Raw genomic sequence first — 57,671 nt, 5'->3', positions numbered from 1 at the left:
TTTATAATCTGAAGGCAATGTTTCGGGTGCAGTTTGAGTGACAATGACTTGAGGAAGCTGATTATTTGACTCAATTTCGATCAGCAAGTCATCACTAACTAATTGGCCATCGGTGGTTTGATAACTAACACGCAGTAATAGCTCGCTGTTTGCTTTAATATCAGGGGCAGTAATGGTTTGTAGTGCACCAGTGAGGGGAAAGCCGGCAATAATTGGTCCACTTACTCGCTGCCAGGTAAAGGTACCATCAGCAGGCGACCCTTTGGCCTCAATAGTAAATTCACTTTTTTCAATAATGCGCTGATCATCGCCAGCAAATACGGATGCTGCGACTACGGGATTATCGTTGCCGCCTCCGCCACCACCGCATGCTGTCAATACAGCAAACAACGGTAAAACCATTAAAGGGGATTTCATGCACTGATTCCTCATTTAAAACTGAAATTACGTAGCTTTTATATTAATAGCCACGCCAATCAATAAATTAAGCAACAACAATGCCAGATACAAAAAGAGGATGTTATAAATAGCTATCTTGGTGAATACGGACAAATAACTTTGTGCCTATTTTACTATAATCGACCTTATACTCACGACCATCTAACGCCTGAATGAACAGTAAGCGTTTCTCTTCTCCAAATACGTCAGCACTACCTATGTAAACCATTTCTAAATAGCGCTCTTTAGCTTCACGACGATTTTTTGGCAACTCTTCCTTAAATGGCTCTAAACCATGTTGAGTTACCTTGATTTTTGGGTGTATTTCAGAATTCACGATCACTAAATCGAGTTTTTTATCTTTATGGATTATGGTATTTCTGCCACTTTTAATAAAAGATCTATCTTGACTCATCGCTTCATCCTACTAACTAACGCCTATTTTCAGGCGTCTGTCTCTCTAATTGAGATTCTATAAATACGACTGGGTTATTCCGCCATGCATTTAAGCTATGGCTAAAATCCCAAATACTTCTATCTAATACACTTGCGGGTAACAGTAAATCATATCCTGTTAATTGCCGTAGATGTCGCATCCTATTAGCAAACATGGCTATCAAGCCATTAAAACTGCGACCATTCACAGAAGTGTAATGATTATCTTCAACTAACCATTCTGATGGGCAATTGCCATTTTTGCAATGTTTTTGAATTACTTGCATAAATAAATGCCGTTGTTCGATCAATAATTTACCAGCAATTCTTGGTGCTAATTGTAATAAAAATTCATCAGTGTCATTAAGTTTAATACCTACAGCATTTAACTCAAGCGGTTCAAGTTCTTGTTCTACTTTAGGAATACCACTGCGATTTAGATTTTCTTGCTTCAGACTCCAATAGCCATATTTATGTTGATAAGTAAGTTCTTGTTCTGTAATAACTAAACTGTAATATGGCTCTTGAGTTTTTAAAAAACCAACAAAAATAGCAGCCAAACATAAACTCACTAAAAAAGTTTCGAAAATGCTAATTTCGTCGGGCCGCAGTAAATTAAACAGCATTATAAATATCAGCCCCACCGCACCGACAGTGAGAATTTCGATACCATTGCGCGCACCTTGCGCACGCAATTTTAAAACAGTATTTTTGCGTTTAACCATAACGATAAAAAATAATATAAAAAACGTACATAATTATAGTCCAAATAATCAATTTTCGTATTTTCATACAACGCGGACATTTGCTCGTTAACTTCATAACTCTCTCATATACAAACACAAAACAGGAACAAACAAAAAAATAACTTAACTTTTACGCCTAACCGACAGATTTATGAGATACGCGGCCGCCAATTCACGCTGTAATTTTGTACACTAGAGGCAATTAAATTTCCGGTATTTTTAACAATGTATGCAAAGCAATCTGGCAAAGCGCTATTTCCATTTATTATTACTCTACTTCTGGGGCTATGTGTTTATCTTTATTTACCAAGTAGCCAAGGTGAGCAATCCGACTTCACAGCAAGTGCTACCCAAGTAACCGCTCACACTGTAGCAAGTGAAGAAAATGCAGTCCTCATTGAGGCTATCGGCAGTGCCCGCGCTAATCAAGCAATTTATATAAAAAGCGCACAAAATGATTACGTAACTGACATTTATTTTAAAGACGGTGATTTAGTCAGTAAAGGTCAAAAGCTCGTACAATTGCAATCGCAGCAAGAAGAACTCACCGTTAAAGAACTGGCAATTAACTTACGTGAAGAAAAACGTCAACTTGAACGCTTAACTGAGCTTTCTCGCTCTCAAGCAACCGCAAAGTCATTGCTCGAAGAGCAACTTTCTCGCGTTGATGCAACCGAAGCGCAGTTTGAAAATGCTAAAACTAAATTGGCTGAAATGACTATTTTCGCGCCTTTTTCAGGCATTTTAGGTAAGCGTCAAATCTCCGTAGGTGCTTATGTAAATAACAGCACAATTATTACAAGTTTAGATGACATAAGCATAATTAAAGTCGATTTCAAAGTCCCAGAAAAATACCTTGCGCAATTAAACGTTGGCATGAAAGTAATGACCCAAAATGATGCTTACCCTGAAAAAACCTTTACCGGTAAAGTAACACACGTTAGTGCACGAATTGATTCAATAACCCGCAGTGTTGAAGTCACAGCCAGCTTCGCGAATAAAAGTGGTTTATTACGCCCGGGCATGTTGCTCAATACAGCATTACAACTGAGCTCAAATCAAGCGATGATGGTGCCAGAAAAAGCGGTGATCCCACAACAAGATAAACATTATGTTTTTCAAATTGAAGACGGAATAGCAACCAAAGTAGAGGTTCACGTTGCAGGTCGTCACAATGGCTGGGTTGCCATTGATGAAGGTATTAGTAATGGGCAGCAAATTGTTACTGAAGGAATTATTAAAATTCGCTCAGGCAGCAAAGTTACTGTGAAGGGGTAAACTGTGAAAATTACTGATACCAGTGTCAAACGCCCCGTTTTTGCAATTGTAATTAACCTACTGTTACTAACCTTTGGTTTAGTGGCTTTTTCGATGTTACCGCTGCGCGAATATCCTGATATTGAATCACCAATAGTCAGTGTAAGCACTGAATATACGGGTGCCTCAGCCGAGATCATAGAAACAAAAATAACCCAAGTACTGGAAAACCGTATTTCCGGTATCGAAGGTATTAAAAGCATTAATTCATCAAGTAGAAATGGTCGCTCAAATATTACCATTGAATTTAATATCAGCCGTGATATTGATGCCGCATCAAACGATGTCCGCGAACGTGTAGCGCGCGCACTAGATAGCCTCCCTGAGCAAGTACGCCCGCCAGAAGTATCTAAATCTAACAGTGATGAAAGCCCTATTGCTTGGTTTTTACTCAATAGCGACACGATGGATTCATTGCAACTGTCTGATTATGCACAGCGCTTTATTGTCGACCGTTTAGCTGTGGTAGATGGTGTTTCCAATGTGCGTGTTGGTGGTGAACGTAAATATGCCATGAAAATTTGGCTCAATCGCCAAGCAATGGCTGCTCGTGGCATAACCAGTAGTGACATAGAAAACACCCTACGAACTGAAAATGTTGAGCTACCAGCTGGTGAAATTGAATCTATCGACCGTGATTTTACCGTACGAACAGCGCGTAGTTATAAAGAGCAGCGAGACTTTAAAAACTTGGTAATTAAACGTGGTGACGATGGTTACTTAGTTCGTCTTGGTGAAGTTGCTGATGTAAACTTAGAAGCCGCTGACGATGAAAGCTTATTCCGTGGTAATGGCCGCAACATGGTTGGCCTTGGTATTGTTAAACAAGCTAAGGCCAATACACTTACCGTGGTCGATAATGCTCGTGCTGAACTTGAAAAAATCAAACGTAATCTGCCAGAAGGCACAACTATTCAAGACAGCTATGACTCGTCAATATTTATTAAAGAATCGATTAACGAGGTTTACAGTACCTTGGCTATTTCAATGGCTTTGGTGGTATTAATTATCTTCTTATTTTTAGGGAACATTCGCGCTACCTTGATCCCAGCGGTAACAGTCCCTGTTGCGTTGGTTGGTAGCTTTATGTTCTTACTGGCGATGGGTTATTCAATTAACTTATTGACACTACTGGCGCTGGTGCTAGCAATTGGCTTGGTTGTTGATGACGCGATTGTAATGCTAGAAAACATTCACCGGCGTATCGAACTGGGCGAACCGGCTCTACTAGCTGCCTATCGTGGCGCCCGTGAGGTTGGTTTTGCAATTATAGCCACCACCTTAGTGCTGATCTCGGTGTTTGTGCCTTTGGTATTTATGGATGGCCGTATCGGCGCATTATTTACCGAGTTTGCGATGGCCGTCAGCGCTGCGGTATTCTTCTCAAGCATTACCGCATTAACACTCTCGCCAGCGTTGTGTTCATTAGTACTCAAACCATCCTCAAAAGAGAGTAAATTCAGCCAATGGATGGACCGTATCTTTAGTAAGATTGAGCAAAGTTATAAAAACTCTTTACGCTCAAATATGACGCGTTCAGGTGGTTTAACAATCACCCTACTGCTGGCTGGTTTTGTTAGTTATTTACTGTTCCAACAAATTCCTTCAGAACTTACGCCAAAAGAAGACCGTGGTACTTTCTTTATCATGATGAGTGGCCCTGAAGGGGCAAGTTATGAAAATAACGCCGCCAACATGGCAAAAATTGAAGAACGTTTAATGCCTTATTCCGAAGCGGGCGAACTAAGCCGAGTGCTGGTGCGCGTACCTGGCTGGGGTGGCAGCGGTGGTGTAGCAATTGTTGGTATGGCTGACTGGGATGAACGTAAACGTTCAACTTGGGAAGTAATGGATGAGATCAGTGCAAAAATGACTGAAGTCACCGATGTGCGCGCTTTTGCTATTATGCGCCGTGGTATTGGTGGCGGTGGCTCATCACGGCCCATTGAGTTTGTCCTGCAAGGTAATGATTATGCACAATTAGCTGATTGGCGAGACCGGATCATTGAACGTGCAGAGAAAAACCCAGGACTGGTGCGTATTGACCATGACTACAAAGAAACCTTCCCGCAGTTTTTGATCAGTATCGATAAAAACAAAGCGGCGGATTTAGGGATTTCAGTTTCGGATGTTGGCCGCACCCTTGAAACCATGTTAGGCCAACGCCGTGTTACCACCTTTATTGACCGTGGTGAAGAATACGATGTGATCTTAAAAGGCACCAAAGCTGACTTTGCTGATCCTACTGATATATCAAATATTTACTTAAAATCACGCAGTGATGAACTGGTTCCTCTAGATAGCTTAATTAGCTTGAAAGAAGAAGCCACTGCATCAAGGCTAAATCGTTACAACCGAATGCGTGCTATTACTTTGAGCGCTAACCTCGCCGATGGTTATACCCTTGAAGAAGCGCTTAACTTTTTAAATAAAGTGGCAATGGAAGAAAACGAAATTGATGGCGCCATTGATTATAAAGGTGAATCGCAATTATATTATGAAGGTGCCTCAGCGATGACGTATGTTTTCATTCTAGCGCTTACTGTTACCTTCTTAGTTTTAGCCGCTCAGTTTGAAAGCTTTATGCACCCCTTTGTGATCATGCTCACTGTGCCACTGGGTTTGATGGGCGCAATGTTTGGTTTATGGGTTGCAGGACTAACCATAAACATTTACAGCCAAATAGGCATTGTAATGCTGATTGGTCTTAGTGCTAAGAACGGTATATTGATTGTCGAATTTACCAATCAATTGCGCGATAAAGGCGTAGAGTTTAGTGAAGCTATTTTACAAGCCGCAACCCAAAGATTGCGACCAATTATTATGACCTCTTTGACTACGGTAATGAGTGCGGTGCCATTAGTGCTAGCCTCAGGCCCTGGTGCAGAGAGCCGTATGGTAATTGGTGTAGTGGTGTTTACTGGCGTTATTGTAGCAACCATACTTACGCTATTTGTTGTTCCTGCGGCGTACTATGCGCTGGCTCGCAATACTCAGTCTCCTGAGTTTTTACAACAAAAGCTCAACCAACAAGAAGCTGAAAGGCCGCTAAAAGAGCTTTAATCTCATCGTAGCGTTGCAAACCCATAGCAACGCTACTTTTCACTTCCACACACTTCCCTGCTGTAATTAAATGAAATAATAAACCACCTTGCTCGTTCTTCTGATACGCTAGATCATCCGTGTAATTTAATAGCTTTAAGGAACAACTAATGAGTATAACAAATGAAACAGCAACATTTGGTGGTGGCTGCTTTTGGTGTATTGATGCCGCGTTTAGGCGCGTGAAAGGCGTTTTACAAGTAAGCTCTGGCTATACTGGCGGCGAAACAACTGAGCCTACGTATAAACAAATTTGCACTGGCCTCACCGGCCACGCAGAGGTTGTACAGATTAAGTTTGACAGTAACCTGATAAGCTATGAAACCTTACTGGCGATGTTTTTTACCCTGCATGATGCCACTCAGCTAAACCGCCAAGGTAATGATATAGGTACCCAATATCGAAGTGTGATTTATTATCATGATAGCGAGCAGCAAGCGCAAACTAATCAATATATTGCAAAATTACAAAGCCAAATACGCGAAGATATCGTCACTGAAGTTAGCCCTGCAACCACTTACTACCCTGCAGAGCAGTATCACCAAGACTACTACAACGAAAACCCTGAGCAACGCTATTGCAGTTTATTGATAGCACCAAAGCTGAAAAAGTTTGAAAAAGACTATAAACAGTTTTTAGTAAACTAAGCAAAGTGCTAAATAAGCATTTTCATCTAAATATAAAAAAGCCCGACAAACAAAGGTGTCGGGCTTTTTTATTTAAGCTAGAACGAGATCAGAACTGGTAGCTGGCGCCAACAAAGAAGCGACGGTCAACTGTATTGTAGTAAAACACTTCGCCAGTTGCATAATCCATACTTGAGTCAACCGCGTTGTATTGCTTATCAAATAAGTTTTCAACACGAGCAGAAAATGAAAGCGCACTGTTAAATTGATAATTTGCAGTTAAGTTCCATAACGTATAAGAACTAAGCTCTGTTACTTTACCTTGACGATCACTACGGTACTGCATATCAAAACCGGCATCAAAATCGCCCCACTGCTTCGCAACAGACCAGTTCACAGTACGTGGTGAAACATAAGTTTGTGCTACACCCGTTTCGGTATTTTCAGCATTTAAATAAGTAAAATTAAACTGATTATCAAAACCAAGTACTTTATTGGCAAAGCTAAACTCAACACCCTCATGGCGTGCTTCATTTATATTTTCTGGCTGCCATTTACCAGCTGCATTAGGTGCCCATGCAATTAGGTTTTCAATATTATTTCTGAATATTGATATATCAAGCTTTGCCTGAGAAAAGTCTAAACTCAAACCTAACTCTTGGTTAGTTGATGTCTCTGGTGCTAAATTTGGATTACCTGGAGATAAAGGGTCAGGAAAATAAAGATCATTAAATGTTGGCGCTTTAAAGCCCGTGCTTTGGCTCAATCTAAGTGTTGCACGCTTATTTAAGTGATAACCAACAGCTGCGGCGTAAGTTGTTTCATTACCAAACTGCTCATCATCATCTAAACGCAATGCTAAATTTGCAATGACTTTATTGTCATCAAAATAGCCCCCAAGAAATGCAGCTTTAGCTACTTTGCTATCCGCTAGATAAGCCTTACCATTGGTATATATTTCATCTTTATACCAATTAAGCCCGCCATTAACGGTTAAAACTTGGCTTGCATTATAACTGCCGTGGTAATCAAATTGTTTACGTTTTGTTTTATAACTATTAGTAACAATCGCACCAGTGTAATCATAGCCTTTGTTGTCAGAATCATCGGTTGCAATAGCAACATTAATTGAGTGCTTATGATCGGTAAAGGATTTATCCCAACCCAGCCCTAGCTGATAATTTTCAAATTCATTATTTTCTACGATACTATCAATAGGCGAGAAAGCATTGTCGTATTGTGCATTACCTTCACTGTATTGACCCAGCGCTTTAAGCTCACCTAACAGCTCATCTGCATAGTAAATATTAAATCCTAAATTTTTGTTCTCATAACCATCTTCATCCGGCGCTACGCCTTGCAATACGTCAAAGCCATCCGTTTTTTCAAACCCAGCATTAAACGACGCTTTAACAGCATCAACTACCGTTGTACCTGCAACTTGATAATTTTGATAAGCATCAGTACCAAATGTTGCATCTAGGCTGACGGATTCCTTTGTACGAGTAATAATATTGATCACACCAGCGAGCGCGTCAGACCCATAAACTGCAGCACGAGAGCCTTTAACAATTTCAATGCGCTCTATTGAATTAAGAGGAATATTACTAATTGATTTATAACCAAGGGTTGCAGAGCCCGTACGTACGCCATCAATCAAAATAAGTGTATGTCGCGAGCTTGAACCGCGAAGTGACACGCCAGAACTTTGTCCAAAGCCACCATTGGAATTTATTTGAAAACCAACTTGGGTTGCTAGTAAACTCGGTAAATCACGGACATTACTTGTTTCAATATCACTGCGCTCAATAACAGTTACACTGGCAAGTACATCAGTAATTGATTGCTCAAATTTATTAGCGGTAACCGTCAGGCGTTCAATTGATTGCTCTGCAGACACAGAAAAAGACAACGCAGCGGCAATTGCTACGCCTAGAGTAGATTTGTTTAACATGATATCCCCTGACCCGCGCCCACCGCACAAGTGATAGTAAATTGGCTTCAAGGCCGGTCTCCGGACTTAACATAACTCGCTAATAAATTTAGCTAAAAGTATGTATCACCGTTGCGGGGGCAGTGTTGGACTTCGTTTATATCCTATAAACGCCACCAACTTCCCGATTATCTTGCCGTACTTAATCAACAACCTTGGAAAGTAACCACAAGCACCTTGAAAATAGGCCGCTATTGTGATTATTTTAAGCACAAAAGTCAATGGACGGCTATACATCTAAATACTCTAGGTTCTAGGAATAATCATAAGTTCTAAACTAAAAAAGCCAAACTACATTGCTGCAATTTGGCTTTTTCTAGCACCTAGAAACCTAGCTCCTAGCTTTCTAATCTCTAAAGTTTTTAAACTGAAATGGTTGCCCTAAATCAGCACTGCGTACTACTTGCATGGCTTCTTGTAGGTCATCACGTTTTTTGCCCGTTACACGTACTTCTTCGCCTTGGATCGCGGCTTGTACTTTCACTTTAGAGTCTTTAATGGCTTTAACTACTTTTTTAGCCATATCTTTTTCGATACCTTGCTTTAGCGCAACATTACGGTAAACATTTTTTCCCGCACGTGAAATATCTTGCAGCTCTAAACTTGATACGTCCATACCGCGTTTTGATATTTTGCTCGCTAAAATATCAAACAACTGCATAACCTGTGAATCAGCTTCTGCTTTTAGTTTAATGGTTTTATCATTAAGCTCTATTGACGCATCAACGCCTCTAAAATCAAAGCGAGTTTCTAGCTCACGGTTGGCATTATCAACAGCATTTTTTGCTTCGTTCATTTCGACTTCCGAAACAATGTCAAATGAAGGCATAAGTCTCTCCTAGCAAGATATTTTTAATTCAAATTTATATTGTCGATAATTATACTATATAAATTTTATAAATCTTTACACTTTTCTATGCTTTGTTCAGCTGCGATACGAAATTTGTTTGATATACTACGGCTCTATTTTTAAACGATTTAGGATTTTTCGTGACTCGGCGTGTTTATCAAACCCTATTTTTAATCAGTATTCTGGTATTTACCTTTTTGTTTGCCCGCGATTTTAGGGGCGTTGGGGTATCGTCACTGCCTCACCTAGATAAGTTAGTACATTTTACTATTTTCTTTGTTCTGGCAGCCGTCATGGTCAGAGCATTCAAGCTACCTGTATTCGTTCACCTCGTGTTATTAGCATTTTATGGCATTGCTATTGAGCTAATGCAAAGCACAATCCCTTATCGTAGCGCCTCTGTTGCTGATGTTGTTGCTGACTTTTCTGGGGCTGCTAGTTTCTTTTTGTTGTTCGGTATTTATTCTCGTTTTAAAAAGAATCAAAATGGCTAATATATTCGTCGTTGGCGATGGTGCCATTGGGCTGCTCTATAGCCATTATTTGAGTCAACAGCACAGGGTCACCCTACTTACCAAGCATGCTATTGACGAACCTCGTTTTTATCAACAAGCAAACGCGCCAAAACAAACAATTAATTGCCAACTGACAAACCTGACTCAATTATCCGAGCACGGCCAAGTCGATGTTATTATTTTTACTGTTAAAGCATATCAAGTTGCCACCGCATTTAGGCAACTAAAGCCTTTTTTAAGCGCTCAATGCCAATTGATTTTATCTCACAATGGCATGGGTAATGTAGATGAAATAAATAGCGAACTTACAAAACAACAAGGACTATATTTTTTAACAACACGTTTAGCGGGCTACAAAGATACACCTTTTAGTGTGTTGCATACTGGTATCGGGAGCAGCATTTTAGGTGATTGTAACCAGCAAGCAAAAACACAACTCGCTGAAGTTAAAAATCTACTAAACGCTATTCCTGAATTAACAACCACAAATAATATACAACAATTACGCTTTGAAAAATTACTCGTTAATATAGCCATTAATCCACTCAGTGCGCTGCACAATGTGAAAAATGGCGCACTGACTGCACCGCAGTTTAGTGGCATAATTTTAAATATCTTAAACGAAGCGTGTACCGTAGCAAATAAACTAGGTATTAATATGCGACTTGCTGAAGCATTAGCGAACGCCTATCAAGTGATGAGTGATACCAAAAACAATTACTCATCAATGCATCAAGATATCGCCCATAATCGCATCACAGAAATTGACGCGATGTGCGGTTATATTTGCCAAAAAGGTAATCAACTCGGTATTAATACCCCTCACAATCAATCTTTACTCGATGCTATCAGACATAAAAAAAGCGCGATTTAACTCGCGCTTGTTATTAATAACTATCAACCTTACGGGCGATAAACTTTAACATTGGCAAAGCCATTTTCATGTAAAATAAGCGCCTGTAGCTGACTCATTACACCTTTAGTGCAATATAAGTAGTAGTCTTTGTCTTGCGGTAGGTCTGCAAATTTGGTCGCTAAGCGGAAAAATGGCAAATGCACAACTTCTATCCCATCAATTTCAAGCGGTGCTGCATCTTCTTCTTCCGGCGAGCGAATATCAACAACAACTGCATCAGCTGGTAAATCAGAAACTGACTCGGCCTCTTTTAGCTCTTGTTTAGCTTCAACGTCAATGTCACGAATATCCATAATACGTGCGTTTTCAATAACAGTATTGAGCACATCAAAATCAAACTTTTGCTCTTCAGCTTCTACTACGGCAATTTTAGCTTTAACTGTAGGCTTTTTAGAAATCACACCACAGTATTCCGGCATAGTTTCGGCCATTTCTGCGGTGCCAATTTTACGAGCGATGTTTATAATTTCTTGTTTGTCGTGTTGGATCAGCGGGCGTAATATAAGCGTTTCGGTAACACGGTCAATCACACTTAAGTTGGCTAATGTTTGACTTGAAACTTGGCCTAGACTCTCACCGGTAACGAGCGCTTGAATCCCCATTTTTTCAGCTATTTGGCTGCCTGCACGCATCATCATACGTTTGAGGACTACACCCATTTGACTGTTTTCAACATTTTCTAAAATTTCGGCAACAACGGGGTCAAAGTCAACACTGATAAATTTAACTTTATGGGTTGAGCTAAACTGCTTCCAAATATAATAGCTGGCTTGTTTAACGCCGATTTCGTGGGCCGCACCACCTAGATTAAAGAACAAAAAGTGGGTACGAGCGCCTTTACGGATCATTTGATAACTAGCAACGCCCGAGTCAAATCCACCTGACATTAACGACAAGACATCTTCTTGCGTTGGTAATGGGAAACCGGCCATACCATGATGGGTGTGCGTTACGACGTAAGCTTTATCATCTTTAATTTCAAGACGAATAGTTACTTCAGGATTTTTCAGTCTTACGCTGGCACCATCGACGTGCTGATTTAAACCACCACCCACATAACGCTCTACATCGGTAGAGGTGAAATCATGCTTACCTTGGCGCTTACAACGTACACAGAATGTTTTGCCCACGACGGTGTGGCCAACCATATCTAACGCTTTTTCGTAAATATCGTGCAGGTTTTCGTAGTTAGTTTCGGTCACTTCAATAAACTGCACAATACCAGGGATCCGTTGTAAGCCATCGATAAAATCAAGGCGCATTTGTGCGTCATCTGATTTAGTTACGACGGATATATTGTCCCAGTTATTTTGTACTTGTACTTTTTCGTCAAGCTTGCGTAACACAATTTTAATGTTGTTTTCTAACAACTTAGTAAAGCGTTTACGCACAGAGCGGCTTTTAATGGCTATTTCAGGATGGAGTTTGACGATAAATTTAAGCATAGTTTACTCGTTAGACAATATTTAGGATTCACGCACCCACGTGTTGGGCGCGCGATTATAACAAAAAATCTAACGTCTAGGAAATAAACAACCGCTGCGTTTAATTAAACAGGCTCTGCTTGTGCCGCTAATTTACTGTATTTTTCGCGTAACAAGTTAATTTTTGGGATACTTTGCTCGGTACCAAATGCTTTAAAAAGCGCTAACACTTTTAAAATACCATTATAAATATCTTGCTGCATTAACTCACCGCTTAACCGTCTGGCTTTAATGTAAGGAGTCCAAAAACTGACGGTGATTTTTAGCATATGAGCAAGTTCAACGGTATCTTCATCATCAATTGCGATCATCCCACCTTCACGCAGGCCAATCACAATTTCGCGCACTTGACTTAACAAAGCCTCTTGAAACTCAATATAATCTTTTTTCAGTACTTCGTCGCGAGATAAAATGTCACCCAAATTGTCATAGAAAAAATGAAAACGCCACATCAACTCAAACAAAGCATCAAGATACCCAGTTAAGTGTGTTAGTGCTTCATCCTGCTTTTCCATTGGCACAAATTGAGTGTGTAAATGCTTACTATATAATGCAAAAATATGGCGAATAATGTCTTCTTTATTTTTAAAGTGATAATAAAGATTACCGGGACTGATGCCCATATGTGAAGCGATATGGTTGGTTGTGACCGCACGCTCGCCATGTTGGTTAAATAGCATTATGCTGGTTGTAATTATTTTATCCTTGGTACTCATATCCTGCTACTCTGATTATTTTTATTAGAGTAAATGCCCATAATTCACTCAGTATTATTAGCCGCGCAGTATATACAAATATAATCCAATAAAATACCACCTTGAAAATTTCTAATCCATAATTCGTAGTTATTGTTTCTTATTGAAATAAACTCATTTACAAATGAAAATATGCAGCCGCAATTTGCAGGCTGATCTGGACAACAAAGACTGTTAATATAACCCTCAAAATAACACTAAGATGATATTTATGAAAGTCACCGCAATTTATCCTGGCACCTTTGATCCATTAACCAATGGACACACAGATCTGATCCAGCGGGCAGCTAAAATGTTTGATACTGTAATTGTTGCAGTTGCTCACAATCCTAGTAAAAAACCCTGCTTTAGCCTGGATGAGCGGGTAGCAATTGCCAATAGTTTACTCACTCATTTAGATAACGTCAGTGTTATTGGCTTTTCTGGATTACTAGCTGATTTAGCACGCGATCATAGTGCGAATGTACTGATCCGCGGTATTCGTGCGGTGTCTGACTTTGATTATGAGTTTCAGCTTGCCAATATGAATCGTCGTTTAAATCCTGATTTAGAGAGTGTTTTTTTAACCCCAGCTGAAAAGAACTCATTTATCTCTTCAACCCTAGTTAAAGAAGTCGCGCGTCATAAAGGCGATGTCAGTGAGTTTGTACACCCTATTGTAGTAAAAGCATTACAGGAAAAGTTACACGGATGAAGTTAAATATCTATTTAAGCACCCTTGTTGTGATTGCCACACCCGCGTTTGCATCACCTTGGATTGAAAGTGACGACCCTTTATTACGAGCCTCAATTGAGATGCTCTTTAACCAAGGCGTGATTAAACAACCGATCAATAGTTATCCCTTGATGTGGCAAGGTATTGCCAGAGATTTAAATACAATTGAAAGCAGCAGTTTATCAACACAAAGTCGATTTGCTTATCAACACGTAAAACATGCCTTAGAGAACGCTAAACAAGGCAGTAGCTCTGGTGTGAGGCTTAACTACAATAGTGAGCCGGCTTTGCAACAAAGCTTTGGCAAACGCGATCAACAAAAAAGTGGCATTAATAGCTATGGCTCTATCACTGGCGACCGTGTTAGCGCCAAAGTTAGTGTTAATTACGCTGATCAGCCACTTGATGATGAACACATAAACTATCATGGCAGCTACTTAGCAGTATTAATGGGCAATTGGTCTGTTAGCGCCGAACAAGTAAGCCATTGGTGGGGGCCAGGTAACGACAATGCATTGCTACTGTCGAATAATGCCGCACCAATGAAAGGGCTAAGAATTAACCGTGCTAACACCCAATATGTAGGCCCAAGCTGGCTATCATTCATTGGTAACTGGCAGTTGACTGGTATTTACGCAAAACAAAAACCACATTTAAGTAATGATGAAAAAGGTGACTACTGGGCTATGCGCTTTGCCAGCACACCACTACCAGGGCTTGAGGTTGCATTTAGTACCGCAAGTTCAGACTATTTAACCAGCACAGAAATAGCCCCCAATTCGCTCGAACTAATAACAAATAAGCAACGCTTAACCAGTTTAGATGCTAAGTACTCAACCAGCATAGCCAATCAACCGATTGCTTTTTATACTGAGCTAATGGGAAAAAATGACAGTGGCTTAACGCCAAGTGATGCTTTTTATACAATTGGCGTTGAGAGCTTTTTTGGCGGCCAAGAGCAATTACTAAAAACCTATTTTGAATATTCAAATACGCAACAAGATTGTACAGCCCAACTTAGTTGTGAAGATACTAATGAAGCATTTATTAATTATGCCCAAGCCTATAATCATAAAGATCGGTTAATTGGCTCTGCAACACCACAGCAAAGTAAATCAGCAGTATTAGGTGCGCATTATCATACTATGAACGGTTATGGCGGCTATGCGAAGTTACGTTGGTTTAAAACTGACATCACCAACTTAACCCAAGTCACCGAAACGTTTGAACGCTTACAATTAGAGCTTGGTTATCAGCAGGCTATTTTTAGTGGTTTATGGAAGATCAGCGGCTCAGTGTATAAAGACGAACTTGCTAACGAGTCTGATACCAACAGCGCATTAAAAACCAGCTGGGAATACCGGTTTTAAGTTTTCGAAACAAAGGCCTGATTTTTATTTAGGCCCTTGATTATCCTAGCTTTTTGTAATAATTTGCTTAAGCCTAAAAAATCTTTATTTATAGCTAAGGCTGTTATCATTATCACATCGCATATATTGACACCAAAAGAATAAACTGACCAAAGCCACCAAGGCTCAGAATTTAAACGCACATAGATATCGCAATAAATTGCGGCAATTAAAATCGCATTTAAGATAAGCCCACACATAATATAGCAATTAACTGGAGAGGGGCTAATCTTTTGATATCTGATCAACAATCCAATGCATGTAAGAGTAAGCAAATCGTATATAAACCAGTTCAAATAAATTGAATACACTAAATATAAGAGCTCGCTCGTTATATAAGAAACGGCCATTATAAATGAAAGTATTACTATGCTTTTATTGGGGTTATTTATGTACAGTACCCAATTTAATAAAAAGACCATTAAGAATCCCCACTCGATAAATACACCGATGTACGGACCAACTACGTCATTTATAAACATAGGCTAAATGGAGTGTTTTATGTGATGTGTTTTAAATAATGCTTTAATTGCATTTTTAAGCCTAATTAAACCTAAAATGTCACGATCGACAATCAAGGCCACTATCATTATAAAATCAACGATATTTACACTAAAAGAATATAAGTCCCACAACAACCATGGTTCAACATTTCCCATTATTGTTGTATCTATATACATAATTATGAAAGAGAGTGCATTAACTGTAAGTCCTATTACTAGGTAATAAAAAGATACTGTCGTTTTTCGTATTTTATAAAAAAGAATACCTAAAATTAATATAGTTACAAAATCATAAAGTGCCCAATCCAGATAAGAGACACTATAGTAAGATAATAAAGAGAAGAAGTAATCACTTGCCGAATACGAAATAAGCATAACAAATGAACTGAGTAATAAGGTCGTATTTCTTTTTACTCCAAGTGAGTAAACAAATATATTTAAAAAAAACGCCATTAGAAAGCCCCAAACAATAAAGGCCGACAAAGAAAATAAACCAAATAACTCAGTCAAATACATTTTATACCTATGCCATTACTTTGGCCGTTTAGGCGGTAGAATAATCCCACCATTACGTTGAATTTCAGCTTCGCCTTTTGATGCTAGCAAGGCTTCATTAGATATAGACACTGTATCAGATTGTAGGGTTTTATTACTAGCGCTTTGTTCAAGTGCTGGCTTTGATTGTTGCATATTATTGTATGCTTGCATTTGTAATTGGCTGTTAGCTGTAACTTGCATAAGATTAATCCTTTCAATAAATGTTGAATAAATGACTTATTAAATAAGCCACTGTTTTTAACGCTCTGATAACTGCTTGGCGCTTTTAAAGATGAACTCACGCTGAGCCATCTTACATCTAGTAATAAGCAATTACTGATCCAACATTTTAAAAAACGATCTTTTTTGATCTTTTATTTGCTACAGCGCATCCCACACAACAGGTCATACCAGATATGATAAGGCATAAAAAAACGCACAGGGATAACCGTACGTTTTTTATATCCAGGGATTTTAAGCTACATTTTTACACGGGATCTCCGCGTTCCGACTTTGCTTCAAAATAAATTCCATCGCGACTTCGTCACAATTGTCTCTGCGTAAACACAGTTCACAATCTTTCATTACCTTTTCCGGTAAGCTGTCTTTGGTACAGAATGTGAAACCTTGTTTTTCAAAGAAATCAGGTACTCGCGTCAAAACAATGATGCGATTGAGTGCCAATTTTTTGGCTTTAACTAATAAATGTTCAACTAACTGACGACCTTGCCCAGTAATACCGGTTTCAGGATCTATCCCTAAAGAACGAATTTCAGCAAGACCAGTATCATAAATATACAGTGATGCGCAGCCCGCGACTTCTCCAGCAACTTCGGTAACCGCAAACTCATTGATTGAATGTACCATGTCGCTTTTAGCACGCGGTAAATTTTCACCTACCGTAGCCCAGTGCTGGATCAATTTAGCAATTGACTCTACATCGTCAAGATTAGCGTCACGAACTGTTATTTGCTGTTTTTTTTTGGCATCTTTAACTGCAACTGTAACTTGCTCTAAAGATGTACCACCAAGTGCTTGGCGCGCTTTTATACATGCGTCTATCTCTAGTACAGCATATACGTCCTGTGCAAAAATACTATGCACCGATTGGAATTGTTCTAAACTTAAATCTTCTAAGTTATTCCCTTGTGCGATAGCCATTTGTACCAACACACCAACAATATGATGACCTTCCCTAAAAGGGATCCCTTTGGCGACTAAATAGTCAGCAAGCTCTGTAGCGTTGGAGTGCCCGCCTTTCGCAGCAGCTAGCGTTCGCTCGCCATTTACTTTTATACCTTTGATACACGCTTGCGCCATATGAATACAAGCTAGCCACGTTGGCATGGCATCAAATAAGCCTTCTTTATCTTCTTGCATATCTTTATTATAAGCAAGTGGCAGTGCTTTTAACGTCATCATCATGGCACTAAAGGCACCAAATACACGCCCTGTTTTGCCGCGAATAAGCTCTAGCGCATCGGGGTTCTTCTTTTGTGGCATCAATGATGAGCCTGAAGTAACATTATCTGCTAACTCAATGAAACCCGCTTCACCCGAATTATAAAAGATCAAATCTTCTGACATACGCGATAAATGGATCATAGAGATTGATGCACAGCTTAATAGCTCAACCACAAAGTCACGATCTGATACGGCATCTAAACTATTTTTAGTCGCAGCGGTAAAACCTAACCCCACGGCAAGTGCTTGCCGATCAATTGGGTACGCAGTACCGGCAAGTGCCCCACTGCCCAAAGGGCAAAAATTCATTCGCGCTTTAGCATCTGCTAAACGGCTTTCATCACGTTCGATCATTTCCACGTAAGCCATACACCAATGACTAAACAACAATGGCTGAGCACGTTGTAAATGGGTATAACCAGGTAAGATAGTGCCCAGCTCACGTTCAGCTAAAGCGATAAACTCACCTTTTAACTGACCAAGCGCCGTAAGTATGTGAGCGGCGGTATCACGACACCATAAACGAAAGTCAGTAGCGACCTGATCGTTACGACTACGTCCGGTATGTAATTTTTTAGCTAAGTCACCCACTTTTTCGATCAATGCAGCTTCAACATGTGAGTGAATATCTTCAGCTCCTGACGTTGCCACTGCTTGTGGATCAGCTTTTACTTCGTCGAGTAATTCATATAATGCAGCGACTAACTTTTTGTGTTCGTCACTACTTAATACATCAACCTGCTTAAGGGCACCTGCCCACGCTACAGAGCCAACTATATCTTGCTCTGCGAGTTGATAATCGAAGGGAAGTGAGTCGTTAAATTGTTTAAACGCCTCATCTGGACCCGTAGAAAAACGTCCGCCCCATAATGCCATGAAATCTCTCCAAACCCTGAAACTGCCCCGCCTTATTGTTACGGGGCTGTAGTAAAATTACTTCTTCGCTAGTGCTGAAATTCTGCTTGAAAGCGAGAATAAACGAATAAAGCCTTCAGCATGCGATTGGTCGTAAACATCATCTGCACCAAACGTTGCAAAATCTTCGCTGTATAAGCTATTAGGTGATTTTTTCTGAACCGCTGTTACCTGGCCTTTATAAAGCTTAAGAATAACTTCGCCAGTAGCAACTGTTGATAACGCTTCTGCGCCCGCTAAGATTGAATCTTTAAGTGGTGTAAACCAACGACCGTCATAGACTAAATGTGAAAACTCGCCGCCCAGTACTTCTTTCCATTTGCGGCTTGCTTTATCAAGTACTAACTCATCAATCGCTTGTAATGCCGCCATGATCACTGTGCCACCAGGGGTTTCATAACAGCCACGGGATTTCATGCCCACTAAACGGTTTTCAACGATATCAACACGACCAACACCATGCGGGGATGCAATATCATTAAGTTTAACTAGACAGTCATACGGTTTAAGCTGCTCGCCATTGACAGCAACAACTTCACCTTCAACCACGTTTAAGGTAACAAATTCAGGCTCATTGGGTGCTTGCTCTGGTGAGCTAGTCCAAGTCCACACTTGCTCACTTGGTTGACACCACGGATCTTCAAGCTCGCCACCTTCGTGAGAAATATGCCATGCGTTTGCATCACGGCTGTAGATTTTAGTTGCCGATGCAGAACATGGAATATTACGCTCTGCCAAGTAATCAAGTAATGACTCACGGCTTGATAAGTCCCACTCACGCCATGGCGCAATAACTTGAAGATCAGGCGCAAGGGCCGCAAAACAAGATTCAAAGCGCACTTGGTCATTACCTTTACCTGTACAACCATGAGAAAGTGCATCAGCGCCTACTTTACGAGCAATCTCAACTTGCGCTTTAGCAATAATAGGACGTGCCATTGACGTACCTAATAAATAAGTACCTTCGTAAATTGAACCGGTTTTTAACGTTGGGTAAATATAATCACTTACCATTTCGTCTTTTAAGTCAACTACATAACATTCAGAAGCACCAGATGCGATCGCTTTTGCTTCAACGCCTTCAAGTTCTTCAGCACCTTGACCTACATCGGCCACAAACGCGATAACTTCACAACCGTAGTTTTCTTTTAACCATGGCACGATGGCTGACGTATCTAAACCACCAGAATAGGCTAATACAACTTTTTTAATAGAACTCATTGGTGATACCTTACACAAAATTTGGATTTAATAATGAAACAAGCAATGCGTTTTGCGCATGCATACGGTTTTCTGCTTGTTGTATAATTTTTGACGCCGGACCATCCATTACCTCAGAAGTAATTTCAAATTCACGGTGTGCTGGCTGGCAATGCAGTACAGTGTCAGCCCCAGTCTGTTTAAGCAACGCCGCATTTAATTGATACGGCATGTACTTTTCTTTTACTTGTTCAAGTGGCGTATCATCGCCCATTGATACCCATGTATCGGCATACACTGCGTTAGCGCCTACAGCCGCTTCAACACGATCACTCACCATCACTGATGCACCATTCATTGCGGCAATTTGCTCAGCCTGCTTTAAAATTTGCGAGTCTGGTGAACTGCCTTTAGGGCATACGGCAACAAAATCGGTGCCTAAAGTAGCCGCAAGTAACATCAGTGAATGCGTTACGTTGTTGCCTTCACCTAAATAAGCTAATTTTAGCTGGCTTACATCGCCATATACTTCTTGCAGTGTTAGAAAGTCAGCAAGTGCTTGGCATGGATGATATAAATCGCACAAACTGTTGACCACAGGTACGCTTGAAAATTCAGCAAGTGTGGTTAATGTTTTATGCTGATATACCCGCGCCACAATACCGTCAGCCCAACTGGCAATGTTCAATGCAAAGTCTTTTACTGATTCACGTGCGCCCATGGCGCCATTTTGTGAATCAAGATACACCGCATGTCCACCTAACTTATTAATACCTATATCAAATGATAAACGCGTACGTAAGCTTGGTTTTTCAAATAAAGTAACCACCGATTTGCCAGCCAGTGCTTGACTAAAATCAGCTGGGTTAGCTTTAATTTTTTGCGCTAAGTTAAGTAATTTAAGTGCGCCTTGTTGGTCTAACTCTAGACCCGATAAAAAATGATTAAACATATAAAACCTATGGTGTAATTTTTGTTCCGACGTGCTCACCCGCGAGTAGAGCAATTAAGTTTTCTGGCTTTTGCCAGCTCGAAATGTAAACGCCACGTCGTAAGTGCTGGGCAGCAAGAAGGCTGGTCTTTACTTTGACCTCCATCCCACCCAAAATTACTCCTTCTGCAATTAAAGTATTGATCTGGTTTGTGTCAAGTTGATGTAACGGCCGTTTATTTGCATCAAGTACAGCTTCTACATCAGTCATAAAAATAATTTCCGCATTAAGCTCTTTAGCTATTGCCGCCGCCGCTTCATCAGCGTTTACGTTATACCAAAGGCCATCTTCACCAAAACCGATAGAGCTGACCAGAGGTAAACGACCAAGTTTTAATAACTCCGGTATCACACTTTGCACACCGCCGTCACAATTACCAACTTGACCAAGCGCTTTGAGTTTTTGTGACGAAATAATGCCCGCTTCGTATAAACTAAGCCCGACCGGTTTATGACCTGCGATAATTGCTTGGCTCATTAATTGTTTATTAGCACACCCCGCAAGCGCGCCAACAATATAAGGCATTTGCTCTTTTGGACTGATGCGTAAACCTTGATGTTTCGCACTAGCAAAACCAGCCTCAGTCAACCAGTTATCAACTAGTGAACCGCCACCATGAACGATGACAAATTGTGCTTGAGTTTGCGATGCAAGCGCCTCAAATAACGCTTTAGCCGCGTCTTCTGTATTGAGTACTGCACCACCGAGTTTAATGACCCATGTTTGCATTACTAACTACCCTTTTAAACCTGTATTATGGGCAATACCCATGGCTAAATTAATGCACTGCAATGCTTGCCCTGCAGCACCTTTTAATAAGTTATCAATAGCTGCCATCACAATTAGCTGCGTACCTTGCTGCTGCCATGCAATATCAACGTAAGGCTGCTTTGCAACTCCTTTAATTGATGGCATTTTATTACCAAGCAATCTGATCAGTGGCTCATCAGCAAGCACTTGATAAGCTTGTGTAACTTGCTCTGGTGTAACTCCAGGTTTCAATTGCACATAAATAGTTTCTAAAATACCGCGTGGAAAATTACCTAAATGCGGCGTAAATAGCACCTTGTGACCTAAATGCTGCTCAATCTCAGGACTGTGTCTATGATTAAACAATCCATAAGGTGCTAACGACACTTCACAAAAATGCGTGGCTACACTAGCTTTACGCCCCGCACCGGTTACACCCGATACAGCATTAATAATAATGGTTTGCTCGGCTAATAAGCCGGCTTGTTGCAATGGTTTTAACGCATTCAGCGCTGCTGTTGGATAGCAACCAGCCACAGCGACTAACTGCGCCTTGGCGATTGCTTCACTATTCCATTCAGCCAATCCGTAAGCCGCTTCACTTAGTAATTCCGTATGTTGATGCGCAAAACCATAATAGGTTTGATAATCTTCATTACTGCTTAAACGGTAGCCACCCGATAAATCAAATACTTTTTTGCCCATGCTTAAAAAACGTGGCGCTAAGTCAACACTCACTTTATGATCAGTACACAAACATACAAAATCGGCCGACTTTTCAATATCGTTATAAGCGCTATCACTAAGAGGCAATAAAGGAGAATCAAGCAAACCTAAATGCTCAGGATACAAGTCACTTAATAATTTACCCTTATCTAAGCTTTGCTCAGATACATAGCAACCAGCTAAGGTTAATTGCGGGTGTTTTACTACCAAACTTGCTAATTCTGCGCCGCTATAGCCACTTGCGCCAATAATCACTACTTTCATTCGTTACTCTTTTTGGTTTTTTGTTACTACATATATATTCAAATCGGGTTTAACAGTGCATAAAACACTATTTTATGAATGAAATCTGGTTATCGTCGTTTTATATTCATTGCGTCGCTTTAATATATTTATGCTTAAAAAGTGAATTGATATTCATCATAAATACTTTTATATTGTTATGCAATTAGATTGAATACTTATTTTGGATTTTTTTATGTCATTACCGTCTTTTTTATCTATGTATCAGCAATTGATTGCTGCACCTTCAATTAGTGCCATGGATGAGTCATTGTCTATGAGCAATAAAGGGGTGATCGATTTATTAGCTACTTGGTGTACAAGTCTTGGATTTGAATGTGAAATTACTGAGTTGTCGGGCCCTAAAGGTCGTTTTAACTTACTCGCAAAACGTGGCCAGGGAGATGGTGGTTTAATGCTTGCCGGTCATACCGATACAGTCCCATTTGATGATAGTCGTTGGAACTATAATCCGTTTAAATTAAGTGAAGATAACAATAAATTATATGGTCTAGGCAGTATTGATATGAAAGGTTTTTTCGCTTTTGTATTACAGGCAATCAGTGAACTAGATAAGAATATTCAAACACAGCCAATTTTGATTCTAGCTACTGCCGACGAAGAAACCACCATGGCCGGTGCACAGCAAGTTTGTCAGCATAAAAACTTAAAGCCAGCTCGGTGTATTATTGGTGAACCTACTGATATGACGCCTGTTTTCACACATAAAGGACATATGAGCAGCGCGATTCGCGTAGTCGGTCGTTCCGGACATAGCTCTGATCCTGAACGTGGTTTAAATGCCATTGAAGTGATGCATAAAGTTATTGCAAAACTGTTAACTTTAAAAGAGCAATTAAAGAATAAATATGCAGTTGAGCATTTTGTTATTCCTTACCCTACTTTAAATCTAGGACACATTCATGGTGGCGATAATGCAAATCGCATATGTGGCTGCTGTGAAATGCATATTGATATGCGCCCTTTACCGGGTCTAAGTGTGCAAGAACTGCAAATGATGCTGTTAAAAATAGCTACAGAGATCAATAACCAATATCCCGATTCAGTCAGTGTGATGGATATGCACGAGCCAATCCCCGCGTTTACCGGCAGTACTGATTCGGCATTAGTTAAACTGGCAGAAAAAATATCAGGAGAGCAAGCAGTTGCAGTGAACTACTGTACTGAAGCGCCATTTATTCAACAATTGGGCTGTGAAACGATTGTGATGGGACCGGGTTCAATTAATCAGGCTCACCAACCCGATGAATTTTTGGCGATGGAAAAAATTAAACCATCTCAACATATTATCACTGAAATGATCAGAACATCGTGTTTTAGCTAACAAAGAAAGTGCTGCTTGCGTTATCCCCACGCAATCTGGGAATAACGCAACTGTTACTGCTCAGTCCATGTATTTACTAAGGTATTTCTTAAATACAGGATCTGTTTTAGCCAGCTCTTTTTGCTCAGCAAGTATATCTTTTAAAATACTCTCTGATGTCAGCGGATTTGCAAGTACGACTCTGAATACCACTGTAGGTTGATGATCATACTGCGCGGGAGTTAAACGGGTACGGGATACAAAGGAACGACCGGCTTCACGTTGACGTTTTTGCATACTGGCAGTAAAACGATTTAACGAGGCAAAGATATCCAAACGCGTTTGTTCATCTGCTTGAGCTATTTTTTGTTTTATCTGTTTTGGCACATAACGGTATGTCAGTAAACATAACTCAGGTTCTGAGATCAGCTCAAAGTCATCATCTGCTTTCACTAAATCAGCAAAGTAGCGGGCTTTTTCAATCCCTTTATCTATTAAGATTTCGTAGCCTTTACGGCCAATAACGCGTAAGCAAGCATGCACTAACATCGCCATACCAGGACGACTACCTTCAAGCGTATGACTACCTAAATCTTTTGATCCTTTACGTAAGATGTATTCTGCATGATGTTCTATAGCATCCGTAGCTGTAGGATCTTTAAATAGCACTAACCCAGCGCCCATTGGCACATACATTTGTTTATGAGCATCGACGGTAATTGAATCTGCTCGCTCAATGCCTTTCAGTAACGAGCGATATGTATTAGAAAGCAGCGTAGCTCCTCCCCATGCTGCATCGACATGAAAATGGCAGTTGAGTTCAGCGCTTAAATCAGCCATAGCATCAAGAGGATCAATATTGCCAGTTTCAGTCGTGCCGGCTACCCCAACAATCGCCATCACTTTTATACCTTGCGCTGCTAGCTCATGGGCTTTGGCGCGCATTGCATCAACATCAACCTTATTGTTATCTGCAGTTTTAATGGCAATAAAGTTATCACGACCAATGCCAAGTAAATCAGCTGATTTTCCTAGCGAGTAATGGCCACGTTCAGAAATAAGTACTGCAAGGCCTTTATATCCATAATGCAACATGGCACTGATCAAACCTTGTGAACCAATCCCTTTAAATTCGCCGTCCGCTTTCAGTAAGCGATTACGAGCAATCCACAATGCGGTAATATTGGCGATTGTGCCACCCGAACAAAACGCACCTAGCGACGTTTTCGCACTGTGCATCCATTTGCTATAAAAACTGTCATCTTGCCCGTATGCCAAATGATGCATCATACCAAGCACTTGGCGCTCAAGTGGAGTAAATGCTTTGGAGGTTTCTATTTTTACTAAGTTTTGATTAAGACCAACCATCAACTTAGAAAGTGGCAATACAAAATGCGGTAATGCTGACGTCATGTGCCCAATAAAGCTTGGCGCAGCGGTATGCACTGAATGAGCGACAAGTTGCTCCATAATATCTTGCGCATAAGCAGATACAAAAGTCGGATCTTCTGGGATTGCTGCCGATTGAAAATCTTTTTCAATCTCATGCAATGGCTTTTCAATTGCCGCTATGTTCTCATTCAAAAAACCTGCTAAATTGCTCGAGATCTCAAGTTCGATTTTACTCAAAGTTGAGTCTGGTGCTTCAGGCACAGTAAATATACGCATCAGAGTTTCTTTAGAGGCGACGGCACAACGCTTTTGATCCATCTTTATACCCAGTAAATGTAGCTTTGTTTAGCTGAAGATCCATCTCTAGGAACTCCATTACTAATAACGCCAAAACTACAATGATTCCACGAAATGCGTTAACTCTACTGTAATAGAGTTGAAATGTCTCGTATAAAGCCACAAAAGTAGCCAATTGCATGACAAATTAATGATAATTTGATTAATATTTATCATTCAAATAACTAACTATATTTTTATAGGCGATACAGCCTTTTTTTGTATAATAGAAGGGCTAATAAATCAAGGAAGAGCATGATAAATACAAATTTACGGACAAATTGGATAATCGCGGGTTTCATGCTGTTTTTTATCAGTTTATTGAGCTACATCTATTACACCTACAACAGCACTCGTAACGATATTATGCATAGCGTTGATACTCGATTACTCAATGCGGCATTAAGCGTTAAGCATATGCTTGGTGATGAATACCATCAAAAAATCAATGCAGGCCAATATATATCATCAACCGAATACCAACAAAAAAGCCGGCAACTTTCAGAGTTTGCTAATGCGTTAAATATCGCTTATGTATATGCCATGGTTTTAAAAGACGGTAATGTACATTTTAGTGCATCGAGTTACACTCAGAACGATCAAAATACCGGTAAAATCACCCAATTACTCGATCTATACCCTGAAGCAACTGCCGCTAATATTGGCGCGTTTTATTCAACAGAGCCAGTGTTTGAAATTTCAAAAGATCAATGGGGGCATTTTAAAACAATTTTTGTCCCTTTTGTCGATGCCAATGGAGTCACCTATTTAACTGGGGCCGATATCACCATATACGATCTCAATCAGCGATTAGCGCAAAGTGTATCTAAAGCTGCGGGCATGGCTATGTTTTTCTTTTTTATTGCTCTGTTGGTTGCCGGTATTTATGTGTATTTATTGAAACGTGCGATTTCAACCGATACCAGTAGTGGCTTTGCCAATCATATTGCACTTGAATATTATATTAAAAACTCCCCTAATCATCATCTGCAACTTGCTGTTATTTGGGTAAATGAAGTTGAAGATATAAGCAGTTTTTATGGTACAGAAGTAGGCGACCGCGTTATGAAAAACTTGTTGCAACACTTCAAAAAGCGCCGCCCTGCGGGTAGCCAGATGTTTCGTCTAACGACCAACAAAATAGTCCTCATCGCTCCTTTGGGTAAAGATAATGCAGGTTTTCTCGAGGTGATCCAAGCCTATAATTGCAGTACCCCATTACTTACCGACCCTTTTATATACATCACCTTGTGCGCAGGCATCGCCAGTGGCAATAAATCAATGTTACTTGAAAATGCCCATATTGCCGCATTACAAGCCAAGCAGGGACGCCACACTGTGGTCAATTACTCCAGCGCACTACATGATGTAAAAAACCAATATCAGTATAATGTAGCAATGGCAAAAGAAGTACGTGAAGCATTTGAGAACAACAGAATTGTGCCTTATTTTCAGGCAATTTATGATAATGAAACGAATGCCATTATTCAGTATGAATGTTTGGCTCGCATGATCACCTGTCACGGGGAAGTCCTAAAACCAGAATCATTCTTAGATGTCGTTAATCGCTCTCGCATGGATGGCATGCTCACCCGCACTATGCTCACACAATGCTTTGCACGATTTAGAAAAACCAGTACGTGCTGGAGCATCAATATTACAGCCCAAGATATGCTTGATCCAAGCCTTGCTGAATTTTTGGAAAACGAATTTAAACGCTATCCACTACCGAGTAATATTACCTTAGAACTATTGGAAACCGAAGCTATCGCAAATTTTTCTGAAGTAAAAGCATTTATAACCATGGTTAAAAATCGTGGTATACGGGTAATAATTGATGATTTTGGTACAGGTTATTCGAATATCTCTAATGTACTAAAATTAGAAGTAGATGGTATTAAGCTTGATGGTAGTTTGATCAGACAGATCATTCACGATAAAGACATTTATCTATATGTTGAGCATATTGCCAACTTTGCAAAGCAACTCAACTTACAGCTAATTGCTGAGCATGTAGAGAGTAAGCCTATCGCCAACGCGCTTAAAAAAGCAAATGTGACGCTAATGCAAGGCAATTACTTTGCCGAGCCTGTGCCACATATTACTGCAAATAAAAATCAACCGTATCCAATCTCTTAACCTAAACTCAGGTTAAGAGATTTACGAAAACATTAAGTTATAAAATACTTAATTTTTATTTCGAGCCAGGATCTAAATTAATTACTAAACGGTGACTTTGTTGACCACTTGCCCAATATTTACGTTCAAATGGCGTAACTGCCAAATCATTTTGATAAAGCTCTACTGTGCAGTCATGTCCGGTGAGTTTGAGTGCTTGAGCAAACTCTTTCACATAAATATCCCAATTGCTGCGAACTTCTAACAGCCCACCTAATTTAACGATAAATGGAAAAATAGCAGCGCCATGCCAGCGACGTTGAATATGCTTCGCTTTTGGCCACGGATTTGGATACAGCAAATAATGATGTGTGGGTTGCCAATTAGCCGCCACTGCGAGTCGCCAAAAGTCATTTAAATCGGCTTGCACTAAAATGTACTGACCTGAATCGGTTTGTTTATATTCAATGTCATGCTTATCTAAACGATGCGATGACTTATCAATACCTATAACTAACGCATCAGGGTGTCGTTTCGCTAAATTAGCCGTGCTTTCCCCTACCCCACAACACGAATCTAAAATAATGGGCCCATTAAAAGCCTGCACTTTTTCATTTACTTGATCAAACGCCGTTTGCGTATGTGCTGCAATGGGTTTTTTAAACTGGGCAGTTAAATGCTTATTAACTATATCATCCAGCTTTTCATGTAAGCCTTGTTGATTCGATACAATACTTCGTGAATTTGCATCACTCATTAGTGTCTTAACCCCACACCTTTTTTAATTAACGTTAAAGCTAATATAAATAAGGCTGTAATAAATAATAACAACACGCCAAATGCGACCGTTAAATCAACATCCGACACGCCTAAGAAACCATACCTAAAGGCATTAACCATATAAATAATTGGATTAACCTGCGATACGCCTTGCCAAAACTCTGGCAATAAAGTGATTGAGTAAAACACACCACCTAGATAGGTCAATGGCGTTAAAATAAAGGTCGGAATTATACTGATATCGTCAAAGCTATTAGCATAAATAGCATTGATCAAACCGCCTAAAGCAAATACCGCAGAAGTTAAAATTACTGTCGCGATGATCACAAAAATATTATGGATTTGAATATCCACAAATAATAACGACACACACGTAACAATTAATCCCACCAGCATGCCACGGGTCATACCACCGCCCATATAGCCAAGCACAATAATATAATTAGGCACGGGTGCAACTAACAGCTCTTCAATGCTTTTTTGAAACTTGGTTGAATAAAAGCTTGATGCCACATTAGAATACGAATTAGTGATCACCGACATCATGATAAGACCCGGAACAATAAACTCCATATAACTAAAGCCACCCATATCACCAATACGAGAGCCTATAAGATTACCGAAAATCACAAAGTACAAACTCATAGTGATTGCCGGCGGCACGAGTGTTTGTACCCAGATACGCAAAAATCGAATACACTCTTTAAACCATAAACTCTTTAAGGCTACGCCATATTTAAACATCTACTTGCCCCGCCCTTGCTCTAGTAAACCTACAAACAACTCTTCTAATCGGTTAGCTTTATTACGCATGCTAAGCACGGTATTGCCCTGCTCGGTTAATGCTGTAAATACTGCATTCAAGCCCTGTGATTTGGCTACTTCAACCTCAATAGTATGATCATCAGCCATAGTAAACTTATAACCATCAAGCGTAACGGTAACTGGCTGGACAGGCTGTTTTAAATCAAGAATAAAAGTTTCTTTATCTAACTTGGCAAGCAGTGCTTTAATGGTGGTGTTTTCAACGATAATGCCGGAATCAATGATCGCGATATTTTTACACAGAAGCTCGGCTTCTTCTAAGTAGTGAGTGGTGAGAATAATCGTCACCCCCTGCTCATTAATTTGTCTTAAAAAATCCCACATCGAACGGCGTAATTCAATATCAACACCGGCGGTTGGCTCATCTAAAATTAGCAGTTTTGGTTCATGCATTAACGCGCGAGCAATCATTAAACGACGTTTCATACCGCCTGATAGTGTTCGTGCTTGTTTGTCTTTCTTTTCAAGTAAGCCTAATTGAGCTAAATATTTATCCGCTCGTTGATGCGCCACCTTACGGGGAACTCCGTAATAACCCGCTTGATTTACCAGTATTTGCGTCAACGTTTCAAACTGGCTAAAGTTAAATTCTTGTGGCACTAAGCCTAGTTGTGATTTAGCTGCTTCTAAATCTGAATCTATGTTGTGACCAAACACCTCTACTAAGCCTTTGGTTTTATTAACCAATGATGAGATCACGCCAATGGTAGTTGACTTACCCGCGCCATTTGGGCCTAACAAGGCAAAAAAATCACCTTCATATACTTTTAGATCAACGCCTTTAACGGCTTCAACACCATTTTTATATACTTTGGTAAGGCCTTCAATATTCAAAGCCAATGCTTTACTCATGATTTACCCTCCCCATAACCCCAACGTTTAGTTAGCGTATGTTCAATATTTAAATGATCTAAAATACGTGCAACCATAAAATCAACTAAGTCGTTAATGGTTTGCGGTTGATGATAAAACCCCGGTGCAGCTGGCATAATTGTTACCCCGAGCTTTGCGAGCTTTAGCATGTTTTCTAAATGGATTTCACTAAATGGCGTTTCTCGTGGCACTAAAATTAACTGACCACGCTCTTTAATCACGACATCAGCGGCGCGCTCTAATAAATTATCAGAGGCCCCCATCGCTATTGCAGAGACCGAGCCTGCACTACACGGGCACACGACCATTTTTTTCGGCGCTGCAGAGCCAGACGCCACAGGGCTAAACCAGTTATCTTTACCAAATACTTGTAACTGCCCTGGCTGTGATTTAAATAAGCTACTTAATTGTTCGGTGGCTTTATCTTCATTGGCTGATAATTTAATGTTTGATTCAGTATCTAGCACTACACGCGCCGCGCTTGAGATCAATACATACACGCGAAACTGCTGCGCGAGCAATACTTCAAGTAATCGTAAGCCATATGGCGCGCCTGACGCACCACTAAAGGCCAGCGTTATGGTTTCTTTATATTGCACTGTCGCTCCGGTTTATTGCTGGATAAATTTATGCTGCAAAGCTGTTATCAATGTGTTGTGGAGACCATTAAAGCCACCATTACTCATGATCAAAATATGTTGTTGCGGTTGCGCTTGGGAGACCACTTGTTCAACGATCTCATCGGTATTACTCAAGCATAACATACCAGCCTGTTTGGCTTGCTCACTTAATGACCAGGTTAAATTATCTGGCTCGAATAAATACACATCATCAGCATCAGCTAATGACGCCAATAACGTATGTTGATGTACACCCATTTTCATAGTGTTTGAGCGCGGCTCTAATATCGCAATAATTTTTTCATTGCCTACTTTTGCACGCAACCCAGCAAGCGTTGTAGTGATAGCTGTTGGGTGATGAGCAAAGTCGTCATACACTTTAATATTGGCAATATCGGCTTTTAGCTCCATCCTACGTTTAGGACTAATAAATTCCCCTAACCCTGCAATGCTATGTTCAATTGCAATCCCGACATGGCGCGCGGCAGCAATAGCCATAATAGCGTTTTTAACATTGTGCCCACCAAACGCTTGCCATTTTACTGAGCCTTGGTATTCATCATTGAGTAACACTGCAAATTCACTGCCATCGGCATTAATCAGCTCATATCCCCAATCAGCGCCCAGTGTTTCACTTTCGCTCCAACAGCCTTGGTTAATTACATCTTGCAGAGCATCGTCTTGTTGTGGCCAAATAACTTTGCCGCTACTTGGTAGTGTACGCATCAAATGATGAAATTGTTTTTTAATAGCGTTTAAATCTTCAAAAATATCAGCATGATCAAACTCAAGATTGTTTAAAATCAGTGTGCGCGGTAAGTAATGAACAAACTTACTGCGTTTATCAAAAAATGCAGTGTCGTATTCATCAGCTTCAATTACAAAAAATGGCGTTTCGCCAACCCGTGCCGACAAACCAAAATTTTGCACGATACCGCCAATCAAAAACCCTGGCTTTAAACCCGCGTATTCTAAAATCCATGCCAGCATGCTTGCAGTGGTAGTTTTACCATGAGTTCCAGCAACCGCCAGTACCCAGGAGTTTTGCAATAAATTATGCTTTAACCATTCAGGGCCAGAAGTATACGCTAAGCCCTTGTCCAATACATATTCAACACATGGGTTACCACGACTCATTGCATTGCCAATAATCACCATATCTGGTGCAGGTTCTAACTGAGAGACATCATAGCCTTGGGTTAATTTAATACCAAGCTCTTCAAGTTGCGTGCTCATTGGCGGATATACGTTTAGATCAGAGCCCGTGACTGTATGACCTAGCGACTTAGCTATCGCTGCAATACCACCCATAAAGGTGCCGCAAATGCCTAAAATATGAATATGCATATTATTCCTTTGCCGCCACACATAGCTTACGCAGCGCTAAAAAATAGATAATAAATGAGATGCCATAATGCCAAAAATAGCGCTCAGTTACCATTGCCATCTAACACAACACTTGTGCTAAATAACAACGAATAAGTATATAAGTTAAATAATTCCCTTACTTATGCTTAACCGCTCAAATGTAGATGTAATTGCAGAGCCTCGCTGGAAAGGTCGCTTATCGATGGGTGCAAAATACACTTTCTAATTTAAGGTGCATTTGGCTTATAAAAAAACGCCTTAGCTCATTGAGTTAAGGCGTTTTTATTGATCTTTTATAAACCTAGCGTTACATCATCAAAAAAACAATTAAACCCACACCCAATAATAATCGATAGATAACAAATGGCATCATCCCCATACGTTCGATTATTTTTAAGAACAGGAAAATACACGCATACGCAGAGAGAAACGATAAACCAGCGCCTAAAATTAATGTTGTCCAATCAACTATATGATCCCCTAATGCCAGCTCAATGGTGTAATACAAGCCCATCATTGAGATCACTGGAATTGCGAGTAAAAATGAAAAACGCGCAGCGCTTTGTTTATTCATCCCCAGCATTAAACCGGCGGTCATCGTAATACCCGAGCGTGATGTACCTGGGATCATCGCCATCGCTTGCGCCATACCGATCATCAGTGCTGATTTCCAAGTTAATTGATAAATTGTTTTAGTTTGCTTACCTTTTACGTCGGCATACCAAAGTAATAAACCAAACAAAATAGTGGTGATTGCAATTACCCACGCACTGCGTAAATAGAGCTCGATTAAGTCTTTAAAAATTAAACCCAGTACAGCGGCTGGTATAGTGCCTAAAATAATCCACCAGCCAAGTTTACTATCATCTGTTGTACCTTGTGCACCAAATGATTTAAACCATGCAGCAAGTATTTCGACAACTTCTTTTCTGAAGTAAATTATTACGGCAATCAGCGTGCCTACATGCACAGCAACATCAAAGGCAAGGCCTTGATCTTGCCAGCCAAGAATTTGTGAAGGGAGAATGAGGTGAGCTGAGCTTGAAATAGGTAAAAACTCAGTTAATCCCTGGATCAGGGCTAAAACAATAATTTCGATAATACTCATGGGTTAGTAAACTCCACCTTCCATAGTTTTTGCTTGGGGTTGTTGTAAGTATCCCACAACTGAGCGATTGTTTGCTTTGCTGTAGGATGATAAAAATCGGGAGCTATTTCTGCCAAAGGCTGAAGAACAAAGGCATTCTTGGTGATTTCATCACGGGGTAACTGTGCAGGAGAATCACACACTACATCATCGTAAAACAGTAAATCTAGATCGAGTGTACGCGGGCTAAATTTTTTATCATTATTTGTACGACCATTCTCTCGTTCAATCTGTTTGAGTAACTGACATAACTGGGGAAGCGGTATCTGTGTTTGTGCACCAATGACTAAGTTGTAAAAGTTATTACCTGCAAAGCCAACTGCTTCGCTTTCAAAGACACTGGAATGCTCGAATTCTATAAGGTGTGCTTTTAGGGCAATTAACGCTTGGCGGATATAATGTTCTTTATCAACATTAGAGCCAAGGCTAATATAAATTTGCGCCATCTTAACGTGCCTTGAGTCGGGTAATTTCAACACCTACAGTGCGTGCTTGCGCGACGGCTGCGGGTTTACTAACTCGAATGGTAACTTGTGTTGTAGCAAACTCGGTTAAAATGATAGCCGCTAGTTGCTCTACTAAGGTCTCCAATAACTCAACAGGCTTTGCTGTCGTGTGCGCGATTACTCTCTCACTTACCTTTGCGTAATCAAGTGCTAAGGCAATGTCATCGGTTTTTGCTGCGGGTTTAATATCACACAGCATCTCGATATCAAAATACAAACTCTGTTTAGTTTCTTTTTCAAAATCGTACACGCCTATGATAGTGTCAACATGTAGTTGCGATATAAAAACCTTATCCATAACTGCTCCAACTGGCAAAAACTTAAAACTCATTGACTTGAGTCTACATCGGCTATAATTTGCATTTATAGCCTTTATACACTTTAACTGTGTTTTATTATGTAAAAATTACCCATACAATAGCCTATAGGTACATCATGTAAAAATTACCCATATGATATAAGCGTATAGATACATTATGTATCTGCTATTTGAACCACGAAAAGTATGAATGCAATTTTTGCGGCCAATGATAGCCGAAAAACTGCGATTAAAAAATAAGGAAGCGCGTGATAGCCGTTTTAATGTTAGTTTTAGCCTATTTACTCGGGTCGATTTCATCAGCCATTCTAGTGTCTCGGCTGTTTAAACTACCCGATCCTCGCAGCAATGGCTCAAACAACCCAGGCGCAACTAATGTTTATCGTCTTGGTGGCGCTGTTCCAGCCTGCTTAGTCTTAGTGTTTGATATTCTCAAAGGGACTATTCCTGTCTGGGGCGCTTATTTTTTACAACTTGAACCACTAATGCTGGGATTGATAGGGGTTGCTGCATGTTTAGGACATATGTTTCCGGTATTCTTTCACTTTAAAGGCGGTAAAGCAGTTGCAACTGCGTTTGGAACATTGCTACCCATTGGCTTGTTGTTAGGCGGGTTATTAATTTCAACCTGGGTGGCTGTTGTTGCTATTACACGCTATTCGTCACTTGGGGCATTAGTCGCCGTTTCTTTAACGCCATTATACACTTGGTGGATCAAACCGCTTTATACCTTACCAGTAACATTTTTAACTATTTTGATTATCTTTCGCCACCACGCCAATATTAAACGTTTATTTAGTGGCAAAGAACCTAAAATTGGTGACAAAAAAACGCCACCAACTAAAGATGATAACAATACTTAAATTTAAATAGCCTCTAAACTATCTATCGGCCAACGTGGTCTCGTTTTCATATCAAGGCTGGCAAACTGCCCAGCCTTTAAGCGCTGCATACCCGCATAGGCGATCATGGCACCATTATCAGTACAAAACTCTGTGCGCGGATAATAAACCTGTCCTTTCATGCCTTGCATTACCCGCTCTAGTTGCGCACGTAGCTTTATATTGGCGCTTACACCACCGGCAATTACTAAGCGATTTATACCCGTTTGCTTTAAAGCACGCTTACATTTAATAACTAATGTATCAATAACTGCGGTTTGAAACGCATGAGCGATATCTGCTTTGGTTTGCTGATCATCGTCATTATTACGAATAGTAATTGCAGCCGCCGTTTTCAAGCCGCTAAAACTAAAGTCAAGGCCCGGTTTATCTGTCATTGGTCGTGGGAAAATAAAGCGCTTAGAAACACCTTGCTCAGCAAGTTTAGCTAACCGTGGCCCACCTGGGTAATCTAAACCAAGTAACTTAGCTGTTTTATCAAATGCTTCACCTGCGGCATCATCTACCGATTCACCCAATACTTCATATTGACCAATCCCAGCGACTTTAACCATCATGGTGTGTCCACCTGATACAAGTAAAGCAATAAACGGAAATTCAGGCACGTTTTCTTCAAGCATGGGCGCCAGTAGATGGCCCTCCATATGATGCACCGCCACTGCTGGAATATTCCAACCATAGGCAAGTGAGCGTCCAATTGAAGTACCCACTAATAATGCTCCCACCAGTCCTGGGCCTGCAGTGTAAGCAATACCATCGATATCTTCAGGTCCGCAACCGGCCTGTGCAAAAGCAGCATCGATTAATGGCAAGGTTTTACGAACATGATCTCGAGATGCAAGTTCAGGCACTACACCGCCATAATCTGCATGCACTTTTACTTGGCTATAGAGTTGATGAGCAAGTAAACCTTGTTCATCATCATAGATTGCAATTCCCGTTTCATCACACGACGATTCAATGCCTAAAATTCGCACTGCAGTTTTCTCCCATGCCCTTTGGCACTTTTAAATTCTTAAAATAAATCTATTAACCAGAGTTTCTGGTTACTTAAAGTGTAATACCAATGTTTGTTTGTCCATCAGCGATAGCGTGTTGCTTTAACGCTTTCACATTTTCAGCTGTTACTCTGCCCATCTGCTCAACAAAATCAATTAACTCGCCTAACACTTCAATTTCGTATTGCATTAACGGATGTTCACGTACTGCTGTATTATCAGCCAGTTCACCTTCAACCGTTAATTGATATTCAATAAAACGCGCAACAGTCGCCTGAGAGATTTTACTAATGCTGATAAATTCTTGCTCATCTTTGGCAATTAAACCATGCATTAAACCTAATAAGGCAGTGGCGGCATCTATCGCTGGATAAGTACCGAACATATCAAAATCAGTGAGTTCTGGAACATTAGGCTCTATTTTCTCAATTTGCTTTTCAAGGCTTATTTTACTTTTCGGCAGTAAGATTTTTTCCCAACACAAATTAAGTGCACTACGCAAAATAGCTTCGTCACCAAATCCTGTTGCTTCACTAAATAAACCATAATTAGGTAGCATACGTTCAATTAATGCTGCTGCCAGTACCGCTTGTTGCAAATAGTTAAGCTCTCTTATACGCTGAAAATTATTCGCTTTAGTCATTATTTGGTGTCCTGCAAGACCAACAAATTTCAAATGTTGGCCCATTATGCTCGTTACAGTTGGGGCATACCCAATCAGGAGCGGATTGTTGTACTTGAGTGTAGTTTACCAATATTTGCCGCGCCTGGCGCTCTTTAATCACAAAAACCTGCACTCTCACTTGGGTTTGATCTAAAGGTATTTCGCCAACGGCTCCTTGTAAGGACTCACCGAGTAACTGACACTCAATATTGCTGTTAAGTAATAACCCTTTGACAATGTTTGCCTCTACCGCATTTGCAGCGCAATAGATTGTTAACCATTGAAATGGGGGTTGCTCTGTATTGTTGTTATTTATTTTATTTTGCAATGACAACCTCTTTTACTTTGCGATTAAATTACCCTAAGCTACTCTAAGCGAAGTAATTGTTATATAGGAAATAATCATGACCCTCACGACACCTGGACTGCTGTTCCCTGCAATTTCTTTATTGTTATTAGCATATACCAATCGTTTTTTAGTGCTAGCACAATTAATTCGTGAACTTAATGCCCGTGAAGGTGACACTATTCGACCATTAGTCGTTGCACAAATTACTAACCTAAGGAAACGTATTAGACTCATTCGAACTATGCAAGTCTATGGCGTTGCTTCTTTTTTAATGTGTACATTCTCAATGTTTGCATTATTTATTGAGTTTAAAACCACTGGCGTAATTTTATTTGGTATTAGCTTAGCCAGCCTTGCGCTATCGTTGCTAACCTCTTTATATGAAATACATATTTCATGTGATGCGATTGAAATTGAGCTTAAAAACATTGAAAAAAAACCACTGAGCAACAAGGCAGACTAAAAAACAAGCACTATACTCTTTAGCAGGATGATTAAACTAAAGGTGTAAACGTGAACGACTTTTTATTTTCAGAAAATGTCATTGAAGAGTCAGAAGCTCAGTCACCACAAGCGTTCTGGAATATCCTTGTGGTCGATGATGAGGATGATATTCACCAAGTCACTAAACTTGTACTATCTGGCTTTACCTTTGAAGATAAAGCTTTGTGTTTACATCATGCCTATTCAGCGAAAGCCGCAAAAGAATTATTGCAACAAAATCTCGATTTTTCGGTTGGTTTAATCGACGTGGTAATGGAAACTAGCCATGCAGGTTTAGACTTAATAAAATTTATCCGTGATGATATCAATAACCACGACATCCGCCTTATTCTTCGAACGGGTCAACCTGGCGAAGCCCCTGAAGAAGCGGTGATCCGTGAATACGATATTAACGATTACAAAAATAAAACCGAGCTGACGGCAATAAAAATGAAAACATTATTGTATTCAGCTCTGCGTTCACATCGTGATATTCAAATTATTGAGCGTCATAGAAAAGGCCTTGAAAAAATAATCAACGCTTCTAGCTCATTTTTAAAATGTGATAGTGTCCATGAATTTGCATCAACAATTTTATCCCATGTAACCAATGTTATGGGCTTAGATGACACTGAAATTTATTGTGCCGCAGCTGTTAACCAACAAACATCCCCAGCCACTGATTTTAAGCTACTGGCAGCTTCAGGTGTTGAGCCTGAACCTAATGCCGATATGATCCCCGAAGATGTAAAGCAATTATTTGTTGAAGCACACAATCGCAAATCATCTCAAAAAACCATGCATGACTACATTGGCTACTTTCCAACTCAAGCGGGTCTCGAAACGATGTTGTATGTGCGCAAAGGCTCGTTATTAGGAACCACCGATTATCAGCTTTTGGAGTTTTTTGCCAACAATATTGCTCTGGCTTACGATAACTTGAAATTACGCGACATGATGAAAGATTCGCAAAAAGAGCTATCGTATATTCTCGGTGAAGCCGTTGAAAAACGCTCAAAAGAAACCGGTTCACATGTCAAAAGAGTTGCACACTATAGTGAACTGTTAGGTAAGTTATATGGCTTAAATAACTTTGAGTGTGAAGTAATAAAACTCGCCTCCCCCTTGCACGATATTGGAAAAATAAGTATTCCAGATCATATTCTCAATAAACCCGGTAAGCTTGATGAGCAAGAGTGGGCGATTATGCAAACTCACGCCGAAGTTGGTTATGATATTCTAAAGAATTCGAATAACGAAATATTAAAATGTGGTTCAATCATTGCTCATACACATCATGAGAAATGGGACGGCTCAGGCTATCCTAATCAACTTGCAGGTAAAGATATTCACATTGTTGGTCGTATTACAGCTCTAGCGGATGTTTTTGATGCCCTTGGCAGTGATCGTTGCTATAAAAAAGCTTGGCCACTTGAAGAAGTACTCGATTTGCTCAAGAAACAAAGTGGCAAACAGTTTGAGCCAAAACTTGTAGACATATTTATTAACAATTTAACACTTTTTTTGGAGATAAAAGAGCGTTACCCTAACTGATACTTGTAACAATTGTGTGAAATGCGCTTTTCAAATTGGGTACAATGGATTACTATCTATTAAAATAATATCAATTATGTTCGCCAGTAGTGCGGCTTACTTATACAAAGGACTATAAAAGTGAGATTTGAACAATTAGAGCAATTTGTAGCTTTAGGCCAGCTACGACATTTTCGCCAAGCGGCCGAAACAACAAAAATTAGTACCTCAGCATTGACGCGCAGTATTCAGACTTTAGAAGATGAAGTTGGCTATGAATTAGTCAAACGCTCGACTCGCTCCGTGAAGCTAACAACTGAAGGTGAGCTTTTTTTAGAGTACGCACAAGACACTCTAAGCAAGCTCGAAGAAACTAAAAAGCGTTTATTTAAATCCGTTAATGGCTGTGCAAGTGAAAAGCTGGTGATTGGCTATACCAATAATGCTAGTGCCATAGTGCCTATTTCATGTGGCCAATTTTTAGCACAATACCCTCATGTAAAAATCGAAATGCAACTACAAGAACAAAGTGAGTTGGTTCGTAAACTGCAATTAGGTGAAATTGATATTAGCGTTTGTTCGCAAGCAGTTAATAGTATTGGCAATGACATACACTTACCTGATCAACTTATTTTATTCGTTGCAAAAAGCCATCCTCTTGCGAATAAGAACAATCTTTGCAAACAAGATTTAAATGATTACCCTATGTATAGTTGTTTTTCACAATCAAAACAAATTCAAACTATGTTGAATGAGGCTGTCGATAGCTTAAACAAGACCAGCAGTATAAAAGTTGGCAGTATTGAGCAAGTAATGGACGGGTTGTGTAAATCAAACCATGTTGCAATTAGCAGTATTGAACATGCAAGTTCGGTCGCAGAGAATAATAATCTGCTCCAGTTAAAAACCAATAAGAACTTAGCTCATGAGCAATTGATTGTACAAACCAGCCAGCAAGTTACTGCTGACGACCCAATAAACCAGCTCCTGTCATTAATAGAAAAGACAGCGTTATCAATTAATTCTTAAGTAACAGCATGAAAACCAAGCCTAAAGCAGAACTCAGGCTTGGTTTCTAAATCTTCAGTAGTACCTTTGCATCATTTTAAGCTAAACTACGCGCCTTCCCTGCTATATAGTACAATTAATGAGCCTTAACCTGATCCCTGGACGTTATTTAACTGACATAGAAACTCATGGCTACGCCGTGATCGAAAATATGTTTGCTGAAACACTGACTAACGCGTTGATAGAAGATTGTTATCGTATCAACCCCAATTTCAAATCAGCAGGTATTGGCCGTCAGCAGGATTTACAAATAGACAAGAGCATACGCACCGACAAGACCTTTTGGTTTGATGGTAGTAGCCAAGCTCAAATTGATTATCAAAATGCGCTAGAAGATATTAGAGTAAACTTGAATCGTTATTTCTTTATGGGTTTATTTGATTATGAGTGTCACTATGCGAAATACCAGCATGGCGACTTTTATAAAAAGCATTACGACGCATTTAAAGGGCGTTCGAACCGTGTATTTACTACTGTATTTTACTTAAATACAGTGCAATCTGGTGGTGAGTTAGTGATTTACAAACCTAAAAGTAAAGACGTTGAAATCACTATTCAGCCCAAAGCTGGCACGTTCGTGATGTTTGAAAGCGAACGCTTTATGCATGAAGTACTGCCGACAATTGATAATCGCTATTCAGTTGCGGGTTGGTTTAGGAAAAACACTTCAATCAGTGGCGTTATTGATCCACCTCGCTAACACTATAGATTAAATGGCAAGGACGCCACTAAGCCAATAAAAACGACCATACCGACATAATGATTATTTAAAAAAGCTTTAAAACAATGCTCTCTATTACGACTATGAATTAGAAATTGTTGGTAAACCAAAAAGCCACATGCCACACATAGACCAAGCCAATACGGCATTGCTAATTGACTCGTATAACCAATTAAAGCCAACAAACCTATAAATACACCATTTAGCGCAAAAATAATGATTCGATCGGCACTACCAAACAATATCGCTGTAGACTTTACGCCAATTTTCAAATCATCATCTCTGTCTACCATGGCATACATAGTATCGTATGCCGTAGTCCACGCAATATTAGCGATAAATAACAACCAGCCAAGCAGTGGGATATTATCTGTTGCAGCCATAAAAGCCATCGGAATAGCCCAACCAAAAGCTGCACCTAGCACTATTTGCGGTAAATTAGTGTAACGTTTCATAAATGGGTAGCTAAATGCCAATAGCAATGCCCCGACTGACAATAATATGGTTTGCCAACTGAGTAACAACACCAGTATGAAAGCAATTATGATAAGCAACAAAAATAAGCTTAATGCTTCGCCACTACTCACCAAGCCAGAAGCTAAGGGTCTTTGTGCTGTGCGTTTTACCGCGCCATCAATTTTACGATCTGCGTAATCATTAATAACACAACCTGCGCTGCGCATAACAAATACACCAAAGCTAAATACCACAAAATTAAGTAGGCTTGGCATACCATCACTTGCAAGCCACAATGCCCAATATGTAGGCCATAACAGCAATAAAGTACCGATAGGCTTATCGGTGCGCATTAACTGCTTATAATACGGTATATGAGCAATGTGTAAGGCAGCAAATTTCATAAATATAGATAAGCCTCTGGTAAAAATATTTCAGCTACTAAAAAACGGCTTTGCGCCAACGAAAAAATACTGCGTCGCCCCCACAAGGGTTTTGTAGCTGCAGAGTATTGGCTAACAAGCTGCTGTACTGGGTGCTGACAATCAAAACGTGCTATTTCAATTTCGGTACGTTTTAAGTCCGGATGTTGAAAAATAACATCACCTAAAGGCCGATTACCCAGTGCCAATAATTGCTGTTGTTGCATATCATCGGTGGCAGGTAGCCAGCTTTGTGCGTATACCATAGGGATGCCATCACAAAGCAGCAAAACTTCACGATTAATACCAATACGCTGTGAACAATCTAATAATTGTTGTTGTGAAATACTCAATTCAAACTCTTTCTCACTAAGCACTTTTACAGAGAATTCACCACACTGTGTTTTTAATTTAGCCGTCAGTGAGTTGGGTTCAAGTAGCCAGTCTTGCTCGTTACAAGACAAAGAATTGATTGATGTACCTAACTGCCAATCCGCAGTTACAGAAATAGGAAATGTGATCACGATAACTCTATTTAATAATAACCCTTTAAATGATACCACTGCCCGCGTCGGGGAAAAAGTGATGATTAATGAATATAATAGCTGCATCAGCCTGTATCTTAGCCATTATTACGTATAGACTAATAACAATTAATTACAGGGCTCTCTACTGAATATGAAAAAAACGCTTTACGCTGGCATATTAATTAGCACTTTCTTTATTAGCTTGTTTAGCAGCTTTGCAAGCAAAGCTGAATCAACTGTGGGCTACTTTGGTTTCGAACCCGATATCATTACCAACTATATTGGTCAGAGTAATAAAAAGTTAGGTTATGTGCGTATTACTGTAGATTTAATGCTCAGTGATATGTCAAACATTGCTATTGTTGAGCATCACACCCCGTTACTTAGAGATGCATTGGTAGAAATTTTATCAAAAGAGCCTGAAGAAAAAATTAAATCACTCACCGGCCGTGAAGAGATCAGAAAGCGTTGTGCCGAAAAACTCAAAACCCTGTTAAAACAAGAAACAGGGCAAGAGATCATTCGCGAAGTATTATTTACTAAATATTTATATCACTAAGTACTTATATAACTGAGTATCTTAAGCTGTTTTTTTAGTAAACAATTGAGCGGTAAACGCGTAAGCCATACCGCTTAATAGCCCACCTAAGTGCGCCCAGTTAGCCATACTTACAAACAACATGTCAGCAAAGCCTAGTACCAGCCAAATCAGCATAAAACCAATAATACCATTAGTTACTAAAGCCGGTTGTTGCGGGTTCAATGCCCGATGGATCCAACAAAACCCAAGTAAACCATAAACAACGCCACTTAAGCCGCCAAAGTTAGGGCCAACCATAATAAACTCAGCCCAATTACTAAATAGCGCGGTCACTAAAAAAAGACCTACTAAAGTACTTTTACCACTGAGCTTTTCAATACCATCGCCTAGCATGATCCACCACATAATATTAAACACTAAGTGCACAGCAGTAAAATGCACAATTGCAGGTGTAAGCCAAGTTAATGGTTGATTGGGTTTAAACTGTAATACGCTATAAATTGACTCAAAGCCACCGAGTAAGAAGGCAATGTAAATACCTACACATAATAAAGTGACCGTTTGGTTTAACCAGCTCAATGCTTTAAAGCGTGCTTTTAAATTTAAGTCATGGCCTTGATAGCTCAACGGTGATTGCGTACTTCCTACTTGCCAAGATGCCTCTTGATAACGGGCATGATTGGGGTTTTCTACAAACGCTTGCCATAATGGCTGAGCTTGATGGAAATGCTCTGGGGCAACACAAATAATTACCGTTTTTCCATCTTGCGATCGAAGCTCGCCCTGTAAGCCTTGGCTTTTTATATAATCAATAAAGCCTTGTGCTGCACGTGGATTATTTATACTACCCAGTTCGATCATCGTTCCACTTGCTCCGGAAATTGGGTTTCCCACTGGGTAAAACCACCATCCATACTGTATACATCTTCAAAGCCTTGCTCAGCTAAGTAGTTGGCTGCGCCTTGTGAGCTCATACCATGATAACAAACAATAATAATTGGCTGATCAAACTCTTTGTTCATCATAAATTCGCCAATATTGGCATTTGATAAATGCTCTGAACCCGGAATATGCCCTGCTTGATACGAATTAGGATCGCGAATATCAGCAATCACGACATCATCTTTATTAAGTAGTGCTTGAGTTTCGGTAATTGAAATATGCTTAAATGCCATAGTACTCTCTTATAATTACAAAAAAGGCGACAAATGCCGCCTTTAATTCTCTTAACAAGTGGATAATTAATTCCAGTTAAGAATTACTTTCCCCGATTGGCCTGAAATCATCATATCAAAGCCAGCTTGGAAGTCATCTATTGAATATTGATGAGTGATGATTGGATTTAGATCGAGCCCTGACTGAATAAGACTGGCCATTTTGTACCAGGTCTCAAACATTTCACGGCCATAAATCCCTTTGATCACTAAGCCTTTAAAAATCACTTGGTTCCAATCAACCGCCATATCAGATGGTGGAATACCTAGCATGGCAATTTTACCACCGTGATTCATGTTATTTAACATGCTATTAAATGCAACCGGTACGCCTGACATTTCTAGACCAATATCAAAGCCTTCTGTCATACCAAGCTCTTTAATAATATCTTCAAGCTTTTCATTAGCCACATTAACTGCACGCGTTGCGCCCATTTTACGTGCAAGGTCTAATCGGTATTCATTGACATCGGTGATCACTACATGACGTGCGCCAACATGTTTTGCAACTGCAGCAGCCATAATACCAATTGGGCCTGCACCTGTGATCAATACATCTTCACCCACTAAGTCGAATGACAGTGCTGTGTGTACTGCATTACCGAATGGGTCAAAAATAGAAGCTAACTCATCACTGATATTGTCTGGAATTTTAAATGCATTAAACGCTGGGATCACTAAATACTCGGCAAAAGCCCCCTCGCGGTTAACACCTACACCAGTGGTGTTACGGCATAAATGAACACGCCCAGCGCGACAGTTACGACAATGGCCACAGGTAATATGCCCTTCGCCCGATACTCGGTCACCAACACTAAAACCGCGAACTTCTTGACCCATATCAACCACTTCACCGACATATTCATGACCTACTACCATAGGCGTAGGAATAGTGTTTTGCGCCCACTCATCCCACTTATAAATATGTACGTCAGTACCACAAATAGCGGTTTTACGAATTTTGATTAATAAATCGTTATGCCCAACTTCAGGTTTTGGCGCATCCGTCATCCAAATACCTGGTTCTGCTTTTAATTTAGATAATGCTTTCATGAATCACACTCAATAAAAAAACCGCTGCGAAGACAACGGTTTAAAATAAATTAATTAGATAATGCCTATTTCTTTACCAATACGGGTAAAGGCGTCAATTGCGGTATCTAATTGCTCAATGCTGTGCGCAGCAGAAATTTGTGTACGAATACGCGCTTGGCCTTTTGGCACCACTGGGAATGAAAAACCAGTGACGTAAATGCCTTCTGCTAATAACTTATCAGCCATTGCCGACGCAACTTTAGCATCACCTAACATTACTGGAATAATCGCGTGATCTTTACCTGCACAGGTAAATCCAGCCGCTTCCATTTGCTCACGGAAGTATTTAGCGTTTGACCATAACTTAGCACGCAATTCACTGCCATTTGCGAGCATTTCTAATACTTTGATTGATGCTGTAACGATTGAAGGCGCTAATGAGTTTGAGAATAAATATGGGCGAGAGCGCTGGCGTAACCATTCAACAATTTCTTTTTTACCAGATGTATAACCACCCGATGCACCGCCAAGCGCCTTACCTAAAGTGCCGGTAATAATATCAACACGGTCTAGCACGTTGCAGTACTCAGGTGTGCCTTTACCATTTTCGCCAACAAAGCCAACGGCATGAGAGTCATCAACCATAACAAGTGCATTGTATTTATCAGCAAGGTCACAGACCGCTTCAAGATTACAAATAACCCCATCCATTGAGAACACACCATCGGTGGCGATTAATTTTGTTTTTGCACCCGCTTCATCGGCAGCAATCAATTGCTTTTCAAGATCTGCCATATCATTATTTGCATAACGGAAGCGCTTTGCTTTACATAAACGAACGCCATCAATGATAGATGCATGATTTAACGAATCAGAGATAATCGCATCATCAGCGCCTAAAATTGTTTCAAATAAACCGGTATTGGCATCAAAACATGATGAATATAAAATCGTGTCTTCCGTTTCTAAAAATTCACTGATCTTCTTCTCTAATGTTTTATGAATGTCTTGTGTACCACAAATAAAGCGTACTGACGCAACACCAAAGCCATGGTCATTTAAGCCGTTTTGTGCAGCCTGGATCAGCTCAGGGCTATTCGCTAAACCTAAGTAATTATTTGCACAGAAGTTAATAACTTTATCACCAGAAGCAACTTGAATTTGTGCTTGCTGCTGCGAAGTAATAATACGCTCATTTTTATATAAGCCTTCGGCTTTTACATCTTCAATTTGCTGCTGAAGCTGAGTAAAAAACGCAGATGCTCTCATCTGTAATCTCCAAATTATTGAACGGGGTGAGCGTACTTAAGTTAACACGGCTCATCTTTGTGGCTATTGTAAAAGTTTAGTCAAACAAATGCACTGTTTGTAGTTCATCGCAGAAATAAGGAACTGACAACTTATGCTGCCAGTTTACATTGGGCTATAGCAATATTGAGGGTAAGTCTGCTAACGAATCACAAACATGATCTGCCGAGTCGATGGCTACCGCATCAAACTCCTGCCCGGATCGTACAAGCACCCGAGTGCCAATAACCGCTTTACTTGCCGCTTGCATGTCGCTTAGTTTGTCTCCAACCATAATGCTGCAAGCTGGATTGATATGATGATCAGCGATACCTTGCAGTAACATGCCCGGAGCTGGTTTACGACAATCACACTGTTTGAGGTATTCGGGTAATGCTTTTTTCGGGTGGTGTGGGCAAAAGTAAACATCCGTCACCTTTACTTGATGCGCAGCAAATTGGGCTATCATCCACTGTGTTAAAGCGTGAAAATCCGCCTCTGAATAGTAACCACGGCCAATACCAGATTGATTAGTCACTATGATCAGTTTATAGCCTGCATCAGCAAACGCCTTACATGCAGTAAATACGCCTGGCACAAATTCAAATTTATCCGACTCATAAACATACCCGTGGTCAATATTAACCACGCCATCACGGTCTAAAAATAAGGCTTTATTGATATTGCTCATAATTGCTCTTTCTCAACCACAAGGTCAAACATCAAAGCTACTTCATCAACACTTATTTGGCTCATTAGATCACTGCCTTTAACCCGCGTACCCCAAGGTAATCGCTCAGCGGTTTTACCAGTTTGCTTGAGTAAGTTTTGGTGATACACCTCAACCACGTAATTTTGATATAAATAGGGTCCAGTGCGTTTCGGGTTTGAGTGGGCATATAAACCAATAACGGGAGTGCCTACGGTGACGGCCATATGAGCAGGGCCTGTATCAGGTGCTAATACCAATGCAGCTCGTTTAAGTACGCAAAGCAACTCTTTGAGTTTTGTTTTACCCACTAAATTAAGGATTGGCGTTTTAGTGGCTGCAATAATGTCATCACTGAGCGTCACTTCAAGCTCTGTCGGGCCACCCGTGATCACCACATGAAACCCTTGCTTGTAGGCATGTTCTGCAAGCTTAGCATAGCGTTCAGCCAGCCAATTGCGTTCTTTTTTACTGGCAGCAGGAGAAATCACAAAAATTCGCCCCTCTAATCGCTCCGTACCAAGTAATTCATCAGCATTACTTTGATCATGTTCGCTGACTGGCATTTGCCAGTTTGGTTGATAATCAGGTACGCCTATCGCCTGCGCAAAGCCTTTAAAGCCTTCTAACACATGAGCCTGCTGCTGTGGTGCAATGCGCTGGTTAATAAACAAGCTATGCAATTCTTTTGAGCGTGCCCAATCAAAACCAATTTTAACTTTTGCAGGAATACAACGGGCCACTAAGTTAGCTCGAAGTGCCACTTGCATATGCAGCAACACATCAAACTTACGCCCTTTAAATTGTTGTTTTAATTGCTGATAGGCTGCTTTGCCTTGTTTTTTATCAAACACCACCAGCTCAACACCGGGTAAATCAGCTAGTAACATGGCTTCAATTTTGCCGACCACCCAGGTAACTTTTGCATTGGGGTGCGCTTTTTGAATTGCCTGTACTGCAGATACGCCATGGCAAACATCACCAATTGCTGAGAGTCTTAAAATACAAATATCTGAATAGGTGGTTGAGTCAGTCACAGGTGTCCTTTGCTTTATGCTGGATAATTATCATGATCTTAAATTAACCACTCACTATTGCAAGCACTTATGCTCGGCTTTAAAACAGGTTAAGATAGCACTATCACCTGCAATAAAATAAGTACGCCATGTTTAACCAGCAAACCATCAATGAACATATTATTTTAAGCCATCCTGAACATAGTGCCGAAATTAGCTTAAATTGGTTTGATAATGAATATTGGCAGCAGCAAGGAAAAATTGTCGGTGCCAAAAAAGGTCGCGCAACTGCATGGTTTTTCTGCCATAACGGGCTAACAGCAGTGCTCAGGCATTATTGGCGTGGCGGTTTAGTGGGTAAAGTGCTAAGTGATCAATATGTGTTTTTTGGACTAGAAAAAACCCGTGTTTACCAAGAGTTTTCATTAATGATGAAACTGTACGAGTTAGGCCTCAATGTACCAAAGCCGATTGCAGCTAAAATATCGCAAGCTGGCTTAATTTACCGTGGCGATATAATTACTCAAGCTGTTGCAGGCGCACAAAGTGTGCTTGATATATTAAAACAACGTCCCTTTAGCGCACAAGAGTTAATTAAAGTAGCACACACGATTGCGGATTTTCATAATCATGGGGTGTATCACGCTGATTTGAATATTAACAACATTCTATTTGATGAAACGGGCGAGATATACATTATTGACTTTGACCGCGGTGAACTAAAACTCCCCGCCAGTAATTGGCAACAAGCTAATATGACCCGCCTTGCTCGTTCGTTTCATAAAGAGCAAGGCCGAAATAAAGTAATGCATTGGCAAACTACAGACTGGCAGCAGTTACACACAGCATACCAGTCCACTCTTAAAAGATAGCCGTTAAGCCTTTATTTTACTGATCACTTTTGACGTAGAGCAGCCATTTAAAAACTCAAGTACTTCAACTTTTCCGCCATGGCGAAGTACATGATCAGCGCCTGCAATTTGTTCAACAGTGTAATCTCCACCCTTTACTAAGATATCAGGACTGATCAGCTCAATTAATTTAGCGGGTGTATCGTTTTCTTCAACTGCACCAAATGGAATTACCCAATCAACTGATGCCAAAGCGCTCAGCACCATAGCACGCTCATCAAGCGGGTTAATAGGGCGCTCTGGACCTTTTAAACGCGTTATTGATTCATCATTATTTAAACCGACGACTAGACGATCTCCACGTGCTTTGGCTTGTGCTAAGTAACGCACATGCCCCGCATGTAAAATGTCAAAACAACCATTGGTGAAGACGATAGTTTCACCATTTTGCTTTGCAAACTCAATATGCTGAAGCACATCATCAAATGGGGTTTGATAATGCTCACCGGTTTTTTGTAAGTATTGACCTAACTTACGACTTAACTCTTCAGGCGATACCGTAGCTGCCCCTAATTTACTCACTGCAATTCCAGCCGCAAGGTTAGCAATTTCCACTGCATCTTTAGGCTGCATTCCTGCACCTAACATCACCGCCAGAGTTGCAATAACAGTATCACCAGCACCGGTAACATCACTGACTTCAAGCTGTTGCGCTGCAAAATCGTGTTTTTCATCGGCACTAATAAGTGACATACCTTGCTCTGAGCGAGTCAATAGCATGGCCGCGATCCCTGCATCGCTGATCAGTGCTCGGGCACTGTCTGCTAAATGTTGTTCAGAATCTGTTTTACCACCGGCAAGCTTAAATTCATTCAAGTTAGGAGTAATAAAATCAGCACCGCGATATAAGTTTAAGTCTGAGGATTTAGGATCAATTAGAACTGTTTTTCCAGCACCTTTAGCAAGTTTTATCATTTGCTGGATCAAGCTTAATGAGCCTTTATTATAATCTGAGAATAAAACAAAGTCGTACTCATCTAATACTAATTCCAGACGGTTTAAAAGTAGTTGGCTGTGTTGCTCAGTAAACATCTCTTCTAAGTCAAGTCTAACGACTTGTTGATGACGGCTAATCACACGCATTTTTGAAATAGTTGGCAAATCACAAACACTGACTAATTGTGAATCTATACGTTCATCAGCAAGAATTCGCTCTAAGATTTGGCCGCTTTCATCTTCACCAATTAAACCCAACAAGCCAACTTTACCATCTAAACGGGCAATATTTTTTGCCACGTTTGCGGCGCCACCGGCTTTATCTTCAAATTTACTTACTTTCACTATTGGCACAGGTGCTTCTGGCGATATGCGCCCTGAATCACCATGCCAATAACGGTCAAGCATCACATCACCAACCACTAATATTTTAGCGTTAGACAGGTTTTTTAATAACGCTAGATCCATTACCTCTGCCCCGCTACAACCATATCAATGGCTTCACATAACCAATGACCAATAAACATATGTGCTTCTTGAATACGTGCTGTTTCGTCATCTTTAATAATAATGGATAATTTAGCGATATCTTTTACTTTACCGCCATCGCGGCCTGTAAATGCAACTGTATAAGCGCCTATTTCATTTGCAGCAGCTAACGCTATATTAATATTAGCGCTAGTGCCAGAGGTAGTTAAACCAATCACTAAATCCTCAGGCTTACACAACGCAAGAACCTGACGCTCAAAAACTGTGTCAAAGTGATAGTCATTACTATGCGCAGTTAAGATGGAAGTGTCGGTTGTTAGCGCCATAGATGCTAATGGGCCACGTTCTAATTTGTAGCGTACGACAAACTCTGCAGCTAAATGCTGAGCATCTGCTGCGCTGCCACCATTACCAAACCAAACTACTTTTCCACCAGCTTGCAAAGTACTGTGGCAAACTTCAAGCAATTGCATTACTTGAGGGTGGTAGGTTTCCATCGTTTCAAACAATACTTGGTGACGGGTTAAACTTTCAAGGTAGCTGCTCGCTACAGAATCAATATTAGACATGGGTAATCCTCTCAAAATTAGTCTGACTAGCTACTACCAAAAAAGTGCCACTGACAACCACGTATAGTTATCACCAAAGACATCTTCGCCGTAAGTTAAAGTTGTTTCAATATTATATTCTTGCCACTTTCGGTTATTACTGATTTGTAACTCAATGGCTTGTTTATATTGCTCACTAACACCACCAAAATCGTTAACATAGCCACTCTCGTTATCTATTAAAGTAAACTTTGTACGCCAAAAAGAATCCTGTGTGGCTGCATAAGAGACCTCAAGGCTATGTATATTCGAAGGCACACCATCACCAAAATAACGTTTATCAGCAGCATAATGACCAATAACATAGCCATCATTAGTATTGCCATTTGTTGGATATATGTAATTCATATACCAAAGACTATGCATGCTAGTATATTCGTAGCGAAGTGACAGATCGCTAGTTAATTGAGGTAAGAACACGCCATAATTATAAACAATATTACCAAATTGGTAGTTTTTGTGTTCTTTGGTATCTTCGCCGCCATACTCAAAATAAAGCTCTGCCGGCATACCCCAATTAAAGTTCACAACACTCGTTATTGAAGCAAACTGGTCGCCAAGTTCATTATCAGGGCCCCCCGCTATTGCACCATTATCATTACCTGCAGGGTCAAAGAATGCTTTAGCTACATCGCTAAAACCAACATCACGAGGCCCACCACCAAATTGCATCATACGATTAATGCCAATTTTCCACCCATCTACAGGCTCTAAACTAATATGTGTGCCAGCTAAGCGAGGCGTGCCATCATGCAATTCATTTTGATATAATATGCCTTTTTCAACATGTTCAAGCTCGGAGTAATAAAGCTCAAAATCAAAGTTCCACCAGTTATGGGCTGGTGCCACCATCCCTAATGAAATTGATGGCGAGGTACGGGCATTAGTAGAAATAATCTGCGCTGATTGCTTAAACGGCGAAAACCAATGCTCTTTGTAACCAATATTTAACTGCAAGTCTTCGCCAGCAAAACTGACAAAACTGTTATAATTAACGAATTTATTTTGCTTCGCGCGATAATCAACTCCCACTTGCATCAAGGTATAGTCATTAGGACGCCAAATACCCTCAAAGAACACTTGCCCCCATTCATCAGAGCTCACACCACGTTGATTGGCAAGCTTGGTTGCATTGCTGCCATCAGCACGCAGCTTAACACCTACTCGAGTAATATTATCGTTGCCTTGATAAGGCTTAATTTTAGCACGTATTGCCGCGACTAAACTTGGCTGTGCATTTTGCAATTTAGTAAGCGCCGCTTCAACTTCCGTTAAGCGATAAGGCTTTGTCATCGGTGTGCCTGACGTCAAGGCAAATAACGTATCGAGCTGATGATCAAGCTGTGCATCCATGCCAATTGGTAAGTAAGCAGTTGGTGTTGCAAGTGAAGGCAATGCGCAACTCATAAAACTGGTTAATACCACGGCTTTTATCAATTTGAATTTCATAACGACTGTATTTTTCATAATGGTAATTAAATATTACCAAATTAGCTGCAACTAAACACCCAAAACTCTCTGTTCTAACGCTTTTTAACAATTTCGCATTTTGCTTAAAGGGTATCCGCGTTATCATTAGTGTTTATAATTCGAGGCTGAAAAATGGCACGCTTTTTTTATTCACTGATTCTTTATTTGCTAAGTCCTCTCATAACCTTTTATTTATATATACTTAGAGGTAAAAAGAACGCAGGTTATCGCGCGCACTTTGCTGAACGGTTTGGCTTCATTACAGTAAAAAAAACCTCACAAGAAAGTACAGTATTAAAAGGTAATCTAATAGTGATCCACTGCGCTTCAGTTGGTGAAGTACTTGCTGCAACGCCTTTGCTTAAAGAGCTACAATACCAACAGCCAAGTTATTCATTTATGATAACCTGTAACACCCCCACAGGCCGTGAACAAATACATAATAATTTTAAAGACTCGTTACAGTGCGCCTATTTACCTATTGATTACCCTTGTGCTACAGCGCGCTTTTTAAAGCGTGTTAAACCCACGTTAATATGTATTTTAGAAACCGAACTTTGGCCTAATCTTATGGCGCAGTGCAAACAACAGAATATTCCTGTACTGATACTCAATGCGCGGCTTTCAGCAAAATCGCAACAAGGTTATCAAAAAGTAGCGCCATTAACTAAGGTTATAATGCAATCAATTTCCGCTTTAGCTAGTCATAATCATGAAGACGCTAAACGCTTTATTGAGCTTGGCCTCAATGAGCAAAAAGTGCATATTACTGGCTCAATTAAATTTGATATAAAGCCAACTAGTGAGCAGTTAGACAAAGTCGATACCCTAAAAAGCCAATACAATAATCAGCGCTTTATCTGGGTTGCCGGTTCCACGCACCCTAGTGAGCATGAGCTGATATTAGCTGCTCAGCAGCAGCTGCTAAAACAGATTCCAGATGCACTGCTAGTTATTGCGCCGCGCCACCCAGAACAATTTGATAAGGTCGCCACATTGCTTGATGACTCACCATTGAGCTTTAGCCGCCGCAGTAAAAATAACTATCAAAGCGAACAAGTACTCCTTGCTGATACTTTAGGTGAATTGCAATGTTTATATGGTATGGCCAACATCAATTATATTGGCGGCAGTTTAATTGCACGTGGCGGGCATAACCCTCTCGAGTCAGCGGCATTTTCTGTCGGTGTTTTAACAGGCCCGCATACCTATAATTTCAACCATGTTTACCCTGAACTGATTGCATCAGGTGGGTGTATACAAGTAAGCGATACAAAGATGTTAGCGGAGCAACTATACGAGCTTCATCAACAACCAGCGTTTTGCCAGCAGCTAGGTCTACAGGCAGCACAATGTGTTGCTAACAACCAAGGCGCCATCGCGAAAACGATCGCCATCATTAACAAGTTTTTAGAGCCACACAATGACTGAACAAAAAAAACTAACCTTACCAGAACAACAAACCCGTTTATGGGTAGCTAATGTCATTGTTAAATATAACTTTTGCCCCTTTGCCCGTAAAGAAGTTGAAAATAATTGCATTCATTATCAAACCAGCCAAGCAACCAGCATTGATGATGCTGTGATGGAGATGATCGAACAATGTATTGAACTTGATCAACAACCGGCTCGAGAGACTACATTATTGATGTTTGAACAAGGCTTTACTGACTTTGAGGAATTTTTAGATTTAGTGGATTTAGCCAATGCGCTATTAGTTGCCCAAGGCTTTGAAGGTAAATATCAAATAGCCAACTTTCATCCTGACTATGTGTTTGCCGATAGTGATGACAATGATGCAGCAAATTACACTAACCGCGCGCCTTTTCCTACCTTACATCTAATTCGTGAGGCTAGTATGAGTGCAGCACTTGATGATTATAATGAACCTGAATCAATTCCAGATCACAACATCAATTTAGCTCGCCGAAAAGGCATCGACTTTTGGCAACAATTACTTGCTGGATGTAAAAAGCCGAGTGCTTAATCACTCAGCTTTTAGTAAAAAGGAATGTTACTTTTTAACCCATTCTCCGTTCACTTCAACAAAGTGACCCGATTGGGTTTTTTCAATCGTTTTAGCAGCTGCCAGCGCTTCTACTTGAGAAAGCGACAAGTTGTTCTTTTTAGCGAGCTTTAAATATTGTGCTTTACGTTTAGCATTAATTTCATCGACAACCACTTTTGCCTCTGCATTTTGCACCACAAGGCCTAAATAACCCGAGCTGTCCTCACCCACTAGCCCTTGATTTTTTGCATCATCTAACGAAATGGCCCAAGCCGAAAACGACAAACACACCGCACTTAATAAAGTGACAATGCTTAGTTTTTTATTTTTTACTATATTCATACTTGCTCCTTAAAATAATTCGCTGTCATCACTAAATAAACTGTCGAGTTCTCTATCAACTTTTACGCGGATTTCATGATCGACCTTAACATTTAAGTTAATTGTAATAGGTTCCTTAGCGGCCACCTCAACACGATGCGTACATGCACTGAGTAATCCCAATGCGGTTAATATTACTAACCATTTAGTCATTATTACTTCCTTTTGTTGAATACTCTTGTTCAACTTTTTGCGTAATTTCATCACTTAAGCGCAGTGCTCGTAATAGTGTGAACACGTTCTCTTCATGATTATAGTTAAAATTAACTTGCTGTGCTTGCTGTTGATTATACCCTTGCAAATTAACGCCTAAGGTCATCCAGCCGTCCGGTTTTAAGTTAACACTACTTTTAATACTCTGAATATCTAAATTTTCAAGCAAGCCAAGTATAGGTCCTAACTCTTGTTGCTGAGCCTTTACCGAATTAAAAGCTGCATTATCAGTGATAAGTAATTTAGCAGCACCTTGATTAACAAGCTGCCCACCTTTAACCTCAATACCCGCTTTTGTGAAATAAACAGGCAAGTGTCCAGCTACATTTCCAGTTAAGCTAATACCCGATTTAGCATCAAGGGTAATGACCTTGCTAGCATCTATATTGTCAAATGTAACTAATGCTTGTTGCGGCTCTTCTGTAAGGCGATATTTATCCAGCAAAAAATGCCCTCCCATAACCTTCCCTGTAAGCTCCGTAACAGCAAGTTCATTTGCCCGCACTTGCCAAAACCCTGTTAGCTGCTTCACCACAGCACCAGCTCGTAATTCATTTAGTTCAAATGTAGAAGGCACAACATTAAGCTGCCCTGAATCATAACGACCTATAAATTGAGTATTAAAATGCTTAGCAAGGTAATCTGTGTATAAACCACTTACACCGACTAGCTGTAAAGAGAGATCGGCCTGTTGCAGATTAATATCACCAGCAATACGGCCACTGACTTTACCATCTGTTAAGGTTGCAAGCGGCACAAATTGATGAAGCAGTGGATTAAGCTTAGTAACTAACTGCTCTGAAATTATCACCTCAAATGGATGAGCTGTGCTTGTTATATTATGCATTGCCACAAGCTCTATCCCCTCTACATATATATGATGAGATGCTTGCAGGGCACGACTTTGTAAACCTGTTGAGCTTATACGAATATCGTTAACTCGTAATTCTTCCGTTTGTAGCTTGGCTAACTTTGTTTCACTGGTTAAATCAAAAAACAATTCCCCTGCTGACAAACTTCCTGCAGCAGTTAGCTGATTCGTCAGCTGAGATAGTTTAATACTCCCCATATTAACATTATCAATCTGACTCGATAAGCTAGCGGTTAAGTATTGATTACTTTGTAGCTTCGCCTTAAAAGTTGCTTGGTAATTATCAATGCCAATATCATGCACTTTTAATTGCCCCAGCGCTAATTGTGCTGACAATTCGAGAGCAGGCTGTGCAGCCAATATGCTATTTATTGAAAAATGCCCTTGTGCACTAATATGCTGCGCATCAACATCGATAAAATCAGGCAGCGCAGCCACTTTTAACTGATAGTTACCATCAATATCACTGCTAACAACACTCGCGGCTATATCTAATAATGCAATATCATCACTCGAAAACGACAACGCGAATTGTGCCAATAGGGTTTCTAAAGGGTTCTTTATATCAACCGCTAACTGTTTAACATTCATGAGCAGTTGTGATCCTGCCTGCAATGTTAGCTGATCTAATGTCAATTGAGTGTCTTGCACAATTATCTTACTAGGTAAAACTAATCGCCAATTTAACGGTATTTGCCGAGTAACAAATTGCTGCTGTGCATCATCATCGATAACACCAGCCAAACTTTGTAAACACTCATTTTTGCCATTGAGTGTTGTTGCTAATTGCTGAGCATCTAGGGTTAATGTTTTTGAATTTAAGTTATAGTGACTGCTGACTTTGCCACTACTTTTAATTGTCATCGAGCAGGTATTAATGGCGTAAGTGAAATCAGCACCTAGCTGAGTATCTATATCGAGTACAATACCATCAAAAGCGAATCTATGTTGGCTAGTTAAATTAAGTCCTGCAATCGAGTTTACAGTCGCGGCCTTAACTGTAGAAAGTAGTCGCTCATCAAGCTCAATATTTCCTGCCAACTTGGTATTTTTAACGTCAACCTCAGCTTTCACATCACCAGTAACAACAAACTGATTTAACACCGGCTCATTTATGCTGATAATAAGTGGTTTTTTTAATTGAGACTGAGTGATCACTAAACGTTTTAGGTGTAACAACGGGCGAGCTTGCGGTAACGCCAAAGCAAGCTTTTTAGCCACACTAGGCTGAGTCGAAGAATCGGGAGTTACCAGTATTAAATTTGCACGGTTAACCGTGATGTTTTGAGTATTGGCCGTAATATCAGCTAATTCAAGCAACTGCCCTTGATAGCCAATACATGCTCGCTGTACATGGAGATCCAGATTGGTTGTTAACGACCAATCCAAACAATGCAGTTCAACTCCAGCTTGATGCAGTGAAGGAGCAACAAAATGCAAGGTGATCGGCATGCGAAAAATATAACCAAGTGAAAGTACACTTAGCACTAGAATTAATAACCCCCAACCTACACGCTTAAACATATTATCCTTAAAATACCTTTGACCTTTGACCTTTGACCTTTGACCTTTGACCTTTGA

Annotated in this window: 58 protein-coding genes and 1 riboswitch (1 of these 59 running past the window's edge); of the genes, 18 read left to right on the top strand and 40 right to left on the bottom strand. The window is 40.2% G+C overall.

The features are described from left to right. The 3 genes from H5201_RS12985 to H5201_RS12975 all read right to left on the bottom strand — a co-directional run. Positions 1 to 417 carry the start of a DUF1566 domain-containing protein gene (locus tag H5201_RS12985; protein ID WP_149981363.1) on the bottom strand. The gene continues 1,257 nt to the left of window position 1, outside the view, so only the first 417 of its 1,674 coding nucleotides appear in the window; it begins with the start codon at positions 415 to 417; its stop codon lies beyond the left edge, outside the window. Between the two features lie 103 nt (positions 418 to 520). Then, on the bottom strand, positions 521 to 853 hold the full coding sequence (locus tag H5201_RS12980) for a hypothetical protein (RefSeq protein ID WP_149981364.1): 333 nt from the start codon (positions 851 to 853) through the stop codon (positions 521 to 523). A gap of 16 nt (positions 854 to 869) precedes the next feature. Then, positions 870 to 1,598, bottom strand: coding sequence for a DUF2982 domain-containing protein (locus H5201_RS12975; protein ID WP_149981365.1), 729 nt, complete (start codon positions 1,596 to 1,598; stop codon positions 870 to 872). Positions 1,599 to 1,844: 246 nt separating this feature from the next. Between H5201_RS12975 and H5201_RS12970 the strand changes: the two genes are divergently transcribed. From H5201_RS12970 to msrA, 3 genes are all read left to right on the top strand, one after another. After that, on the top strand, positions 1,845 to 2,897 hold the full coding sequence (locus tag H5201_RS12970) for an efflux RND transporter periplasmic adaptor subunit (RefSeq protein WP_149981366.1): 1,053 nt from the start codon (positions 1,845 to 1,847) through the stop codon (positions 2,895 to 2,897). Between the two features lie 3 nt (positions 2,898 to 2,900). Next, positions 2,901 to 5,999, top strand: a complete 3,099-nt coding sequence (locus H5201_RS12965) for an efflux RND transporter permease subunit (RefSeq protein ID WP_149981367.1) — start codon at positions 2,901 to 2,903, stop codon at positions 5,997 to 5,999. A gap of 149 nt (positions 6,000 to 6,148) precedes the next feature. Continuing rightward, positions 6,149 to 6,685 carry a peptide-methionine (S)-S-oxide reductase MsrA gene (msrA, locus tag H5201_RS12960; RefSeq protein WP_182718372.1) on the top strand — a complete coding sequence of 179 codons (537 nt, stop codon included), beginning with the start codon at positions 6,149 to 6,151 and terminating at the stop codon, positions 6,683 to 6,685. A gap of 88 nt (positions 6,686 to 6,773) precedes the next feature. On the opposite strand, the gene H5201_RS12955 is transcribed toward msrA, so the two are convergent. Together H5201_RS12955 and H5201_RS12950 are read right to left on the bottom strand one after the other, a co-directional pair. Then, complete coding sequence (locus H5201_RS12955) at positions 6,774 to 8,618, bottom strand: TonB-dependent receptor domain-containing protein (protein WP_182784758.1); 1,845 nt, start codon at positions 8,616 to 8,618, stop codon at positions 6,774 to 6,776. Positions 8,619 to 8,651: 33 nt separating this feature from the next. Then, positions 8,652 to 8,830: riboswitch (cobalamin riboswitch) on the bottom strand. Positions 8,831 to 9,003: 173 nt separating this feature from the next. Then, on the bottom strand, positions 9,004 to 9,486 hold the full coding sequence (locus tag H5201_RS12950; RefSeq protein WP_145235145.1) for a YajQ family cyclic di-GMP-binding protein: 483 nt from the start codon (positions 9,484 to 9,486) through the stop codon (positions 9,004 to 9,006). 161 nt (positions 9,487 to 9,647) lie between these two features. Here H5201_RS12950 and H5201_RS12945 point away from each other — a divergent pair, with 161 nt between their 5' ends. Beyond that, complete coding sequence (locus tag H5201_RS12945) at positions 9,648 to 10,001, top strand: VanZ family protein (protein WP_149981373.1); 354 nt, start codon at positions 9,648 to 9,650, stop codon at positions 9,999 to 10,001. Further along, on the top strand, positions 9,994 to 10,896 hold the full coding sequence (locus tag H5201_RS12940) for a ketopantoate reductase family protein (RefSeq protein ID WP_182784756.1): 903 nt from the start codon (positions 9,994 to 9,996) through the stop codon (positions 10,894 to 10,896). The genes H5201_RS12945 and H5201_RS12940 overlap by 8 nt, the downstream gene beginning before the upstream one ends. A 29-nt stretch (positions 10,897 to 10,925) precedes the next feature. On the opposite strand, the gene thiI is transcribed toward H5201_RS12940, so the two are convergent. Both thiI and H5201_RS12930 read right to left on the bottom strand, forming a co-directional pair. Beyond that, positions 10,926 to 12,383, bottom strand: a complete 1,458-nt coding sequence (gene thiI, locus H5201_RS12935) for a tRNA uracil 4-sulfurtransferase ThiI (protein ID WP_182718375.1) — start codon at positions 12,381 to 12,383, stop codon at positions 10,926 to 10,928. Between the two features lie 104 nt (positions 12,384 to 12,487). Then, on the bottom strand, positions 12,488 to 13,138 hold the full coding sequence (locus H5201_RS12930; RefSeq protein ID WP_149981376.1) for a TetR/AcrR family transcriptional regulator: 651 nt from the start codon (positions 13,136 to 13,138) through the stop codon (positions 12,488 to 12,490). A 250-nt stretch (positions 13,139 to 13,388) separates the two neighbouring features. Between H5201_RS12930 and coaD the strand changes: the two genes are divergently transcribed. Together coaD and H5201_RS12920 are read left to right on the top strand one after the other, a co-directional pair. Next, the gene (coaD, locus tag H5201_RS12925) at positions 13,389 to 13,871 is read left to right on the top strand and encodes a pantetheine-phosphate adenylyltransferase (protein ID WP_145235133.1); all 483 of its coding nucleotides are present in this window, start codon (positions 13,389 to 13,391) and stop codon (positions 13,869 to 13,871) included. Continuing rightward, positions 13,868 to 15,262 (top strand): capsule assembly Wzi family protein, encoded by a 1,395-nt coding sequence (locus tag H5201_RS12920; protein ID WP_182784754.1) that lies wholly within the window; start codon positions 13,868 to 13,870, stop codon positions 15,260 to 15,262. Before coaD ends, H5201_RS12920 begins: the two co-directional genes overlap by 4 nt. A gap of 524 nt (positions 15,263 to 15,786) precedes the next feature. Here H5201_RS12920 and H5201_RS12910 read toward each other — a convergent pair. The 7 genes from H5201_RS12910 to argC form a co-directional block, all read right to left on the bottom strand. Continuing rightward, positions 15,787 to 16,257, bottom strand: a complete 471-nt coding sequence (locus tag H5201_RS12910; RefSeq protein ID WP_310736941.1) for a hypothetical protein — start codon at positions 16,255 to 16,257, stop codon at positions 15,787 to 15,789. 78 nt (positions 16,258 to 16,335) lie between these two features. Continuing rightward, positions 16,336 to 16,542: a hypothetical protein gene (locus H5201_RS12905; RefSeq protein ID WP_182784748.1), complete on the bottom strand. Its 207-nt coding sequence runs from the start codon at positions 16,540 to 16,542 to the stop codon at positions 16,336 to 16,338. A 273-nt stretch (positions 16,543 to 16,815) separates the two neighbouring features. Continuing rightward, positions 16,816 to 18,681, bottom strand: coding sequence for an argininosuccinate lyase (gene argH / locus H5201_RS12900; RefSeq protein WP_149981380.1), 1,866 nt, complete (start codon positions 18,679 to 18,681; stop codon positions 16,816 to 16,818). 57 nt (positions 18,682 to 18,738) lie between these two features. Continuing rightward, complete coding sequence (locus H5201_RS12895) at positions 18,739 to 19,941, bottom strand: argininosuccinate synthase (protein ID WP_145235122.1); 1,203 nt, start codon at positions 19,939 to 19,941, stop codon at positions 18,739 to 18,741. Positions 19,942 to 19,951: 10 nt separating this feature from the next. After that, positions 19,952 to 20,872 (bottom strand): ornithine carbamoyltransferase, encoded by a 921-nt coding sequence (locus tag H5201_RS12890; protein ID WP_145235120.1) that lies wholly within the window; start codon positions 20,870 to 20,872, stop codon positions 19,952 to 19,954. A 7-nt stretch (positions 20,873 to 20,879) separates the two neighbouring features. Further along, entirely contained in the window at positions 20,880 to 21,641 is a 762-nt protein-coding gene (gene argB, locus H5201_RS12885) for an acetylglutamate kinase (protein ID WP_182739879.1), read from the bottom strand. A gap of 6 nt (positions 21,642 to 21,647) precedes the next feature. Then, on the bottom strand, positions 21,648 to 22,652 hold the full coding sequence (gene argC / locus H5201_RS12880) for an N-acetyl-gamma-glutamyl-phosphate reductase (protein WP_182758416.1): 1,005 nt from the start codon (positions 22,650 to 22,652) through the stop codon (positions 21,648 to 21,650). 214 nt (positions 22,653 to 22,866) lie between these two features. On the opposite strand from argC, the gene argE reads away from it, so the two are divergent. Then, entirely contained in the window at positions 22,867 to 24,015 is a 1,149-nt protein-coding gene (gene argE, locus H5201_RS12875; protein ID WP_182718378.1) for an acetylornithine deacetylase, read from the top strand. A gap of 60 nt (positions 24,016 to 24,075) precedes the next feature. Here the strand turns inward: argE and panP are convergent, their stop codons facing one another. Further along, entirely contained in the window at positions 24,076 to 25,704 is a 1,629-nt protein-coding gene (gene panP, locus H5201_RS12870) for a pyridoxal-dependent aspartate 1-decarboxylase PanP (protein ID WP_149981384.1), read from the bottom strand. Between the two features lie 273 nt (positions 25,705 to 25,977). Here panP and H5201_RS12865 point away from each other — a divergent pair, with 273 nt between their 5' ends. Further along, positions 25,978 to 27,861 (top strand): bifunctional diguanylate cyclase/phosphodiesterase, encoded by a 1,884-nt coding sequence (locus H5201_RS12865; protein WP_182784746.1) that lies wholly within the window; start codon positions 25,978 to 25,980, stop codon positions 27,859 to 27,861. A gap of 55 nt (positions 27,862 to 27,916) precedes the next feature. On the opposite strand, the gene H5201_RS12860 is transcribed toward H5201_RS12865, so the two are convergent. The 8 genes from H5201_RS12860 to folB all read right to left on the bottom strand — a co-directional run bounded on the left by H5201_RS12860 (position 27,917) and on the right by folB (position 34,257). Beyond that, positions 27,917 to 28,597 carry a tRNA (guanosine(46)-N(7))-methyltransferase TrmB gene (locus tag H5201_RS12860; RefSeq protein ID WP_182784744.1) on the bottom strand — a complete coding sequence of 227 codons (681 nt, stop codon included), beginning with the start codon at positions 28,595 to 28,597 and terminating at the stop codon, positions 27,917 to 27,919. After that, positions 28,597 to 29,364, bottom strand: coding sequence for an ABC transporter permease (locus H5201_RS12855; RefSeq protein ID WP_145235106.1), 768 nt, complete (start codon positions 29,362 to 29,364; stop codon positions 28,597 to 28,599). Before H5201_RS12855 ends, H5201_RS12860 begins: the two co-directional genes overlap by 1 nt. Then, complete coding sequence (locus H5201_RS12850; protein WP_145235104.1) at positions 29,365 to 30,297, bottom strand: ABC transporter ATP-binding protein; 933 nt, start codon at positions 30,295 to 30,297, stop codon at positions 29,365 to 29,367. Next, a complete protein-coding gene (locus tag H5201_RS12845; protein ID WP_182784742.1) occupies positions 30,294 to 30,917 on the bottom strand; it encodes a flavin prenyltransferase UbiX in 624 nt (207 codons plus the stop codon). The genes H5201_RS12850 and H5201_RS12845 overlap by 4 nt, the downstream gene beginning before the upstream one ends. A gap of 12 nt (positions 30,918 to 30,929) precedes the next feature. Continuing rightward, complete coding sequence (gene mpl / locus H5201_RS12840; RefSeq protein WP_182739877.1) at positions 30,930 to 32,285, bottom strand: UDP-N-acetylmuramate:L-alanyl-gamma-D-glutamyl-meso-diaminopimelate ligase; 1,356 nt, start codon at positions 32,283 to 32,285, stop codon at positions 30,930 to 30,932. 328 nt (positions 32,286 to 32,613) lie between these two features. Beyond that, complete coding sequence (locus H5201_RS12835) at positions 32,614 to 33,414, bottom strand: undecaprenyl-diphosphate phosphatase (protein WP_182739876.1); 801 nt, start codon at positions 33,412 to 33,414, stop codon at positions 32,614 to 32,616. Then, entirely contained in the window at positions 33,411 to 33,899 is a 489-nt protein-coding gene (gene folK, locus H5201_RS12830; protein WP_182784740.1) for a 2-amino-4-hydroxy-6-hydroxymethyldihydropteridine diphosphokinase, read from the bottom strand. The genes H5201_RS12835 and folK overlap by 4 nt, the downstream gene beginning before the upstream one ends. A gap of 1 nt (position 33,900) precedes the next feature. Continuing rightward, positions 33,901 to 34,257, bottom strand: coding sequence for a dihydroneopterin aldolase (folB, locus tag H5201_RS12825; protein WP_145235093.1), 357 nt, complete (start codon positions 34,255 to 34,257; stop codon positions 33,901 to 33,903). 269 nt (positions 34,258 to 34,526) lie between these two features. Between folB and plsY the strand changes: the two genes are divergently transcribed. Continuing rightward, on the top strand, positions 34,527 to 35,141 hold the full coding sequence (plsY, locus tag H5201_RS12820) for a glycerol-3-phosphate 1-O-acyltransferase PlsY (protein ID WP_182784737.1): 615 nt from the start codon (positions 34,527 to 34,529) through the stop codon (positions 35,139 to 35,141). A gap of 2 nt (positions 35,142 to 35,143) precedes the next feature. Here plsY and tsaD read toward each other — a convergent pair whose 3' ends face one another. The 3 genes from tsaD to H5201_RS12805 all read right to left on the bottom strand — a co-directional run bounded on the left by tsaD (position 35,144) and on the right by H5201_RS12805 (position 37,170). Next, complete coding sequence (tsaD, locus tag H5201_RS12815; protein ID WP_149981391.1) at positions 35,144 to 36,157, bottom strand: tRNA (adenosine(37)-N6)-threonylcarbamoyltransferase complex transferase subunit TsaD; 1,014 nt, start codon at positions 36,155 to 36,157, stop codon at positions 35,144 to 35,146. A 73-nt stretch (positions 36,158 to 36,230) separates the two neighbouring features. Then, positions 36,231 to 36,821: a YjaG family protein gene (locus H5201_RS12810; RefSeq protein ID WP_149981392.1), complete on the bottom strand. Its 591-nt coding sequence runs from the start codon at positions 36,819 to 36,821 to the stop codon at positions 36,231 to 36,233. Continuing rightward, a complete protein-coding gene (locus H5201_RS12805; RefSeq protein WP_182718385.1) occupies positions 36,814 to 37,170 on the bottom strand; it encodes a DUF2007 domain-containing protein in 357 nt (118 codons plus the stop codon). The genes H5201_RS12810 and H5201_RS12805 overlap by 8 nt, the downstream gene beginning before the upstream one ends. Before the next feature lie 76 nt (positions 37,171 to 37,246). On the opposite strand from H5201_RS12805, the gene H5201_RS12800 reads away from it, so the two are divergent. The 4 genes from H5201_RS12800 to H5201_RS12785 all read left to right on the top strand — a co-directional run bounded on the left by H5201_RS12800 (position 37,247) and on the right by H5201_RS12785 (position 40,975). Continuing rightward, positions 37,247 to 37,654 (top strand): DUF2721 domain-containing protein, encoded by a 408-nt coding sequence (locus tag H5201_RS12800; protein ID WP_149981394.1) that lies wholly within the window; start codon positions 37,247 to 37,249, stop codon positions 37,652 to 37,654. 50 nt (positions 37,655 to 37,704) lie between these two features. After that, entirely contained in the window at positions 37,705 to 39,228 is a 1,524-nt protein-coding gene (locus H5201_RS12795) for a DUF3369 domain-containing protein (RefSeq protein WP_182784735.1), read from the top strand. Between the two features lie 120 nt (positions 39,229 to 39,348). Then, positions 39,349 to 40,236: a LysR family transcriptional regulator gene (locus H5201_RS12790; protein WP_149981396.1), complete on the top strand. Its 888-nt coding sequence runs from the start codon at positions 39,349 to 39,351 to the stop codon at positions 40,234 to 40,236. A gap of 118 nt (positions 40,237 to 40,354) precedes the next feature. After that, complete coding sequence (locus H5201_RS12785; protein WP_182718387.1) at positions 40,355 to 40,975, top strand: 2OG-Fe(II) oxygenase; 621 nt, start codon at positions 40,355 to 40,357, stop codon at positions 40,973 to 40,975. A gap of 2 nt (positions 40,976 to 40,977) precedes the next feature. On the opposite strand, the gene ubiA is transcribed toward H5201_RS12785, so the two are convergent. After that, positions 40,978 to 41,856: a 4-hydroxybenzoate octaprenyltransferase gene (gene ubiA, locus H5201_RS12780; RefSeq protein WP_182718388.1), complete on the bottom strand. Its 879-nt coding sequence runs from the start codon at positions 41,854 to 41,856 to the stop codon at positions 40,978 to 40,980. Further along, positions 41,853 to 42,398, bottom strand: coding sequence for a chorismate lyase (locus H5201_RS12775; protein WP_182739888.1), 546 nt, complete (start codon positions 42,396 to 42,398; stop codon positions 41,853 to 41,855). The genes ubiA and H5201_RS12775 overlap by 4 nt, the downstream gene beginning before the upstream one ends. Positions 42,399 to 42,552: 154 nt before the next feature. On the opposite strand from H5201_RS12775, the gene H5201_RS12770 reads away from it, so the two are divergent. Further along, positions 42,553 to 42,960 carry a flagellar basal body-associated protein FliL gene (locus tag H5201_RS12770; RefSeq protein ID WP_145235070.1) on the top strand — a complete coding sequence of 136 codons (408 nt, stop codon included), beginning with the start codon at positions 42,553 to 42,555 and terminating at the stop codon, positions 42,958 to 42,960. Positions 42,961 to 42,981: 21 nt separating this feature from the next. Here the strand turns inward: H5201_RS12770 and glpG are convergent, their stop codons facing one another. The 6 genes from glpG to H5201_RS12740 all read right to left on the bottom strand — a co-directional run bounded on the left by glpG (position 42,982) and on the right by H5201_RS12740 (position 48,224). Next, the gene (glpG, locus tag H5201_RS12765) at positions 42,982 to 43,803 is read right to left on the bottom strand and encodes a rhomboid family intramembrane serine protease GlpG (RefSeq protein ID WP_182739873.1); all 822 of its coding nucleotides are present in this window, start codon (positions 43,801 to 43,803) and stop codon (positions 42,982 to 42,984) included. After that, the gene (glpE, locus tag H5201_RS12760) at positions 43,800 to 44,117 is read right to left on the bottom strand and encodes a thiosulfate sulfurtransferase GlpE (RefSeq protein ID WP_182739872.1); all 318 of its coding nucleotides are present in this window, start codon (positions 44,115 to 44,117) and stop codon (positions 43,800 to 43,802) included. The genes glpG and glpE overlap by 4 nt, the downstream gene beginning before the upstream one ends. Positions 44,118 to 44,183: 66 nt before the next feature. Continuing rightward, a complete protein-coding gene (gene tdh / locus H5201_RS12755; RefSeq protein ID WP_145235065.1) occupies positions 44,184 to 45,209 on the bottom strand; it encodes an L-threonine 3-dehydrogenase in 1,026 nt (341 codons plus the stop codon). A 54-nt stretch (positions 45,210 to 45,263) separates the two neighbouring features. Next, positions 45,264 to 46,460 carry a glycine C-acetyltransferase gene (locus tag H5201_RS12750; protein WP_182784733.1) on the bottom strand — a complete coding sequence of 399 codons (1,197 nt, stop codon included), beginning with the start codon at positions 46,458 to 46,460 and terminating at the stop codon, positions 45,264 to 45,266. A gap of 154 nt (positions 46,461 to 46,614) precedes the next feature. Beyond that, positions 46,615 to 47,169: a D-glycero-beta-D-manno-heptose 1,7-bisphosphate 7-phosphatase gene (gene gmhB, locus H5201_RS12745; RefSeq protein ID WP_182718391.1), complete on the bottom strand. Its 555-nt coding sequence runs from the start codon at positions 47,167 to 47,169 to the stop codon at positions 46,615 to 46,617. After that, positions 47,166 to 48,224 carry a glycosyltransferase family 9 protein gene (locus H5201_RS12740; protein ID WP_182761505.1) on the bottom strand — a complete coding sequence of 353 codons (1,059 nt, stop codon included), beginning with the start codon at positions 48,222 to 48,224 and terminating at the stop codon, positions 47,166 to 47,168. Before H5201_RS12740 ends, gmhB begins: the two co-directional genes overlap by 4 nt. Before the next feature lie 128 nt (positions 48,225 to 48,352). On the opposite strand from H5201_RS12740, the gene H5201_RS12735 reads away from it, so the two are divergent. Beyond that, entirely contained in the window at positions 48,353 to 49,075 is a 723-nt protein-coding gene (locus H5201_RS12735; RefSeq protein WP_182784731.1) for a 3-deoxy-D-manno-octulosonic acid kinase, read from the top strand. 3 nt (positions 49,076 to 49,078) lie between these two features. Here the strand turns inward: H5201_RS12735 and hldE are convergent, their stop codons facing one another. From hldE to H5201_RS12720, 3 genes are read right to left on the bottom strand one after another with little or no spacing between them, the layout of a single operon-like run. Further along, entirely contained in the window at positions 49,079 to 50,518 is a 1,440-nt protein-coding gene (gene hldE / locus H5201_RS12730; RefSeq protein WP_149981403.1) for a bifunctional D-glycero-beta-D-manno-heptose-7-phosphate kinase/D-glycero-beta-D-manno-heptose 1-phosphate adenylyltransferase HldE, read from the bottom strand. After that, positions 50,518 to 51,108, bottom strand: a complete 591-nt coding sequence (locus H5201_RS12725; protein WP_182784729.1) for an SIS domain-containing protein — start codon at positions 51,106 to 51,108, stop codon at positions 50,518 to 50,520. Before H5201_RS12725 ends, hldE begins: the two co-directional genes overlap by 1 nt. A gap of 33 nt (positions 51,109 to 51,141) precedes the next feature. Beyond that, positions 51,142 to 52,596 carry a capsule assembly Wzi family protein gene (locus tag H5201_RS12720; RefSeq protein WP_182784727.1) on the bottom strand — a complete coding sequence of 485 codons (1,455 nt, stop codon included), beginning with the start codon at positions 52,594 to 52,596 and terminating at the stop codon, positions 51,142 to 51,144. Between the two features lie 153 nt (positions 52,597 to 52,749). Here H5201_RS12720 and waaA point away from each other — a divergent pair, with 153 nt between their 5' ends. Together waaA and H5201_RS12710 are read left to right on the top strand one after the other, a co-directional pair. Further along, positions 52,750 to 54,048, top strand: coding sequence for a lipid IV(A) 3-deoxy-D-manno-octulosonic acid transferase (waaA, locus tag H5201_RS12715; RefSeq protein WP_182784725.1), 1,299 nt, complete (start codon positions 52,750 to 52,752; stop codon positions 54,046 to 54,048). Then, positions 54,041 to 54,604, top strand: a complete 564-nt coding sequence (locus H5201_RS12710) for a DUF1415 domain-containing protein (RefSeq protein WP_182718396.1) — start codon at positions 54,041 to 54,043, stop codon at positions 54,602 to 54,604. The genes waaA and H5201_RS12710 overlap by 8 nt, the downstream gene beginning before the upstream one ends. 27 nt (positions 54,605 to 54,631) lie before the next feature. On the opposite strand, the gene H5201_RS12705 is transcribed toward H5201_RS12710, so the two are convergent. The 3 genes from H5201_RS12705 to H5201_RS12695 are packed head-to-tail and all read right to left on the bottom strand — an operon-like array spanning position 54,632 to position 57,614. After that, the gene (locus tag H5201_RS12705; protein ID WP_149981407.1) at positions 54,632 to 54,967 is read right to left on the bottom strand and encodes a YdbL family protein; all 336 of its coding nucleotides are present in this window, start codon (positions 54,965 to 54,967) and stop codon (positions 54,632 to 54,634) included. Between the two features lie 9 nt (positions 54,968 to 54,976). Beyond that, the gene (locus tag H5201_RS12700) at positions 54,977 to 55,159 is read right to left on the bottom strand and encodes a YnbE family lipoprotein (protein WP_149981408.1); all 183 of its coding nucleotides are present in this window, start codon (positions 55,157 to 55,159) and stop codon (positions 54,977 to 54,979) included. After that, positions 55,152 to 57,614, bottom strand: coding sequence for a YdbH domain-containing protein (locus H5201_RS12695; RefSeq protein ID WP_182784724.1), 2,463 nt, complete (start codon positions 57,612 to 57,614; stop codon positions 55,152 to 55,154). The genes H5201_RS12700 and H5201_RS12695 overlap by 8 nt, the downstream gene beginning before the upstream one ends. Positions 57,615 to 57,671 lie beyond the last annotated feature (57 nt).

Source organism: Pseudoalteromonas sp. SG43-6 (assembly GCF_014164365.1).
Lineage (GTDB): Bacteria > Pseudomonadota > Gammaproteobacteria > Enterobacterales > Alteromonadaceae > Pseudoalteromonas > Pseudoalteromonas rhizosphaerae.
The sequence above is the reverse complement of the archived record's forward strand: the minus strand, read 5'-3'. Positions and strand labels throughout refer to the sequence as shown.

Bases quoted from the DNA above. Each gene is read 5' to 3' on its own strand.
- H5201_RS12850 (WP_145235104.1), bottom strand. From the start codon at position 30,297: ATGAGTAAAGCATTGGCTTTGAATATTGAAGGCCTTACCAAAGTATAT.
- coaD (WP_145235133.1), top strand. From the start codon at position 13,389: ATGAAAGTCACCGCAATTTATCCTGGCACCTTTGATCCATTAACCAAT.
- H5201_RS12980 (WP_149981364.1), bottom strand. From the start codon at position 853: ATGAGTCAAGATAGATCTTTTATTAAAAGTGGCAGAAATACCATAATC.
- glpG (WP_182739873.1), bottom strand. From the start codon at position 43,803: ATGATCGAACTGGGTAGTATAAATAATCCACGTGCAGCACAAGGCTTT.
- panP (WP_149981384.1), bottom strand. From the start codon at position 25,704: ATGGATCAAAAGCGTTGTGCCGTCGCCTCTAAAGAAACTCTGATGCGT.
- H5201_RS12750 (WP_182784733.1), bottom strand. From the start codon at position 46,460: ATGAGAGCATCTGCGTTTTTTACTCAGCTTCAGCAGCAAATTGAAGAT.
- H5201_RS12700 (WP_149981408.1), bottom strand. From the start codon at position 55,159: ATGACTAAATGGTTAGTAATATTAACCGCATTGGGATTACTCAGTGCA.
- H5201_RS12930 (WP_149981376.1), bottom strand. From the start codon at position 13,138: ATGAGTACCAAGGATAAAATAATTACAACCAGCATAATGCTATTTAAC.
- glpE (WP_182739872.1), bottom strand. From the start codon at position 44,117: ATGGCATTTAAGCATATTTCAATTACCGAAACTCAAGCACTACTTAAT.
- argC (WP_182758416.1), bottom strand. From the start codon at position 22,652: ATGAAAGTAGTGATTATTGGCGCAAGTGGCTATAGCGGCGCAGAATTA.
- argH (WP_149981380.1), bottom strand. From the start codon at position 18,681: ATGGCATTATGGGGCGGACGTTTTTCTACGGGTCCAGATGAGGCGTTT.
- H5201_RS12865 (WP_182784746.1), top strand. From the start codon at position 25,978: ATGATAAATACAAATTTACGGACAAATTGGATAATCGCGGGTTTCATG.
- H5201_RS12810 (WP_149981392.1), bottom strand. From the start codon at position 36,821: ATGACTAAAGCGAATAATTTTCAGCGTATAAGAGAGCTTAACTATTTG.
- H5201_RS12910 (WP_310736941.1), bottom strand. From the start codon at position 16,257: ATGGCGTTTTTTTTAAATATATTTGTTTACTCACTTGGAGTAAAAAGA.
- H5201_RS12860 (WP_182784744.1), bottom strand. From the start codon at position 28,597: ATGAGTGATGCAAATTCACGAAGTATTGTATCGAATCAACAAGGCTTA.
- H5201_RS12800 (WP_149981394.1), top strand. From the start codon at position 37,247: ATGACCCTCACGACACCTGGACTGCTGTTCCCTGCAATTTCTTTATTG.
- waaA (WP_182784725.1), top strand. From the start codon at position 52,750: ATGGCACGCTTTTTTTATTCACTGATTCTTTATTTGCTAAGTCCTCTC.
- H5201_RS12710 (WP_182718396.1), top strand. From the start codon at position 54,041: ATGACTGAACAAAAAAAACTAACCTTACCAGAACAACAAACCCGTTTA.
- H5201_RS12855 (WP_145235106.1), bottom strand. From the start codon at position 29,364: ATGTTTAAATATGGCGTAGCCTTAAAGAGTTTATGGTTTAAAGAGTGT.
- H5201_RS12970 (WP_149981366.1), top strand. From the start codon at position 1,845: ATGTATGCAAAGCAATCTGGCAAAGCGCTATTTCCATTTATTATTACT.
- argE (WP_182718378.1), top strand. From the start codon at position 22,867: ATGTCATTACCGTCTTTTTTATCTATGTATCAGCAATTGATTGCTGCA.
- ubiA (WP_182718388.1), bottom strand. From the start codon at position 41,856: ATGAAATTTGCTGCCTTACACATTGCTCATATACCGTATTATAAGCAG.
- H5201_RS12725 (WP_182784729.1), bottom strand. From the start codon at position 51,108: ATGTCTAATATTGATTCTGTAGCGAGCAGCTACCTTGAAAGTTTAACC.
- H5201_RS12705 (WP_149981407.1), bottom strand. From the start codon at position 54,967: ATGAATATAGTAAAAAATAAAAAACTAAGCATTGTCACTTTATTAAGT.
- H5201_RS12905 (WP_182784748.1), bottom strand. From the start codon at position 16,542: ATGCAAGTTACAGCTAACAGCCAATTACAAATGCAAGCATACAATAAT.
- mpl (WP_182739877.1), bottom strand. From the start codon at position 32,285: ATGCATATTCATATTTTAGGCATTTGCGGCACCTTTATGGGTGGTATT.
- H5201_RS12890 (WP_145235120.1), bottom strand. From the start codon at position 20,872: ATGTTTAATCATTTTTTATCGGGTCTAGAGTTAGACCAACAAGGCGCA.
- H5201_RS12920 (WP_182784754.1), top strand. From the start codon at position 13,868: ATGAAGTTAAATATCTATTTAAGCACCCTTGTTGTGATTGCCACACCC.
- hldE (WP_149981403.1), bottom strand. From the start codon at position 50,518: ATGGATCTAGCGTTATTAAAAAACCTGTCTAACGCTAAAATATTAGTG.
- H5201_RS12895 (WP_145235122.1), bottom strand. From the start codon at position 19,941: ATGAGTTCTATTAAAAAAGTTGTATTAGCCTATTCTGGTGGTTTAGAT.
- gmhB (WP_182718391.1), bottom strand. From the start codon at position 47,169: ATGAGCAATATCAATAAAGCCTTATTTTTAGACCGTGATGGCGTGGTT.
- thiI (WP_182718375.1), bottom strand. From the start codon at position 12,383: ATGCTTAAATTTATCGTCAAACTCCATCCTGAAATAGCCATTAAAAGC.
- H5201_RS12950 (WP_145235145.1), bottom strand. From the start codon at position 9,486: ATGCCTTCATTTGACATTGTTTCGGAAGTCGAAATGAACGAAGCAAAA.
- H5201_RS12735 (WP_182784731.1), top strand. From the start codon at position 48,353: ATGTTTAACCAGCAAACCATCAATGAACATATTATTTTAAGCCATCCT.
- tdh (WP_145235065.1), bottom strand. From the start codon at position 45,209: ATGAAAGCATTATCTAAATTAAAAGCAGAACCAGGTATTTGGATGACG.
- H5201_RS12770 (WP_145235070.1), top strand. From the start codon at position 42,553: ATGAAAAAAACGCTTTACGCTGGCATATTAATTAGCACTTTCTTTATT.
- msrA (WP_182718372.1), top strand. From the start codon at position 6,149: ATGAGTATAACAAATGAAACAGCAACATTTGGTGGTGGCTGCTTTTGG.
- argB (WP_182739879.1), bottom strand. From the start codon at position 21,641: ATGCAAACATGGGTCATTAAACTCGGTGGTGCAGTACTCAATACAGAA.
- folB (WP_145235093.1), bottom strand. From the start codon at position 34,257: ATGGATAAGGTTTTTATATCGCAACTACATGTTGACACTATCATAGGC.
- folK (WP_182784740.1), bottom strand. From the start codon at position 33,899: ATGGCGCAAATTTATATTAGCCTTGGCTCTAATGTTGATAAAGAACAT.
- H5201_RS12975 (WP_149981365.1), bottom strand. From the start codon at position 1,598: ATGGTTAAACGCAAAAATACTGTTTTAAAATTGCGTGCGCAAGGTGCG.
- H5201_RS12835 (WP_182739876.1), bottom strand. From the start codon at position 33,414: ATGAGTATTATCGAAATTATTGTTTTAGCCCTGATCCAGGGATTAACT.
- H5201_RS12785 (WP_182718387.1), top strand. From the start codon at position 40,355: ATGAGCCTTAACCTGATCCCTGGACGTTATTTAACTGACATAGAAACT.
- H5201_RS12695 (WP_182784724.1), bottom strand. From the start codon at position 57,614: ATGTTTAAGCGTGTAGGTTGGGGGTTATTAATTCTAGTGCTAAGTGTA.
- H5201_RS12720 (WP_182784727.1), bottom strand. From the start codon at position 52,596: ATGAAATTCAAATTGATAAAAGCCGTGGTATTAACCAGTTTTATGAGT.
- H5201_RS12940 (WP_182784756.1), top strand. From the start codon at position 9,994: ATGGCTAATATATTCGTCGTTGGCGATGGTGCCATTGGGCTGCTCTAT.
- H5201_RS12955 (WP_182784758.1), bottom strand. From the start codon at position 8,618: ATGTTAAACAAATCTACTCTAGGCGTAGCAATTGCCGCTGCGTTGTCT.